Source organism: Kitasatospora sp. NPDC058170 (assembly GCF_042883905.1).
Taxonomy (GTDB): Bacteria; Actinomycetota; Actinomycetes; order Streptomycetales; family Streptomycetaceae; genus Kitasatospora.
Map to the genome: position 1 here is coordinate 57,672 of NZ_JBHVUV010000031.1, position 44,885 is coordinate 102,556.

Consider the following 44,885-nt stretch of genomic DNA (forward strand, 5'->3'; position numbering starts at 1 on the left):
TCAGCGCAGGTGGACGACCCGCCACAGGGCGAGCGCGCAGGCGACCAGCGCGATCAGCGTGTAGATCACGATCGCCTTCCACCCGGCCCGCTCGCCGGAGCCGCGGCGGGGCAGGCCCGGCCACTTGTACCCGGCGTGCCGGGCGGCCATCGCGCCCCAGCCGACCGAGGCGGCGGTGAGCAGCAGGCCGAGCATCCCGACCATCGCGGAGCCGGTCCCGCCCGAGCCGAAGGCCAGCGGGAACGCGAACATCAGCGAGCCGGCGGTGGCCAGCAGGGCGATCGGCAGCGTCTGCCACCAGCGCAGCCGGCGGCGCGGGCGGATCTCCCGCTCGTGCACCGCGCCGGCGGGGGCGCGGGTGTCGAGGGCGGGGAGGGCGATCGCGTAGGAGGTGGGCACGTCCAGGCCTGGCAGCACGGGCAGGTCCGGGAGGGTCGAGGCGTCCGGGCCGTCGGCCTCGGCGGTGGCACTCCTGCGCTGCCCGGTTTCGGGGCCGGTACCCGTCGACACGCGGCCTCCCCTGACAGTTCGACACGAGTGCGGACTCGCGGCCGGGCCTGGTCGGCCCGCACGGGCCGACCCTTATGGCATCGATGATGGCATGTCCAGGGAGGCGTTCCGGGCCTGACCGGGGTCGGCGGGTGATCCGTGGCCATCACGTGATCCGGCCGTAACCGCCGGTTCTTCCTGCACGCCCACCTGCGCGCGCAGGTGCACCGGCGGATTGGCCGGATACGTCCTACGACCGGGCCTGTTCCTGATGTTCGATCAGTTCGAGCGAGCGGGCCAGCAGCTCCGCCGGGTCGGCTCCGGCCGGCCGGGAGAGCCAGTGGATCCGGTCGTCGCGGCGGAACCAGGACTCCTGCCGGCGGGCGAAGCGCTTGGTCGCGCGGACGGTCTCGGCGCGGGCCTCGTCCTCGGTGCACTCCCCGGCGAAGTGGTCGAGCACCTGCTGGTAGCCGAGCGCCCGGGAGGCCGTCCGGCCCTCGCGCAGACCGATCTTCTCCAGCTCCCGGACCTCGGCCGGCAGCCCGGCCTCCCACATCCGGTCGACCCGCAGGGTGATCCGCTCGTCCAGCTCGGGGCGGGGCACCGCGACGCCGATCTGCACCGCGTCGTAGACGGCGGTGTTGCTCGGCAGGTTGGCGGTGAACGGCTGCCCGGTGATCTCGATGACCTCCAGCGCGCGGACGATCCGGCGTCCGTTGCTGGTCAGGATCGCCTCGGCGGCGGCCGGGTCCAGCTGGGCCAGCCGCCCGTGCAGCGCGTACGGGCCGGCCTGCGCCAGCTCCTCCTCCAGCCGGGCCCGGACGGCCGCGTCCGTCCCGGGGAAGTCCATCTCGTCGATCGCCGCCCGGACGTACAGCCCGGAGCCGCCGACCAGGACGGGGGCGCGGCCCGCCGCGAGCAGCCGGTCGATCTCGGCGCGGGCGAGCCGCTGGTACTCGGCGACGCTGGCGGCCTCGGTGACGTCCCAGACGTCCAGCAGGTGGTGCGGGATGCCGCCGCGCTCCTCCTGGGTGAGTTTGGCGGTGCCGATGTCCATGCCGCGGTAGAGCTGCATGGAGTCGGTGTTGATCACCTCGCCGCCGAGGCTGCGCGCGATGGCGACGGCCAGGTCGGACTTGCCGGCGGCGGTCGCGCCGACCACGCAGACCACGGGGGGCCGGGTGGCGCGGGGCTGGTCGTTCGTGGAGCTGCTCACCGCACCAGTCTCGCAAAACCGCCGCCGCGCCGGTGACCTCCCCACCCGGCCTGTCCTACTGGGCGACGATATGACCGATTCGAGCGATATCCACAGGTGCGAACTGTTCGGATGCGACGGACGTTGGGCAAGAGGACAGAGAGGAACGGTGAGAACACCATGGGTCTGATGGACAACCTCAAGGGCAAGGCCGAGGAGCTCAAGGGGAAGGCGAGCGAACTGGCCGGCAAGCACAGCGGCCAGATCGAGCACGCGGTGGACAAGGCCGGCGGCGCCATCGACAAGGCGACCAAGGGCAAGTACTCGGAGAAGATCGAGCACGGCGCCAGCAAGGCCAAGGGGGCGGTGGACGAGTTCGCCCACAAGCCCAAGGCCCCGGGCGAGGGCCCCGGCCCCGGCGCCCCGGGCACCCCCGGCAACGGTCAGGGACCGTCCGCCTGAGCCCTCGGGGCGGGCGGCCGGGATCCCGGATCCCTGATGCCTGATCCCTGATCCCTGATCCCTGATCCCGGCGGAGCCTCAGCTCCAGGACGCGACGAGGTACCCGACCCCGTACGGCGCCTCCCGGTAGCCCAGCCGCGCCGTGAGGCCGGCCCCCTCGGCGGCGCCTGCCAGCACCTGCCAGGGGGCCCGCCCCTCGGCCTTGAGCTCGGCGGCCAGCGCCACGTCCAGGGCGCCCAGCGCGGCCAGGTCCGCCGAGCCGAGCGCCGCGGCGAGCGCCGCGTCGAAGCCCTCGGCGCGCTCGTCCAGGTAGCCGGGCGCCTTCACCGAGCGGCAGGCGCTGCCGTCGCCCATGACCAGCAGCCCGACCCGGTCGGCCAGCCCGGCCAGCCCCTGCCCGAGCCCGAGCATCCGGTCGGCGGGCGCATCGGCGGGCACCGCGCAGGCGTGCGTCGGCACGGCGGCCCCGGCCCGCCCCAGCAGCCAGGCCCCGACCGTCAGCGCGGGCGGCAGCTCCGGCCCGTCGACCCCGCCGGACGGCAGCCGGGCCACCAGCGGCACCCCGTAGCGGTGGAAGGAGCCGGCCCCGCCCTCGGTCCACACCTCGGCCTCCGGGCCGGTGCCGACCACCACGACCAGCTCCGGTCCGGCGGCGAGCAGCGCGGCCAGCGCCTCGTCGCAGGCACGGCGCAGCGGCTCCAGTTCGGCGGCCGCACCGGCGGCGACCTCCGGGACGAGCAGCGGCGGACAGGGGCACACGGCGGCGGCTACCAGCATGTGGATCACTCTAACGAACGCGGCCCGGCGGGATCGGGGATCCCGCCGGGCCTCGGTGCGCGGAGGTCAGTCGCCGCAGCAGCCGCCGGCCGGGGCTGCCGCGAGCGGCGCCGGGGCGCCGATGGTCGGCAGACCGAGCAGCACGCCGGCCGGCTTGGCGGCCGGGGCGGCCTGGCGCTTCTCCCAGGCGTCGCCGGCCCGGGTGCGGCGCACCGCGAGGGCCGGGCCCTCGGCGAGCAGGTGGTGCGGGGCCGCGTAGGTGATCTCGACGGTCACCATGTCGCCCGGGCGCACCGGCTCGGCCGGCCGGGTGAAGTGGACCAGCCGGTTGTCGGGGGCGCGGCCGGAGAGCCGGTCGGTCTGGCCGTCCTTCTTCCCCTCGCCCTCGGCGACCAGGATCTCCAGGGTGCGGCCGACCTGCTTCTTGTTCTCCTCCCAGGAGATCTCCTCCTGGAGGGCGATCAGCCGGTCGTAGCGGGCCTGCACGACGGCCTTCGGCACCTGGTCCGCCATGTCGGCGGCCGGGGTGCCGGGGCGCTTGGAGTACTGGAAGGTGAAGGCGTTGGTGAAGCGGGCCTCGCGGACCGTGTGCATGGTCTGCTCGAAGTCCTCCTCGGTCTCGCCGGGGAAGCCCACGATGATGTCGGTGGAGATGGCGGCGTCCGGCATCGCCTCGCGCACCTTGCGGATGATGCCGAGGAAGCGCTCCTGCCGGTACGAGCGGCGCATCGCCTTGAGCACGGTGTCCGAGCCGGACTGCAGCGGCATGTGCAGCTGGTGCATCACGTTCGGGGTCTCTGCCATGGCGGCGATCACGTCGTCGGTGAAGTCGCGCGGGTGCGGCGAGGTGAAGCGGATCCGCTCCAGGCCCTCGATCAGGCCGGCGGCACGCAGCAGCTTGGAGAAGGCCTCGCGGTCGCCCAGGTCGGAGCCGTAGGCGTTGACGTTCTGGCCGAGCAGGGTCACCTCGATGACGCCCTCGTCGACCAGCGCCTCGATCTCGGCGAGGACGTCGCCGGGGCGGCGGTCCTCCTCCTTGCCGCGCAGCGCGGGGACGATGCAGAAGGTGCAGGTGTTGTTGCAGCCGACCGAGATGGCCACCCAGGCGGCGTACGCGGACTCGCGGCGGGTGGGCAGGGTCGAGGGGAAGGTCTCCAGCGACTCCAGGATCTCGACCTGGGCCTTGCGCTCGACCGCGGCCCGCTCCAGCAGCGCGGGCAGGTGGCCGATGTTGTGGGTGCCGAACACCACGTCGACCCAGGGGGCCTTCCTGACGATGGTGTCGCGGTCCTTCTGCGCCAGGCACCCGCCGACGGCGATCTGCATGCCCTGGTGGCGGCTCTTGGCCGGCGCCAGCTGGCCGAGGTTGCCGTACAGCTTGTTGTCGGCGTTCTCACGCACGGCACAGGTGTTGAACACGACCAGGTCGGGGTCGCCCTCCTGGCCGGCCTTCACGTACCCGGCGTCCTCCAGCAGCCCGGACAGCCGCTCGGAGTCGTGGACGTTCATCTGGCAGCCGTACGTGACGACCTTGTAGCTCTTCAATCCGCTCTCACCGCTCACCAGACCAGGGTACGGGCAGCCGCGAAACCCTTTTCCCCGCCCGCCTCCCCTCCCGTTCGACGCACGCGCCTGGCACTATCCCTGCATGGCCCCCACCTCCGCTCCCCGACTCGGCGCCGCCGTCCGCGCGGCCGCCCGCAGCCCGCTGTGGCGGACGGTGCTGGCCCTGGTCCTGGTGCTGGCCGGGCTGGGCGGCTGGTGGCTGTCGGCCGCCCGCTCGCCCGGCTATCCGCGCGGTTCGACGGGTTTCGTGACCGGTGTGCAGGGCGGGGTGTACGACAAGTACGGGCAGCTGCTGGAGGCCCACGTCGCCAAGGCGATGCCGGGGGTGCGGCTGCGGCTGGACAACTCGCAGGGCTCCATCGACAACCTGGCCAGGGTGACCAGCGGCCAGGACGACTTCGCGATCGCGACCGCCGATGCCGTCGCCCAGTACTCCGGTCCCGGCCGGGACCGGCTGCGGGCGATCGCCCGGCTGTACGACGACTACCTGCAGCTGGTGGTCCCCGCCGACTCCCCGGTGCACCGGACGGCCGATCTGAAGGGCCTGCGGGTCGGCGTCGGCCAGTCGCTGTCCGGGGTGAACCTGGTGACCAGGCGGCTGCTCGCGTCGGCCCGGCTCGACCCCGACCACGACATCCAGCCGGCGATGCTGGGGGTCGGCGACGCCACCGAGCAGCTGCGGGAGGGGCGGCTGGACGCCTTCTTCTGGTCGGGCGGGCTGCCGACCGGGGCGCTGACCAGCCTCTCCGAGCGCTTCAGGATCAGGATCGTGCCGCTCGGCGACCTCGCCGAGGCCGTCCACCAGGTCGAGGGCGGCGGCACCGACGCCTACCGGGCCGCCACCATGCCGAAGGGCACCTACCCCAACGCCGAGCCCAAGGACGCCGTCGCCACCGTCGCCGTGCCCAACCTGCTGATCACCCGGGACGACGTGGACACCGACCTGGTGCAGGGCATGACCAGGGCGGTGATAGACAGCCGCGACCAGATCGGCGCCAAGGTCCACGCCGCCCAGCTGGTCGACCTGCGCACCGCCGTCTACACCGACCCGCTCCCGCTGCACGAGGGCGCGATGCGCTACTACCGCTCGGTGAAGCCCTGAAGCCCTGAAGCCCTGAAGCCCCTCAGGCCGAGGCCCCCGGATCCGCCTGCCCCCCGGATCCGCTAGATCCGCCTGCCCTTGTCGGGCCGCGGCACCGCCAGGGTCACCGCGAGGCCGGTCGGCTTCACCGGGGCGAAGGCCAGCGAGCCGCCGCCGGCCAGCAGCAGGGTGCGGGCGATGGACAGGCCCAGGCCCGAGCCGTCCACGTTCTGGTGCCGCGGACTGCGCCAGAACCGGTCGCCGGCCCGGGCCAGCTCCTCCTCGGTCAGGCCGGGCCCGGCGTCCGAGACGGTCACCGCGACCTCCTTGCGCTGCACCGCGACCAGCAGCCGCACCCGGCTTCCGGCCGGGCCGAACTTGAGCGCGTTGTCGAGCACCGCGTCCAGCGCGCTGCCGAAGCCGATCGGGTCGGCCATCCCGAGCGCCAGCGCGGGCCCCTCCCAGCGCAGCTCGATGCCGCGCCGGTCGGCCACCGGCCGCCAGGCGTCCACCCGGGCCAGGGTCAGCGCGGCCAGGTCGGTGGGCTCCGGCTCGGGGCGGGCGTGCTCGGCGGTGGCCAGGCCGAGCAGGTCGTCCAGCACCCGGGCCAGCCGGACGCCCTCCTCACGGACCCCGCCGAGCTCCTCGTCGTGCCCCTCCGGGAGCTCCAGGCCCAGCAGCTCGACCCGCAGCATCAGCGCCGCCAGCGGGTTGCGCAGCTGGTGCGAGGCGTCCGCGACGAAGGCCTTCTGCTGGTCCAGGGCGAGCACCACGTGGTCGGCCATCTCGTTGAACGAGTGGGCCAGCCGCTGCAGCTCGGGCGGGCCGCCGCCGGGCGCGACCCGGGCGTTCATCCGGCCGGTGGCGATGTCGTGGGTGGCCCGGTCCAGGGTCCGGACCGGCCGCAGCACCCACTCGGTGAGCCGGACCGCGAGCAGCAGCGCGACGATCATCGCGGCGGCCTCCCCGGCCCCGATCACGAGCCAGCGGTGCAGCACCCGGGTGCGCATCGCGCCGGTCGGTGACTCGCTGAGCACCACCGCGACCACGTCCCCGTCGCGGACCACCGGCGTCGCGATGGTCAGCGCCCGGTCGGGGGTCCACGGCCAGACCTGCGGCGGGTTGTGGCTGCGCCGCCCGTCCAGCGCCTCCTGGAAGGCCGTCGCCCCCCAGCCCCCGACGGGGACCCGCCAGTCCGCCGGGGCGGTGGCGATCGGTACGCCGTCGCGCTGGAAGATGCCGATCCGCACGCCGTAGAGGTCGTGGTACCGGACCACCTCGGCGTCCAGCGCGTGCCGGCGGCTGACGTCGCCGGGCGCGGGCTCCAGGTCGCCCTTGAGGGCGGCGTCCAGGGCGGAGACGCCCGAGATGGGAAGGTCCTGGGCGAACCGGGCCGCGTCGTCGAGCCGGTCGACCACCACCCGGCTCTGGTCGGCGGCCGCGACGGCCGCCGCCAGCGGCAGGCCGAGCGCGGCCAGGACGCAGAGCATCAGCGCGAGCAGAATGCCCAGCAGGCGGTTGCGCACGTGCGGTCAGTGCTCCGCGCGGGCCGGGGGCGCGTCCGCGGCGGCGGCCGGGGACTCGGGGATCAGCCGGTAGCCCACGCCGCGAACGGCCTCGACCAGGCCGGGCAGGGCGAGCTTGGTGCGCAGCGAGCCGATGTGCACCTCCAGGGTGCGCCCGTTGCCCTCCCAGCCGCTGCGCCACACCTCGCTGAAGATCTGCTCGCGCCGGTAGACCACGCCGGGGCTCTGGGCGAGCAGCGCCAGCAGGTCGAACTCCTTGCGGGTGAGCGGCACGTCGCGGCCGTCCACGCTGACCCGGCGGCGCTCGCGGTCGATCCGGATGCCGCGGGACTCCAGCGGGCCGCGCTGCTGCGGTACCGCGTCGGGCGCGGGGGCCGCGACGGCGGCGGGCGCGGCGCCGCGCCGGGCCACCGCGTGGATGCGGGCGAGCAGCTCGCCCATGTCGTACGGCTTGGTGACGTAGTCGTCGGCACCGAGGTTCAGACCGTGGATCCGGGAGCGGATGTCGGCGCGCGCGGTCACCATGATCACGGGCACGCCGCTGCCGGCCCGGATCCGGCTGCACACCTCGAAGCCGTCCCGGTCGGGCAGCCCGAGGTCGAGCAGGACCACGCGGTACGGGTCGTTGCCGTCGGGCACCAGGGCGTCGAGCGCCTCGTGCCCGCTGCGGGCGTGGCGGACCTGGAAGCCGTGCCGGCCCAGGACCGCGACCAGCGCCGCGGCGACGCGTTCGTCGTCCTCGACGAGCAGCAGTCTCATCGTTCCTCCTCTCCCCGAAGTTCCCCGGGGTGTCGCTCGGTGTTCACGGGCCCCGCCGGGCAGGCCCGGTCCTGCGCAGTATGGGCCAGCGGGCCGCCCGGCGCCAGGCTCGGCCATCCCCCGGAACCGCCCGGGACGGCACGCGGCGGAGCGGCTGCCCGCTGTCACGGTGCCCCCGGTGGCGCGCGGTGAACAGTCCGTACCCGGCGTGTGGCCGGATCGTGATCCTCAAGTTCCGCTCAGATCGGCTGACGTGGCATCGTCACGGCTCCTATGGTCGCCGCACCGGGGGCTGCGGCTCCGCCGGCTGCGGCCCCCGGCTTTCGTACCACCACTGCCACCCAAGGGAGTTCACCCTCGGGCCGACACGAGGGAGCAGGCGCGATGACCGCGAGCCGCAGCAAGGACTCGAGCGCCACGTCGACCCCGCTGGTGGTGCTGAACGGGGTGAACAAGCACTTCGGAGCGCTGCACGTGCTCCAGGACATCGACCTGGAGATCACCGAGGGCGAGGTGGTGGTCCTGATCGGCCCGTCCGGGTCGGGCAAGTCCACGCTGTGCCGGACGATCAACCGGCTGGAGACCATCGACTCCGGGACGATCACCATCGACGGCCGCCCGCTGCCCGCCGAGGGCCGGGAACTGGCCAGGCTCCGGGCCGAGGTCGGCATGGTGTTCCAGAGCTTCAACCTGTTCGCCCACAAGACCGTGCTGGAGAACGTGGTCCTCGGCCAGGTCAAGGTCCGCAGGATCGCCCGCGAGCAGGCGGTGAAGACCGCCAGGGAGCTCCTGGAGCGGGTCGGCGTCGCCGCGCAGGCGGACAAGTACCCGGCACAGCTGTCCGGCGGCCAGCAGCAGCGCGTCGCGATCGCCCGGGCGCTGGCGATGAACCCCAAGGTCATGCTCTTCGACGAGCCCACCTCGGCGCTCGACCCGGAGATGATCAACGAGGTGCTGGAGGTCATGCGCCGCCTAGCCGCCGACGGCATGACGATGGTCGTCGTCACCCACGAGATGGGCTTCGCCCGCTCCGCCGCCAACCGCGTGCTCTTCATGGCGGACGGCCGGATCGTCGAGCAGAACACCCCCGAGGCCTTCTTCACCGCCCCGCGCAGCGACCGCGCCAAGGACTTCCTCTCGAAGATCCTGCACCACTGACCTTCGAGTTGACGCATCATCAGATCACGGACGGCCCCACCCGCCCGGATCCGTGCCCGCAACGCCAAGACGCCAGAGCCCGGTTGACCCGTGGCCCAGCCCCAGGAGAGCTACCCTCATGAGGACTCGTCGCACCTTCGCCGTCGCGCTCTGTGCCATCGCGCTCACCGCGACCGCCGCCTGCGGTAAGGACGGCACGCCCGGCGACTCCGCCGCGAGCGCCGGCAACGCCCCCAAGCTGCCGACCTACACGGTCAAGACCGACGTCAAGCTGGACTCGCCGACCTTCACCGAGGCCAAGAAGCGCGGCCAGCTGATCATCGGCGCCAAGTCCGACCAGCCGTTCCTCGGCTTCGAGGACCTCGCCAGCGGCGACCGCAGCGGTTTCGACATCGAGATCGCCAAGATGGTCGCGGCCGACCTCGGCTTCACCCCGCAGCAGATCAAGTGGCAGACCCTGGTCTCCTCGCAGCGCGAACCGGCCATCTCCAACGGCCAGATCGACTACTACGTCGGCACCTACAGCATCAACGACGAGCGCAAGAAGACGGTCTCCTTCGCCGGCCCGTACTTCATCGCCGGCCAGGACTTCCTGGTGAAGTCGGACAACACCTCGATCACCGGCCCGGAGTCGGTCAACGGCAAGAACGTCTGCACCGCGACCGGCTCGACGTCGATCAAGAACATCCAGCAGTACTCGCCGAAGATCACCCAGTTCGACACCTACTCGGCCTGCGTCGAGAAGCTGCTCTCCGGCGAGGTCGACGCGGTCACCACCGACGACGCCATCCTCAAGGGCTACGCCTCCAAGTTCGCCCCCAAGCTCAAGGTGGTCGGCAAGCCGTTCACCAAGGAGAACTACGGCGTCGGCCTGAACAAGGACGACAAGGTGCTGCGGGACGCCATCAGCAACGCCATCAAGGCGCACCAGGACAACGGCGACTGGAAGAAGGCGTACGACGCCACCCTCGGCCTGTCCGGTTCGACGGCCCCCGAGCCGCCGGCCCTCGACCGCTACTGATCACTCGCCTGACCGATTCTGACCACTTCTGAGAGGAGGGCCGCCGGATGGGCATACTGTTCGAGGACGGCAACTTCGCGCTGTTCCGCGACGGTTTCCTGCAGACGATCGAGCTGAGTGCGCTCAGCGCTTTGCTCGCCCTGCTGCTGGGCACCCTGCTGGCGGCCTTCCGGGTCTCCCCCATCCCGGCGCTGCGCGGCTTCGGCACCGCCTGGGTGACGCTCTTCCGCAACACCCCGCTGACCGTCCTGTTCTTCGCCGTCGCCTTCGGGCTGCCGGCGCTGGGCGTGCACTTCAGCCACCTCGCCTTCGCGGTGCTGGCGCTCGGCAGCTACACCGCCGCCTTCGTCTGCGAGGTGCTGCGCTCCGGCATCAACACCGTGCCGCTCGGCCAGGCGGAGGCCGCCCGCAGCCTCGGCATGACCTTCGGCCAGACCCTCGGCCAGGTGGTCCTGCCGCAGGCGGCCCGCACCGTGCTGGCACCGATGAGCAGCGTCTTCATCGCGCTGCCGAGGAACTCGGCGATCGCCGGCGCGTTCAGCGTCCCCGAGCTGTACAGCGTGCAGCAGACCCTCTCCGAGCGCGGCTACTCGATCTTCGCGATCTTCTTCTGGGTGGCCTGCGCCTATCTGGTGATCAGCGCCACCGTCGCCCTGCTGTTCCGCTTCCTGGAAGACCGGCTGGCGGTGGCCCGATGAGAGAGCGGAGCGAACGAACCATGGAAAGGCGCGCGTTGGCGAAGGCCTCCGCCGAGCGAAGCGAGGCGGGCGCATGAGCTCCCTGTTCACCCGTACCGCCACGGCCAGCGTCCTGTACGACGCCCCCGGCCCGCGCGCCCGGGCCCGCTACCGGCTGTTCGGCGTGCTCTCGCTGGTCGGCATCGCCGGACTGCTCTGGTACGCCGTCGCGGCCCTCGCCGACAACGGGCAGTTCGACTCCCAGCTCTGGGAGGTCTTCCAGTACAACACCGTCCAGCAGCAGATCGTCGACGGCCTGCTGGCCACCCTGGAGGCCTTCGGGCTGGCCGCGGTGCTCTCGCTCACGCTCGGCGCACTCCTCGCGGCCGGGCAGCTCTCCGACCACAAGCCGGTGCGCTGGGCGAGCGTCTCCTTCGTCCAGTTCTTCCGGGCGATGCCGCTGCTGATCCTGATCGTCGCGCTCTACTACTCGCTCTTCGCCAAGGAGCCGATGTGGGCCCTGGTGCTCGGGCTCACCCTGTACAACGGCTCGGTCCAGGCCGAGATCATCCGCAGCGGGGTCAACGCCGTCCCGCGCGGCCAGGGCGAGGCCGCCTACGCGATCGGCCTGCGCAAGACCCAGGTGATGACCACCATCCTGGTACCCCAGGCGGTTCGCTCGATGCTGCCCGCGATGATCGGCCAGCTGGTCGTCACCCTGAAGGACACCTCGCTCGGCTTCGTCATCACCTACTCCGAGCTGCTGTACATCGGCAAGAAGATCGCCAGCCAGCCGATCAACGCCGCGGGCTTCCCCTACATCCCCGCCGTCCTGGTGATCGGGCCGATCTACATCGCGATGTGCCTCCTGCTCACCGCGCTCGCCCAGTGGATCGAGGCACGCGGCCGCCGCGGCGCGAACCGGCGCACATCGGCTGCTGCTTGACGCACACGCAGGTGAACTGTTGCATTGCTCTTCGTGACACCACCCGGGACCATCCTCGCGGCATATGACGCCCCCTCGTCGGCCCGGCCATGCCCGGAGGTCCCGGCATGGACCCGGTGATCGTGGTCGGGGCCGGACCGGTCGGTCTGGCCCTGGCCCTCGCGCTCGCCCGGCACGAGGTGCCGACCATCGTCCTGGACGAGGGCTCCGGGCTCTGCCCCGAGGGCCCTCGCAGCGTCGTCCTCGGCTCCGACACCGCCGCCTTCCTGACCCGGATCGGCTACCCCCGGGCCGCCTCGGACTCCGCCCGCTGGGACGCCTTCACCATCTGGCGCCGCCGCCAGGAGGTCCTGCGGATCGACCTCGCCGACGCCCCGGCCCTCCACCTGCCCCAGCACCGCCTCCAGCGCGGCCTGCGCGACGCCCTGACCGGCACCCCGCTGGTCAGGCTCGTCCCGCTGAACCGGGTCACCGAACTCGAACAGGACCGCGGCGGCGTCAGCGTCCGCACCCGCAACCCGCAGGACGGCACCGAGACCTGGTGGCGCGGCAGCCACCTGGTCGGCTGCGACGGCGCCCGCTCCGCCGTCCGCAAGCTGCTGAAGATCCGCTTCCCCGGCCGCCCCGCCGTGGACCGCAACGCCATCGCCACCGTCCGCGTCGACCTGCCCTTCACCGAGGCCCGGCTGCACCGCGAGCCCCCGTGGCGCGGCGACCGCGAGGCCTCCGCCCGCCCGCTGCCGGACGGCGTCTGGCGCCTCGACTGGCGGCTGCCCCCCGGCCGGCCGGCCCCCACCGAAGCGGTCGACCCGCACGCCACCTGGCCCGGCATCGTCACCGGCGACACCCTGCTCACCCGGGTCACCGCCACCCTCACCGGCTGGTGCGGCGAACTCCCCCGCCACGAGCTGCTCGCCGCCGCCGACCACACCGCCCAGCAGCGCCTCGCCGCCCGCTTCCGCAGCGGCCGCTGCTTCCTCGCCGGCGACGCCGCGCACCTGCACGGCGCCCTGGGCATGCAGAACCTCGCCGACGGGCTGCGCGACGCCGACAACCTCGCCTGGCGCCTCGCCCTCGCCTGGCACCTCCACTCCGGCGGCCCCCAGCCCGGCGGCTCCCTGCTCGACGGCTACGAGGCCGAGCGGCGCGGCGCGGTCGGCGCCCGGCTGCGCGCCGTCGACCAGGCCATGCCGCTGCTGCGCCCGCTGCGCGGCTGGCAGGCCACCCGCCGCTCGCTGCTCACCGGCTCGTTCCGCAAGCACGCCCCGATGCTCGCCGACGGCCAGCTGGGCACCGGCCGCTTCGGCGGCGCCCCCGCCTACCCGGCGGCGCCCTCCGGCGTCCCCGGCCGGGTGCCGGTGCAGCGCAGCGGCCGCACCACCACCTCGCTCAGCGAGCTGCTGCCCGCCACCGCCCCCGGGGTGCTCGTCCCGGACGTCCCGGTGCTCTCCACCGACGGCACCCCCGACCAGCTGCACGCCCGGCTCGGCGCCACCTTCCTGCTGCTGCTGGTCGCCCCCGGCACCGCCGTCTGGTCGGCCGAGCACTGGCTGGGCGCCGGGCTGATGCCCAGGCTCGCCGAGGTCGCCGCCGCGCTGCCGGTACCCGCCGAGGTGCTGGTCACCGAGGAGTACCCGGGCGCCGGACCGCACACCGTGCTGCTGATCCGCCCGGACGGCCACCTGGTCGGCATCACCCAGGGCGCGGCCGCCGAGGACCTCCAGGAGCTCGCCGACCGGGCCCGCGGCGGACCGGTGCCGCTCTCCGGCCCGGCGGAGGCCGTCGCCGATCCCGAGCCGGAGCCGCAGCCCGAGCCGGCCGCCGAACCTAGCGGGCCACCTCGGTGACCCGGCTCTCCCGCACCACCGTCACCCGGATCTGGCCGGGATAGGTCAGCTCCTGCGCCACCTGCTTGGCGACCTCGCGGGCGATCACCTGTGCCCCGAGGTCGTCCACCACCTCCGGCCGGACCATCACCCGCACCTCGCGGCCGGCCTGCATCGCGTAGACCGCGGCCACCCCGTCGTGCGCCCGGGCGATCTCCTCCAGCCGCTCCAAGCGGCGGACGTAGACCTCCAGCGACTCCTTGCGCGCCCCCGGCCGCCCGCCCGAACAGGCATCGGCGGCCTGGGTCAGCACCGCCTCGACCGTCCTCGGCTCGACCTCGCCGTGGTGCGCCGCGATCGCGTGCACCACGTCCGCCGGCTCCCCGTGCCGCCGGGCGAACTCCGCCCCGATCGCGGCGTGGCTGCCCTCGACCTCGTGCGTCATCGCCTTGCCGATGTCGTGCAGCAGCGCCGCTCGCCGCACCGGCTCCGGGTCCACCCCCAGCTCGGCCGCCATCATCCCGGCCAGGTGCGCGGACTCCACCAGGTGGCCGAGCACGTTCTGCCCGTACGAGGCCCGGTAGCGCAGCGTGCCGAGGGTGCGGACCAGCTCCGGGTGCATCCCGCCGAGCCGCGCGGCCAGCAGCGCGTCCTCACCGGCCCGGACGCAGCGCCGCTCGACCTCCTCGCGGCTGCGCTCGTGGACGTGCTCGATCCGCACCGGGTGGATCCGGCCGTCCTCGACCAGCTGTTCCAGGGTGAGCCGGGCGGTCTCCCGCCGGACGGGGTCGAAGCAGGACAGCTGCACCGAGGCCGGGGTGTCGTCGATGATCAGATTGACGCCGGTGACGGCCTCGAAGGTCCGGATGTTGCGGCCCTCACGGCCGATGATCCGGCCCTTCATCTCCTCGTTGGGCAGCCGGAACACCGACACCGCCGTCTCGGCGGTCTGCTCGGCGGCCAACCGCTGGATCGCCCCCGCGACGATCCCCCGGGCACGCTGCTCGCCCTCCTCCTTGGCCGCGCGCTCGATCTCCCGGACGGTGACGGCGGCCTCCCGGCGGGCTTCCGACTCTGCCGCCCGGACGAGTTCGGCCCGCGCCTGACCGGAGGTCAGACCGGCCGCCCGCTCCAGGGCTCCGGCCCGGCGGTCGACCAGTTCGGCGGCCTCCCGGCGGGCCCGCTCCACCTCCGCGGACCGCTCGGCGAGCTCCTCCTCCTGGGCGCGCAGCCGGCGCAGCTCCTCGGACAGCCGCTCCTCGCGCCGGTCGAGCTCGGCGCGCAGCTGCGCGGCCTGCTCCTCGGCCCAGGTCCGGGCCCGCTCGGTCTCGGCGGCGGAGCGCCGCTGGGCGGCCTGCAGGCGTCTGACCATCAGCCAGGTCACGGCCAGGACGGCGATCAGCACGCCCACGGCCAGCAGGGAGGCAACCGATCCGGCGCTCAGCGCGATCCTCATCCTGCCCACTCCCCGTCCCTGCGCGGCACGCCCGCCGGGACCGACCGCGACCGGGCCCGCACATGCCTGCCCGAGGCCTGGTGACACGTGAGCGACGTGCTCCCGCACTGAGTGCGAGGCTAAGCGCAGGTTACGAAACGGTCAAGACTGGGCCGGGGGTTGGCGAACTCCCGCACCGGACCTCCGTCACTCCCACCCGTCGACGGATGGTCCGTCCACGTCCTCTCCGCTCCCGTCCGGTCCGTTCCGGCCGTCTCCGCCCCCGTGGAAGTCCGCGTGGAAGTCCGCGTGGAGGTCCGCGTACGGGCCGAATCCGGCGGCCTCCTCGTCCAGGGCCTCGCGGACGACGCGGAAGGCCAGGCCCTCGGAGTAGCCGCGCCGGGCCAGCACGCCGACCAGCCGGCGCATCCGCGCCTGGCGCTCCAACCCCCTGGTCACCCGCAGCTTGCGTTCGACCAGGGCCCGGGCCGCCTCGGTCTCGTCGTCCTGGTCGAGCTGCGCGACGGCCTGCTCGACCAGCTCGGCGGCCACCCCCTTGGTCCGCAGCTCCTGGGCCAGGGCGCGCCGGGACAGGCCCCGGACGGCGTGCCGGGATTCGACCCAGGCCCGGGCGAAGGCCGCGTCGTCGATCAGCCCGACCTCCTCCAGCCGGTCGAGGACCGCCTCGGCGGCCTCGTGCGGGATCTCCCGCTTGCGCAGGGCGTCGGCCAGCTGTTTACGGCTCTTGGCCGCACCGGTGAGCAGCCGCAGGCAGATGTCCCGGGCCTGCGCCTCGGGATCGGCGGACACCTGCGCGCCGGCCGGACCGGATCCCCGGGCCGCCTTCGCCGTACCGGTCCCGTCGGTCCCGTCGGTCCCGCCGCGCCCACCGGCCCGCCGGGTCCTGCCCGTCGACCGGCCGGCCGGGCCGTCGGCCGCGAGGCCGTCCGACTCCTCGCGCCCCGCCCGGGCCCGGGCCCGCCGCGCGGACGCCCTGGCAGGGGAGGCGGAGGCGGCCGCACCCCCGTGACCGGCCGCCTCGCCACCGTCTCCGGGGGCTGCCTCCTCGATCAGCGCCGAACGCCGCCGGCGCCGACCCGTGGGCAGCTCGGACGCGGACACCAGCCCGAGCCCGTCGCCCACCGTCTCCACCCCGCGCGCCGCCCCGTGCGCGGGCTCCGGCTCGGCCACGGCCGCGAACCAGTCCGGCGGCCCGAAGTCGTCGCCGTCGTCCGGATCCGCCGGGCCGGTGCCCGGTCCCCTGTCGTGCTGCATCAACGGCTCAGGCCTTGGCGGCCGCCGCCGTCTTCTTCGCCGCGGCCGTCTTGGCCGCGGTCGCGGTGATCGGCTTGGCGCCGCCCTCGACGGCCGGCGCCGACGTCGACGCCTCACCCTCGGCCGGCTCCTCCAGCTTCGGCCCGATGCCGAGCTTGCCCTTGATCTTCCGCTCGATCTCGTCGGCGAGCTGCGGGTTGTCGCGCAGGAAGTTGCGGGCGTTCTCCTTGCCCTGGCCCAGCTGGTCGCCCTCGTAGGTGTACCAGGCACCCGACTTGCGGATGAAGCCGTGCTCGACGCCCATGTCGATCAGGCCGCCCTCGCGGCTGATGCCGACGCCGTAGAGGATGTCGAACTCGGCCTGCTTGAACGGCGCGGCGACCTTGTTCTTGACGACCTTGACGCGGGTGCGGTTGCCGACCGCCTCGGTGCCGTCCTTCAGGGTCTCGATCCGGCGGATGTCCAGTCGGACCGAGGCGTAGAACTTCAGCGCGCGGCCACCGGTCGTGGTCTCCGGCGAGCCGAACATCACGCCGATCTTCTCGCGCAGCTGGTTGATGAACACCGCGGTGGTGTTCGACTGGTTCAGCGCACCGGCGATCTTGCGCAGCGCCTGGCTCATCAGGCGGGCCTGCAGACCGACGTGCGAGTCGCCCATCTCGCCCTCGATCTCCGCGCGCGGGACGAGCGCCGCGACGGAGTCGATGATGATCAGGTCGACCGCGCCGGAGCGGATCAGCATGTCGGTGATCTCCAGCGCCTGCTCACCGGTGTCGGGCTGGCTGACCAGCAGGGCATCGGTGTCCACGCCGAGCTTCTTGGCGTACTCGGGGTCGAGCGCGTGCTCCGCGTCGACGAACGCGACCGTGCCGCCGGCCCGCTGGGCGTTGGCCGCCAGGTGCAGGGTCAGCGTGGTCTTGCCCGAGGACTCCGGGCCGTAGATCTCGACCACCCGGCCGCGCGGGATGCCGCCGACACCGAGGGCGACGTCCAGGGCGGTGGATCCGGTGGGGATCACCTCGATCGGCTCGTTGGCCTTCTCGCCCAGGCGCATCACCGAGCCCTTGCCGAACTGCCGCTCGATCTGGGCGAGTGCGTTCTCAAGGGCCTTCTCGCGGTCCGTACCTGCCATGGCTTCCACCCTCGGGTTCTGTGCTGTGCGCTTCATCGTCCTCGACGCTAGCGCGTCCCACCGACAATCGGCCCCGACCGGGCTCGGCCTGTGGAGAACTCTTGGCCGGAGAGTACAAAGAACACTTGTTCGATTCAAGCCCGACCCGTTCGAGCTACTTCTTCCCGTCCTCGTCATCCGGCCCCCGGCCTGCACCGGAACGCGGTTCCGAACCCGCGCCGACCATCCGCCGCAGTCGGCGCGCCGCCTCCCGGCGCAGCTCGCGGCGGGCCCGCCGCTGCGCGCCCCGGTCGATCCGCGGGTCGGTGGCCACCTCGTAGCGGCGCACGTAGGTCCCGACGAACCCCTGCAGGGTGGCCGCGGCCGGGATGGCGATCAGCGCGCCGACCGCGCCGAGCAGCGCGGCGCCCGCGATCACCGAGCCGAACGCCACCGCCGGGTGCACGTCCACCGTCCTCGCGGTGATCCTCGGGTGCAGCAGGTAGTTCTCGATCTGCTGGTAGACCACCACGAACACCAGCACCCAGAGCGCGTCCATCGGCTCCACGGTCAGCGCGACCAGCACCGGCAGCGCGCCCGCGATGTAGGTGCCGATGGTCGGCACGAACTGCGACATGACGCCCACCCAGACCGCCAGCGCGGCCGCGTACGGCAGGTCCAGCACCGCGAACATCACCCAGTGCGCCAGCGCCGAGACCACCGCGAGCAGCGCCCGCGAGTAGAGGTAGCCACCGGTCTTGGCGAGCGCGATCTCCCAGGCCCGCAGCACCTCGGCCTGCTTGGCGGGCGGCAGCAGCGAGCAGACCGTCCGGCGCACCCGGGGCCCGTCGGCGGTGAAGTAGAAGGTGAACAGGCCGACCGTGAAGGCCTGGAAGAGCCCGCCGATCAGGGTGGAGGAGACCCCCCAGATGTTGTCGGCGGCCTGCTGGGCGTAGGTCTCGATGGCGCCCGAGTCCTTGAGCAGCTTCTTCTGCAGCTCGTCGAGCGAGAGGTCCTGGTGGAAGGTCCGGTTGATCCAGTGGATCAGGTTGTCGAGCAGGTGCGGCAGGTCCCCCGCGATCTTGGCGACCTGGTCGACCAGCAGGGTGCCGAGCGCGGCGAGGAAGCCGGCCACCGCGACCACCACCGCGACGAAGACCAGGAAGGTGCCGACGCCCCGGCGCACGCCCCGGGCCGCCATCCGGTCGACCGCCGGCTCCAGCGCCAGCGAGAGGAAGAAGGCCACCAGCAGCATCACGAAGAGGTCGATCAGCTGGTGGAAGGCCCAGTCGGCGAGCTGGAAGAGCCCGACCATGACCAGTGCCAGCACCATCGCGCGGGGCAGCCAGCGCGGCATCCCGGTGCCCCACAGTCCGCCGGGCGCGGAGGGGCCCTCGGGTGCGGCGGGGCCGCCGGGCGCGGCCGGCTCCGGTGCGGGCGGCGGGCTCGCGGCCCCCTCGGCGACCTTCGGCGACCTGTCCGGATTCTGGGGTTCTGCACTGCTTTCCACCCGCACAGTCTCACCCATGCGCTCCGGCGGCCGGACACCCGCCCGGGCCCCGGGTGCGTCGGCCGGGCCCGGCCCGCGGGCCCGTCCCGCACGGGCGGCGGCTCAGCGCAGCAGCGCCGAAACGCCCTGGGTGTCGCAGACCACGCGCCAGACGTCCTTGGCCTCCCAGCCCGCCTCCAGGGCCTGGCGCACCGTCCGCCCGCCCAGCTCGCTCATCACGTGATCGGAGGCGAAGGACTCCGCGTACGCCTCGCCGAACTGCGCGTACATCCGTCGCCAGAACTCCGTCAGCCTCATGCCCACCAGTATCCCGGACCGGGCCCGGGACGCCCTACGACTCCTCCCCCGGCCGCCGGTCCGGAGCCTCCAGCGCGTACTCGACCTCGCCCAGCTCGGTGCCGGGGACCGGCTCGGGGTACTCCTCGTGGAAGGTCCGGACGTAGCTGAGCCCGGCCTTCTCCATCACCCGCCGGGAGCCGTCGTTGACCGCCATCGTGTAAGCCACCACCCGCCGCACCCCCAGCTCGGTGAAGCCCCGGTGGATCAGCGCCCGCGCGCCCTCCGTGGCGTAGCCCTTCCCCCAGGCCGGGCGCCGCAGCCGGTAGCCGAGCTCGACCTCGCCCCGGTCCTGCGGATCGGTCGGCCGGAACTCGAACCAGCCGAGGAAGGCCCCGCCCGCCCGCTCCTCGGCGGCCCACCAGCCGAGGTCGCCGTACCGCCGGTAGTGCGCGAAGTAGAGCGGCAGCAGCTCCCGCTCCACCACCTCGCGCGGGGTGGGCCGGCCGCCGGTGAGGTAGCGCATCACCTCGGGGTCGCCGTCCAGCTCCACCAGGTGGTCGACATCGGCCCCGGTGAAGCGGCGCAGCACCAGCCGCTCGGTGGTCAGGAAGACGGTCATCCTCCGATCGTCGCCCACCCCGGACCGTCCGTCACCGGGTTTTCCGTCACCGGGTCTTCCGCGCCCGGGCCACGCCGGCCGGGTCGGCGCGCAGAGCCGGCGCCGCAGGGTCAGCGCGGGAGGGCGAGCGTCCCGGCCCCGTAGTACTGGCGGTCCCCGCAGGCGTACGGACCGGGCGGGCAGGCCGCCGACGCGGTGGTGGCCAGCAGCGCCGCGAGCCGGTCCGAGCCCCAGTCCGGGTGGAGCGCCGCCGCCACCGCGACCGCGCCGGTGACGTGGGCGGCGGCCATCGAGGTGCCGGCCAGCGCCGCGTACTGGCCGCCGGGCCAGTCGGAGACGACCGCCCCCTCGGCGCCGCCGTCCGGGTCCCCGCCGGGAGCGGCCAGCGAGACCCTGCCCCGCCCGTAGTTGGAGTAGCCGGACGGCCGGCCGTCCCGGTTGACGGCGGTCACCGTGACCACCCCGGGGAGCTCGCCGGGCAGCCGGACGCACTCGGTCCCGACGTACCGGGACTGCGCCGGGCCGGAGACCCGGTCGTTGGGGCTGCGCTCGTCGGTGCGGGCGGCGCCGAGGTCCTGGGAGTCGTTGCCGGCCGAGGCGACCACCACGGCGCCCCGGCGCCGGGCGTAGTCGGCGGCCCGGGCCACCGCCGCGGTCAGCGCGGCCTGGTCGCGGTCCTCGGGGCAGTTGTACTTCCACGGGTCGGCGAAGTAGCTGTTGTTGATCGCCTTGGCCCCGTGGTCGGTGGCCCAGAGCATGCCGCAGACGATGTTCTCGGCGTAGTACTGGCCGAGCGGACCGAGCAGCCGGACGGCGGCGATCCGCACGCCGGGGGCGACCCCGCTGACGCCGTGCCCGTCCCGGGCGGCCCCGACGATCCCGGCCACGTGGGTGCCGTGGCCGCTCTCGCTGACGCCGAGGTCGGGCCGCCACGCTCCGGTCCGGGCGTCCGGGCGGCCGTCGGCGCAGGAGGCCGAGCTCTTCGGGTCGACGGCGGCGCGCAGGTCGGGGTGGGTGTCGTCGACGCCGGAGTCCAGCACCGCGACCAGCACCTTGCGCAGCGCCTCGGTGGAGGAGCCGCCCGGGTCGGCGGCGGGGCTGGTCAGCAGGGTGGCGGTGGGGGCGGCTCCCGGCCCGGCGGGCGCGTCGCCCGCGGGTCGGCCGGCCGTCCCGAGCATGGCGAGGTTCCAGGCGTCGGACTCGCCCGGGTCCGGCACGGTGGCGGTCGCGTCGTCGCTGCCGTCCGCCCGGTCGGCGCCGGCCCGGCCGTCCGCGCTGCCGCCCCCGCGGGCCAGGTCGGCGCCCGCACCGAAGTCCCCGGCGCCGTCCAGCGGGCGCGGCGGGCTGGGCACCGGGGCGGTCCGGGTGGCGCCGACCGCGGCCACCCCCGGCCGGTCGCGGACCTTGTCGGCGAAGCCGCCGGTGGCGTACACGAGCACCGCCCCGATCTGCGGGTACTCCTGGACGACCTGCCCGCCGGCCTCCCGGGTCCGCTCCCCGGCCAGGGCCGCGCCGGCCGCGTCCTCCCGGTCCGCCAGCACCAGGTAGCTGAGGTAGGCCCGGCCCGGTCCGGACACGTACGGGACGGCGCCGCCGACCACCAGCGCGGTGAGCAGCATCGCGAGCAGCGCCCGGACCGGTCCTCGGGCACCGTGCCGACCGGCGTGCCCGGGACCGCTGCCGTACGGGTGCACCTGCGCCATCGCACGGTCTCCGCTCGTCGGTCCCGATGTCCACGGGAGGGGCCCCGGGGGTCACGGGGGAATCACGGGTCTGAAATCACCATAGGAGCGAATTGTCTGCTTTGCCTTTTTTAATGACGCCAGATGTTTCAGGGCCCCGGCCCGCCCCCGCCCGCCCACGGTTGTCAGTGCCACCCGGCACCATGGGGGCATGGCGCCCCGCACCCCAGACCAGCAGCCGGCCGACCGGCCGCCCGACCCGCTCGCCGGCTTCGCCCCGGCCACCCGGGCCTGGTTCAGCGGCGCCTTCAGCGCGCCCACCACCGCCCAGGCCGAGGCCTGGCGCGCCATCCAGCGGCAGACCGACGTCCTGGTCGTCGCCCCCACCGGCTCCGGCAAGACGCTCGCCGCGTTCCTCTCCGCCCTGGACCGGCTCAGCAGCACCCCTCCCCCGGCCGATCCCAAACGGCGCTGCCGGGTCCTCTACATCTCGCCGCTCAAGGCCCTCGCGGTCGACGTCGAGCGCAACCTCCGCGCCCCGCTGGCCGGGCTGCGCCAGGCCGCCGTCCGGCTCGGCCTGCCCGAGCCCGAGGTCGAGGTCGGCATCCGCTCCGGCGACACCCCCGCCGCCGACCGCCGCCGCTTCGCCGGCCACCCCCCGGACATCCTGATCACCACCCCCGAGTCACTCTTCCTGCTGCTCACCTCCGCCTCCCGCGAGGCCCTGCGCGGCATCGACACGGTGATCCTGGACGAGGTGCACGCCGTCGCCGGCACCAAGCGCGGCGCCCACCTCGCCCTCAGCCTGGAGCGGTTGGACGAGCTGCTCGACGCGCCCGCCCGCCGGATCGGCCTGTCCGCCACCGTCCGCCCGGTCGAGGAGGTGGCCCGCTTCCTCAGCCCGCAGCGCGGCGCCGCCATCGTCCAGCCCCCCTCCGCCAAGGAGTTCGACCTCTCGGTGGTCGTCCCCGTCCCCGACCTGGACGACCTGCCCGCCGCCCCGGCCGGCCCCGGCGAGGCCGCCGACCCGGCCCGGCAGAGCTCCATCTGGCCGCACGTCGAGGAGCGGATCGTCGACCTCGTCCAGGCCCACCGCTCGACCATCGTCTTCGCCAACTCCCGCCGCCTCGCCGAGCGCCTCTGCAACCGGCTCAACGAGATCGCCCACGAGCGGGCCGCCGGCGAGCCGCTGCCCGAGGCGCACTCCCCCGCCCAGCTGATGGCCGAGTCCGGCGTCGCCAAGGGCGCCCCGCCGGTCATCGCCCGCGCCCACCACGGCTCGGTCTCCAAGGAGCAGCGCGCCCTGGTCGAGGAGGAGCTGAAGGCCGGCCGGCTGCCCGCCGTGGTCGCCACCTCCAGCCTGGAGCTCGGCATCGACATGGGCGCCGTCGAGCTGGTCGTCCAGGTCGAGTCCCCGCCCTCGGTCGCCTCCGGCCTGCAGCGGGTCGGCCGGGCCGGCCACCAGGTCGGCGCCGTCTCCACCGGCGTCGTCTTCCCCAAGTACCGCGGGGACCTCGTCCAGTCCGCCGTGGTCACCGAGCGGATGCGGTCCGGGCGGATCGAGGCGCTGCGCATCCCGCGCAACCCGTTGGACGTACTCGCCCAGCAGCTCGTCGCCATGACGGCCCTGGACGCCTGGCCGGTGGACGACCTGCTCGCCCTGGTCCGCCGGGCGGCGCCGTTCGCCACCCTCCCGCAGTCCGCCTTCGACGCCGTGCTCGACATGCTGGCCGGCCGCTACCCCTCGGACGCCTTCGCCGAGCTGCGCCCCCGGCTGGTCTGGGACCGCGTGGCCGGCACCGTCACCGGCCGCCCCGGGGCCCAGCGGCTGGCCGTCACCTCCGGCGGCACCATCCCCGACCGCGGCCTGTTCGGCGTCTTCATCGCCGGCGCGGACCCGAAGAAGGGCGGCGGCCGGGTCGGGGAGCTCGACGAGGAGATGGTCTACGAGTCCCGCGTCGGCGATGTCTTCACCCTCGGCACCACCTCCTGGCGGATCCAGGAGATCACCCACGACAAGGTGCTGGTCACCCCCGCCCCGGGCGTCCCCGGCCGGCTCCCGTTCTGGAAGGGCGACACCCTCGGCCGACCGCTGGAGCTCGGCCGCGCGCTCGGCGCGTTCACCCGCGAGCTCGGCGCACTGCAGCCCGAGGCCGCCACCGCCCGGCTCAGGGCGGCCGGCCTGGACGACTGGGCCGCCGGCAACCTGCTCGACTACCTCGCCCGGCAGCGGACGGCCTGCGGCCACCTCCCGGACGACCGCACCATCGTGGTCGAGCGCTTCCGCGACGAGCTGGGCGACTGGCGGATCGTCATCCACTCCCCCTTCGGCGCCCAGGTGCACGCCCCCTGGGCGCTCGCCCTCGCCGCCCGTCTGCGCGAGAAGCACGGCCTGGACCCGCAGGTCATGCACGCCGACGACGGCATCGTGCTGCGGCTGCCCGACGCCGACCTGCTCGACTTCCCACCGGAACGACCGGAGCAGCCGGAACATCCGGAGCAGAGCGGCCAGGCGGCCTCGGACGACGCACCGGTCGGCGCCGACGCCGCCCTGTTCGACCCCGCCGAGATCGAACAGCTGGTCACCGACCAGGTCGGCGGCTCCGCCCTGTTCGCCTCCCGCTTCCGCGAGTGCGCCGGCCGCGCCCTGCTGCTGCCGCGCCGCAGCCCCGGCCGGCGCACCCCGCTCTGGCAGCAGCGACAGCGCGCCGCCCAGCTCCTCGAGGTCGCCTCCGAGTACGGCTCCTTCCCGATCGTGCTGGAGGCGGTCCGGGAGTGCCTCCAGGACGTCTTCGACGTCCCCGGCCTGGTCGAGCTGATGGGGGATCTGGAGTCCCGCGCCGTCCGCCTGGTCGAGGTCACCACCTCCGAGCCCTCCCCGTTCGCCCGTTCCCTGCTCTTCGGCTACGTCGCCCAGTTCCTCTACGAGGGCGACTCCCCGCTCGCCGAGCGCCGCGCGGCCGCCCTCTCGCTCGACTCCCGGCTGCTCTCCGAACTCCTCGGCCAGGCCGAGCTGCGGGAGCTGCTCGACCCCGGGGTGCTCGCCGAGCTGGAGGCCGAACTCCAGCGCCTCACGCCCGAGCGCCGGATCAGGGACGCCGAGGGCGTCGCCGACGCGCTGCGCCTGCTCGGCCCGCTCGCCGAGGCCGAACTCACCGCCCGCGGCGCCGAACCGCTCTGGGCCCTGGAGCTGGAGGCCGCCCGCCGGGTCATCCAGGTCCGGATCTCCGGCGAACAGCGCTGGGCCGCCGTCGAGGACGCCGGACGCCTGCGCGACGCCCTCGGCACCCCCCTGCCGGTCGGCGTCCCCGAGGCCTTCACCGAACCGGTCAAGGACCCGCTGGGCGACCTGCTCGCCCGGCACGCCCGCACCCACGGCCCGTTCACCGCCGCCGAGGCCGCCGGGCGCTTCGGCCTCGGCACCGCCGTGGTCACCGGCACCCTGCACCGGCTCACCGCCGCCGGCCGCCTCGTCCAGGGCGAGTTCCGGCCGGTCGAGGGCCACACCGCCACCGTCGAGTGGTGCGACGCCGAGGTGCTGCGCCGACTGCGACGCCGCTCACTGGCCGCCCTGCGCCAGGAGGTCGAGGCCGTCCCGCCGCGCGCCCTGGCCGCCTTCCTCCCGCAGTGGCAGCACCTGGCCGGCCACCGGCTGCGCGGCCCCGACGGCCTGCTCCGGGTGGTCGAGCAGCTCCAGGGCACCGCCCTGCCCGCCTCGGCCCTGGAGAAGCTGGTCCTGCCCGCCCGCCTCGCCGACTACACGCCCGGCCTGCTGGACGAGCTGATGGCCGCCGGCGAGCTCGGCTGGTCCGGCGCCGGGGCCCTGCCCGGCAAGGACGGCTGGATCGGCCTGCACCTCGCCGAGAACGCCCACCTGCTGCGCCCCGAGCCCGTCCCGCCCGCCGTCACCCCCGTGCACACCGCCCTGATGGCGGCTCTGGAGGGCGGCTACGGCCTGTTCTTCCGCCAGCTGGTCGACCGGCTGCACGCCGAGGGGCTCACCGAGGCCACCGAACCGGAGATCGTCGACGCCCTGTGGGACCTGGTCTGGGCCGGGTACGTCAGCAACGACACCCTCGCGCCGCTGCGCGCCCTGCTCGGCTCCGGCCGGACGGCGGGCGCCACCGCCCACCGCGCACCCCGGGCCACCCCGCGCGGCCGCTACGGCGGCGCCGGCCGCCCCTTCGGCCGAACGGGCGCCGCCGGCCTGCGCAGCGGCCCGCCGACGGCGGCCGGCCGCTGGTCGCTGCTGCCCGCCCTCACCGCCGAGCCGACCGCACGGGCCACCGCCCAGGCCCAGAGCCTGCTGGACCGGCACGGCCTGCTGACCCGGGGCGCGGTGGCCGCCGAGCGGGTGCCCGGCGGCTTCGCCGGCGTCTACCGGGTGCTGGCCGCCATGGAGGAGCGCGGCCGGACCCGCCGGGGCTACTTCGTGGAGGGCCTCGGCGGCGCCCAGTTCGCCATGGAGGGCGCCGCGGACCGGCTGCGCTCGGTCAGCGGGCGGCTGGAGCGGACCAGGCCCACCGAGTGGCCGGCCGGCCCGACGGCCGAGCCGCCCCAGCTGCTGGTGCTGGCCGCCGCCGACCCGGCGAACGCCTACGGCGCCGCGCTGCCCTGGCCCGATCCGCCCACCTCCCCGGGTGCCAAGGAGGCCCGGGCCCACCGGCCGGGGCGCAAGGCCGGCGCCCTGGTGGTCCTGGTCGACGGCGAGCTGGCCCTCTACGTGGAGCGCGGCGGCAAGTCCCTGCTGGCCTGGCCGCAGGCGGACGGCGCCCGCGCACTGGCCGCCTCGGCGCTCGCCTCGGCGGTCCGCCAGGGTGCGCTCGGCAGCGTCACCATCGAGCGGGCCAACGGCGAGCCCGCCCTCGGCTCGGACCTCGGCGCCGCCCTGGAGGAGGCCGGGTTCCACGCCACCCCGCGCGGGCTGCGGCTGCGGCCCTGAGACACGGCGAAGGCCGCCGGGCCGGTCCCACCGGCCCCGCGGCCTTCGTCCTTCGTTCGTGTCCCGTCGCGTCCTCGGTCCTGTCACCCGGGTGCTGCCACGGTGCTGCCACCGGAGGTCCGACGGCTCCGTCACCCGATCGGAGGCTCCGCCTCCACCCGGACCATGCCCTCACCCGTTCGGCTCCGCGGTCCGGTCGCTCTCCAGTCGGCGTGGACCGGGATCAGACCGAGCCCCCAGCCGCCGGCCGCGAGCAGACCCAGCGCGGCACCGTCCGGCAGCGGCCCCCGGGCGACCAGCAGCCACCAGCCGAGCGCACCCGCCGGCACCAGGAGGACCGATCGGACCCACCGGGGAGGCAACCGCCGTCGGGACACCAGGCGTCCCAGGCGTATTCGGGCCTCGGTGTACACCACCGCAGCTCTTCGCACGACCGCCTCCTTCGCTCGCCCCGGGCACCAGGCGCCCGGGAGTCGAGGCCGGAGTCAGGCGGCGACCACGTCCATCGCGGCGGCCTTGGGCGAGAGGTTCGCCCGGTCGGTGCCGGGGGCGGGCAGCGGTACCGGTTCGAGTACCGGCCTCAGCAGTTCACCTTCGGAGAGGGTGGCCATCGCCGCAAGTTCGGCGAGCGACAGTTCGTCGCTGACCTCGCGCATGACCTCGGACATCCGCACGTCGAGTGCGTCGCAGATGGCGGAGAGCAGCTCCGAGGAGGCCTCCTTCTGCCCCCGCTCGACCTCGGAGAGGTAACCGAGCGAAACCCTGGCGGCTGCCGACACCTCGCGGAGTGTGCGGCCCTGGCGCTGGCGCTGCCGACGCAGTACATCGCCCAGTAGGCGACGAAGCAGGATCATCGGTGCCTCCCTCCTCGGACTGCGGATCGAGATGTCACGCCCCCACCGTACCGCCTTGCCCGCTTCGCGTGCGGGGACCATGGTCGTGTTCACTCTGGGCTGCAAGGCTGTCCCCTCCCCATTTTCGGTGCCGCACCCGGGCCGTCGAGCCCCTCGTCGTGCCCTCCGCGCGGCACCCGGCCACCGCTGCGCCATTCCTTCGCCACCTGGTTTCTGCCCAACCAGGCCCTCCGATGTAACACGATCCTCCAGCTGTGCCATACCCGTACGCCAGCTCGGCAGATCTCGGTTCGGTGGAGATCTTGGGTAGGCGGTCTCTCCTGGCGTCCTGCCGCGGCGGTGACGTGCTGGACCGGCCGCAGGTGGACGACGGGGTCAGTGCGTGTCCGCACCGGACGGAAGCCGCCCGACGAGCAGCTCCAGAGCGGCGGTCACCGCTCCGTGACGGATTGTGGCACGCTCCCCCGACAGCCGTGGCGAACTGACCAGACTTCCCCCCGGACCGGCGACGGCGAGGTGTACCGTGCCCACCGGCTGCCCGTCCTGCGGCTCCGGCCCGGCCACCCCGGTCGTCGCGAGCCCGTACGTGGCGCCCAGCAGCCGCCGCACCCCCTCGGCCATCTGCCGCGCCACCACCGGGTGGACCGGCCCGTGGACGGCCAGCAGTCCCTCGTCGACGCCGAGCACCGAGGCCTTCAGCTCGGTCGCGTACGCGGTGACCGACCCCCGGAAGGTCCGGGACGCCCCGGGGACGTCCACCAGCACGGCGGCCAGCAGGCCGCCGGTGAGCGACTCGGCGACCGCCAGGGTGCTGCCCTCCCCGCGCAGCACGGCGTGCGCCCGCGCGGCCAGCTCGTAGTCGGCCCCCTCCGGCACGCCCCCCGTGCCGGTCACCGCCCCCGCGCCTGCCGTGTCCACCCCGTCCACCCCTGGATCCCCCTTCACCGGCCGGCGCGCGCCGCGGCCAGCCCCTCGCGGCGCAGTCGCAGCGCCTGTCCGACGTAGTCCAGCGCGGTGCCCACGGTCAGCAGCACCGCCAGCGCCATCAGCACGGCCCGCGCGGTGGCCAGCCAGCCGGTCAGCTCCAGCACGTACATGCCCACCGCGATGCCCTGGGTGAGCGTCTTCAGCTTGCCGCCCCGGCTGGCCGGGATCACCCCGTACCGGATCACCCAGAACCGCATCAGCGTGATGCCGAGCTCGCGCGCCAGGATCACCACCGTGACCCACCACGGCAGGTCGCCCAGGATCGACAGGCCGATCAGCGCCGAGCCCATGATCGCCTTGTCGGCGATCGGGTCGGCGATCTTGCCGAAGTCCGTGACCAGACCCTTGCGGCGGGCCAGCTCGCCGTCGAAGAGGTCGGTGATCATCGCGACGGCGAAGGAGGCCCAGGCGACCGCGCGCCACTTCGGGTCGTGGCCGCCGTCGGCGAAGAGCAGCGCGACGAAGACCGGCACCAGCAGCAGCCGGAGCATCGTGAGCATGTTCGCGATGTTCCAGATGCCCGGCGCCGCGGGCACCTCGGCCTCCGGTCTGCCCGGGTGGGCCGCGGTCGGGGCGCCGGGCCCTTTGGTCATTCCCCGGCTCCCGCGGCCTGGGCCCCCGCGAGCCTGGGCACCCGGACCTGCTCCAGCGCCTCGGCGACCAGGTCGACGCCCTCGCTGGCGACCACCCGGGCCCGGTAGAACTGGCCGATCTCGGGGTTCTCGACGCCGGTGAGCGCGGTGAGGCCGTCCGTCTCGGGGGCCTGGTGGGCGGCGCGGCCCTCGACCAGGTCGCCCTCCACGGACTCGATCAGCACCTCGACCTCGGTGCCGATCCGCTGCTCGGCCCGCTGGGCGGTCATCTCCTCGGCGAGCCGGGTCAGCCGGTCGAGCCGGTCCGCCACCACGTCCTCGGGCAGCTTGCCGTCGAAGGTCGCGGCCTCGGTGCCGTCCTCGTCGGAGTAGCCGAAGACGCCGATCGCGTCCAGGCCGGCGTTGGTGACGAAGCGCTCCAGCTCGGCGAAGTCCTCCTCGGTCTCACCGGGGAAGCCGACGATGAAGTTGGACCGCGCGCCGGCCTGCGGGGCCTTGCCGCGGATCGTCCCGAGCAGCTCCAGGAACTGGTCGGTGGAGCCGAAGCGGCGCATCCGGCGCAGCACGGCGGGCGCGGAGTGCTGGAAGGACAGGTCGAAGTACGGCACCACGTCGGCGGTGCCGGTCATCGCGTCGATCAGGCCGGGGCGCATCTCGGCGGGCTGCAGGTAGGAGACCCGGACCCGCTCGACGCCCTCGATCTCGGAGATCCCGCCGAGCAGCGTCTCCAGCAGCCGGATGTCGCCGAGGTCCTTGCCGTACGAGGTGTTGTTCTCGCTGACCAGGACGACCTCGCGGACGCCCTCGCCGGCCAGCCACTGGGCCTCGTGCAGGACGTCGGAGGGGCGGCGGGAGATGAACGAGCCGCGGAAGGCCGGGATGGCGCAGAAGGAGCAGCGCCGGTCGCAGCCGGAGGCGAGCTTCACGGAGGCGACCGGGCTGTCGTCCAGCCGCTTGCGCAGGGTGCGCGGGCCGGAGGCGGGCGCGAGGCCCGCCGGGAGGTCCTCGGGGGCGCCGTGGCCGGGCAGCGCGACCTCGGCGGCCGCGGCCTGGCGCTCGACCGGGCTCAGCGGCAGCAGCTTGCGGCGGTCGCGCGGGATGTGCGAGGCGTGGTGGCCGCCGGAGAGGATGGTCTGCAGGCGGTCGGAGATGTCGGCGTAGTCGTCGAAGCCGAGCACCCCGTCCGCTTCGGGCAGGGCCTCGGCCAGCTCCTTGCCGTACCGCTCGGCCATACAGCCGACCGCGACGACGGCCTGGGTGCGGCCGTGCCCCTTGAGGTCGTTGGCCTCCAGCAGGGCGTCGACGGAGTCCTTCTTGGCGGCCTCGACAAAGCCGCAGGTGTTCACGACGGCGACATCGGCTTCGGCGGCATCGTCGACCAGGGACCAGCCGTCGGCCTCCAGTCGCCCGGCGAGTTCCTCGGAGTCCACCTCGTTGCGGGCGCATCCGAGCGTGACAAGGGCGACAGTACGGCGTTCAGGCATAGGGCCAAGATTAACGCGCGGCCCCCGGTGCCGTTCGCCCCGGAGGCCGCGCGCCTCGCTTTGCCGGCCTTCCGCCGGGCCCCGACCCCGTCGTGGTCAGCCAGCCTGCGGGTCGCCGGGGGTGTACGTGACGTGCACCACCTGGCCGTTCTTGCCCGCCGGACCGAGGTCCTTGCCGTTGACGTACACGTGCACGGCCCCGGCGTTGCCGATCACCAGCTTGATCTGCTTGGGGTCGGTGAAGGTCTGGTCCTGACCCTCCGCGATGTTGTTCTGGAACAGCGACTTTCCGGTGCCGTCCAGTGCGGACACCCAGCTGGTGTCCTTCTCGGCGACCAGCTTCACGGTGACCTTGTCGGCCGGGGCGGCGGCGATCGCCGCGACGCTGGGCGCCGGGGCGGGCGGCTGCACGCTGGGCGAGGGCGCCGGGGCCACCGAGCCGGTGCCGGAGCCGCTGGGCAGCGGCGCACTGGCGGAGCCGGTGGTCGAGCCGCCCGTCTTGCCGCTGACCAGGTTGAAGCCGATCAGGGCGACCACGGCGACGATCGCGGCGACCATGGCGGCCGTCCAGTTCGGCCGGCGGCGGTCGGTGACCTTGATCGGCCCGGTGTCCAGCAGCTGGGCCGGACGCCGCTGGGCCGGGGCGCCGCCGTGCGCGGCGTCGTAGCGGGCGACGAGCTCCTCGCCGTCCACGCCGACCGCGCGGGCGATCGCGCGGATATGGCCACGGGCGTAGAAATCGCCGCCGCAGCGGCCGAAGTCGTCCTCCTCGATGGAATGCACGATGGGCACCCGGACCCGGGTGCTGGTACTCACCTGATCCACCGTGAGTCCGGCGTCGATCCGGGCGACGGACAGCACCCGGCCGATGCTCGGGGCATCGGCCGCGTGCTCCGCGTCACCGGCCGGGTGGGCGGACGACGGGGCGTTCTCGCGGTCGGGGGACTTGCCGATGGTCACGGGGCACGCCTTTCGAGCGGATGGCCACCTGCTGGAGAACAGTCTAGGGGCGCGGGCGGATCGTTTCTCAAGCGGAATAGGACCGAATGCGCGGACCGGTCCGGGCCGGGGCCCGCTCCCGCGCTGACCTGGCATCAGCGCGGGCGGGGGCCGTGCACACAGGCCGCTTTGCGGCGTGTGACGCGGTGCACGCCCGTTCGGTTCCGTACACCGCGCCTACCCTCCACCGAACGAGTGAACCGGATCGGGGACCACCTTCCGTGCGCACCCGGATCAGCCCCGGATTCCCACGATGATGCCGTCCAGCTCGTCCGGTGTGACGAGCACGTCGCGGGCCTTGGAGCCCTCGCTGGGACCGACGATCCCGCGCGACTCCATCAGGTCCATCAGCCGGCCGGCCTTGGCGAAGCCGACCCGCAGCTTGCGCTGGAGCATCGAGGTGGAGCCGAACTGGGTGGAGACGACGAGCTCGGCCGCCTGGATCAACAGGTCGAGGTCGTCGCCGATCTCCTCGTCGATCTCCTTCTTCGGCCCGCCGCCAACGGTCACGTCGTCCCGGTAGGCGGCCGCCAGCTGGTCCTTGCAGTGCTGGACCACGGCGGCGATCTCCGCCTCGGTGACGAACCCGCCCTGCATCCGGATCGGCTTGCTGGCGCCCATCGGGAGGAAGAGCGCGTCGCCCTTGCCGATCAGCTTCTCCGCGCCGGGCTGGTCCAGGATGACCCGGGAGTCGGCCATCGCCGAGGTGGCGAACGCCAGCCGGGACGGCACGTTGGCCTTGATCAGACCGGTGACCACGTCCACCGAGGGCCGCTGGGTCGCCAGCACCAGGTGGATGCCGGCCGCGCGGGCGAGCTGGGTGATCCGGACCACCGAGTCCTCGACGTCGCGCGGGGCGACCATCATCAGGTCGGCCAGCTCGTCGACGATCACCAGCAGGTACGGGTACGGCGTCAGCTCGCGCTCGCTGCCGAGCGGCGGGGTGACCTTGCCGGCCTTCACCGCCGCGTTGAAGTCGTCCACGTGCCGGAAGCCGAACGCGGCGAGGTCGTCGTAGCGCAGGTCCATCTCGCGCACCACCCACTGGAGGGCCTCGGCGGCCTTCTTCGGGTTGGTGATGATCGGCGTGATCAGGTGCGGGATGCCCTCGTAGGCCGTCAGCTCGACCCGCTTGGGGTCGACCAGCACCATCCGGACCTCGTCCGGGGTGGCCCGGACCAGCACCGAGGTGATCAGGCAGTTGATGCAGGAGGACTTGCCCGCGCCGGTCGCGCCCGCCACCAGGATGTGCGGCATCTTGGCGAGGTTGGCCATCACGGTGTGGCCCTCGACGTCCTTGCCCATGCCGACCAGCATCGGGTGCGGGTCGTCGGCGGCCGCGCGCGAGCGCAGCAGGTCGCCGAGGTTGACCATCTCCCGGTCGAGGTTGGGGATCTCGATGCCGACCGCCGACTTGCCGGGGATCGGGCTGATGATCCGCACGTCCGCGCTGGCCACCGCGTAGGCGATGTTCTTGGCGAGCGCGGTGATCCGCTCGACCTTGACGGCGGGGCCGAGCTCGACCTCGTAGCGGGTGACCGTCGGGCCCCGGGTGAAGCCGGTGACCCGGGCGTCCACCTTGAACTCGGCGAAGACGCCGGTGAGCTGGGCGACCACGTCGTCGTTGAGCTTGCTGCGGGTCTTGCCGGGGCCCCCGCGCTCCAGCAGGTCGAGGGAGGGCAGCGCGTAGGTGATGTCTCCGGAGAGCTGGAGCTGCTCCATCCGCACCGGCGCCGGGCCGTGCTCCTCGGGCGCCCCCTGGCCGCCGGCGCGGGCGGCCGGGACGGCCGGCTCCTCCGGCGGGGCTGTGCGGTCCTGCACCTGGTGCATCATGTCCGCCACCGCCGAGGAGGCGGGCACGCCGTAGACCAGCGCGCCGTCCAGGTCGGCGGCGGCCCCGGCGGCGAGGTTGCGGGTGGCGTACGGGTCCTCGGGGTCCTTCACGAACATGTCGGGGACGGCGGGGGCGGGCTCCGGCTCGTCCGACTGCTTGCGCCGGCGGCGCCGCCGGCGGGCGGCGATCTCGTCCGGCGGGCCGTCGCCGTCGGTGTCCACCGTGAAGGGCAGCGCCGAGGGGTCGGCGTCCTCCGGCGGCTCGGTGGACAGCTCCCACTCCGGCGCGCGCCCGTCGGCCGGCCCGTCCTGCGGGCGGGGCTCGACCACGCCGAGCCGGACCCCGACCGACCGCAGCCGCTCGGGGATCCGGTTGAGCGGGGTGGCGGTGACCACCAGCAGGCCGAAGAGCGCCAGCAGCAGGAGCAGCGGCACCGCGAGCGCGGGCCCGGCGGCGGCCATCATCGGGGTGGAGGCGGCCCAGCCGATGATGCCGCCGGCCGCCCTTATCCGGGTGGCGCCGCTGCCCATCATGGGAGCGCCGCAGCCGATGTGGACCAGGCCGAGGACGCCGACCAGCAGCGCGCTCAGGCCGATCATGATCCGCCCGTTGGCCTCCGGCAGCTCCGGGTGGCGGATCAGCCGGATCGCGACCGCCGCGAGCAGGAAGGGCACCAGCACGTCCAGCCGGCCGAACAGCCCGGACACCACGTTGGTGGCCGCCTGGCCCAGCCAGCCCTGCGGGCTGAACCAGGTACCGGCCGCGGTGACCAGCGCGAGCGCGAACAGCAGCAGGCCGACGCCGTCCTTGCGGTGGGCCGGGTCCAGGTTCTTGGCGCCGTCGCCGAACCCCCGGAACACGGCGCCGACGCCGTGCGCCAGACCGAGCCAGACGGCGCGCACGGCGCGGAAGAGTATCGGCTTCGGCGGGGGCGGCGCGGCCGGAGCCGGGGCCGGCTTGGCCGGAGCCTTCTTCGCCGGGGCGGCCTTCTTGGCGGCCGCCTTCTTCGCGGGCGGCTTGGCCGGAGCCTTCGCCGCGGCCTTCTTGGACGGTCCCGGACTCGAGTTGCGTGCCGCGCTTCCGGGCGTACGTGTGGCCATGGCTCAGCAGCCTACCGGCGCCGACCACCCGTGCACATGCGGCCGAGCCGGGGGGCCCGGCCGTGTCGCAGACACACCGTCACGCTGATCCGCTTTCACCCGGACGGCGGAAGCGGACCGTCTCAGTCCGTCCCCGGGCGGAGCGCCTCCAGGGCGCGCCGCAGCTCCGCGAGCTTGCGCTCCAGGTGCGCCGCGGTCGCGGCCGCCCCGCTGTGCTCGGCACCGTCCAGCTGCTTGCCGAGCGCCTCGGCCTGCTCCTCCACGGACGCCAGCCGCGCCGACAGCTCGCCGAGCAGCGCGCCGCCGATGGCCGGCCGGCTCTCGCCCGCCTCCAGCTGCAGGCGCAGCAGTGCGGCCTGCTCCCTCAGCTGGCAGTTCTTCACGTAGAGGTCGACGAAGACCGAGACCTTGGCGCGCAGCACCCAGGGATCGAACGGTTTGGAGATGTAGTCGACGGCACCGGCCGCGTAGCCCCGGAACGTGTGGTGCGGTCCGTGGTTGATCGCGGTCAGGAAGATGATCGGGATGTCCCGGGTGCGCTCGCGCCGCTTGATGTGCGCGGCGGTCTCGAAACCGTCCATCCCGGGCATCTGGACGTCCAGCAGGATCACCGCGAAGTCGTCGGTGAGCAGCGCCTTGAGCGCCTCCTCGCCGGACGCGGCGCGGACCAGCGTCTGGTCCAGCGCGGAGAGGATCGCCTCCAGCGCCAGCAGGTTCTCCGGCCGGTCGTCGACCAGGAGGATCTTCGCTTTCTGCATTACGACCCGCCCTCCTGACGTCTGACTGCCTGGGGAAGGCACCCGCGTACTGCCCACCACTACCCCGGTCATGCTAGCCGCACCCCCTCGCCCGGCACATCGCTCCGTCGCGAGATGATCCGGAGCGGCGCGCATCCAGTGCACCGGCGCACGCTCAGCAGCGTGTTGCCATTCGGTCACTGTTCGCAACGATCGGTGACCCTACCCGGTTCCCGCCCCTCCCCGCCAGCAAACCGGCCCCCCGGCTGGCGCGAAGCCCGGAGCGGACCCCGTGCTTCACGCCCCCGGTGGGCCGGCCCTGCCGTCAGTCGCGGTGCAGGCGCTGCCGCATCACCGCGAGCAGGTGGTCGGTCTCGACCGGCTTGGTGATGTGGTCGGTGGCGCCGGCCTCCAGGGACTTCTCGCGGTCGCCCTTCATCGCCTTGGCGGTCAGCGCGATGATCGGCAGCCCGGCGAACTGCGGCATCCGCCGGATCGCCTCGGTGGTCGCGTAGCCGTCCATCTCCGGCATCATGATGTCCATCAGGACCAGCGCGACGTTCTCGTGCTGCTCGAGCATCTCGATGCCCTCCCGGCCGTTCTCGGCGTACAGCACGGTCAGGCCGTGCTGCTCCAGCACGCTGGTGAGGGCGAAGACGTTGCGGACGTCGTCGTCCACGATCAGCACCTGCTCGCCGTCGAAGCGGGCGGCCACCCGCCCGGCCGAGCGGACCGCCGCGGCGGGCACGGACGTGAGGCCCGGCCCCTCCAGGGCGGCCGCGCGGCGGCGCTCGACGGCGCCCCGGCGGCGCTCCTCGGCGAGTTCGCGGACCTCCTGGGCCCAGTGGTCGGCCGGGTTCTCGCCGACCGGGACGGGCGTGCCGGCCGGGGTGACCCCGACCGCGGCGCGCACCGCCGGGGCGGCCTGCAGAGGCTGCCCGGCGCCGGGGAGGTCCGCGGCCTCGGTGCGCAGCGGCAGGTACAGGGTGAAGGTCGAGCCCTTGCCGAGCTCGCTCTCGGCGTGGATCTCACCGCCCAGCAGCCGGGCGATCTCCCGGCTGATCGACAGACCGAGGCCGGTGCCGCCGTACTTGCGGCTGGTGGTGCCGTCGGCCTGCTTGAACGCCTCGAAGATCTCCCGCAGCTTGTTGCCGGGGATGCCGATGCCGGTGTCGGAGACCGCGAAGGCGATCAGCGCGTCGTCCGGGTCCCTGATCGCCCCGGACTCCAGCAGCCGCTCGCGGACGTGCTGCGGGACGTCCGGGCCGGCCGGGCTGATCGAGAAGTCGACGGCCCCGGCGTCGGTGAACTTGACCGCGTTGGAGATCAGGTTGCGCAGCACCTGCTGGAGCCGCTGCTCGTCGGTGTGCAGGGTGACCGGCAGGGCGGGCGAGACCCGGACGGCGAAGTCCAGGTTCTTGTCCACCGCGACGGGCTGGAAGGTGGCCTCGACGTAGTCGACCAGCTGGACCAGGGCGATCCTGGCCGGGCGGACGTCCATCTTGCCGGCCTCGACCTTGGACAGGTCGAGGATGTCGTTGATCAGCTGGAGCAGGTCGGAGCCGGCGCCGTGGATGGTGTCGGCGAACTCGACCTGCTTGGGCGAGAGGTTGCCCTCGTTGTTGTCGGAGAGCAGCTTGGCCAGGATCAGCAGCGAGTTGAGCGGGGTGCGCAGCTCGTGCGACATGTTGGCGAGGAACTCGCTCTTGTAGCGGGAGGCGAGGGCGAGCTGTTCGGCGCGCTCCTCCAGGACCTGCCGGGCCTCCTCGATCTCGCTGTTCTTGATCTCGATGTCGCGGTTCTGCTGGGCGAGTTGCTCGGCCTTCTCCTGCAACTCCTCGTTGGTGCGCTCCAGCTCCTCCTGGCGGGCCTCCAACTCGGCGGACCGCATGGAGAGTTCCGCGGTGAGCCGCTGGGACTCCAGCAGCAGGCCCTCGGTCTTGGTGTTGACGCTGATGGTGTTGACGGTGACGCCGATCAGGTCGGCGATCTGGTTGAGGAAGTCCAGCGCGACGGTGGTGAAGGAGCTGAAGGTGGCCAGCTCGATCACGCCCAGCAGCCGGCCCTCGAACAGCACCGGCAGGACGACGATGTGGGCCGGTGAGGCCTCGCCCAGCCCCGAGGCGATCTTCAGGTACCCGGGCGGGGCCTCCTTGAGGATGATCGAGCGCTTCTCCACCGCGGCCTGACCGATCAGCGACTCGCCGGGCCGGAAGGTCGTCGGCATCGCCCGGCGCTGGTAGCCGTAGCTGCCGATCAGCCGCAGCACGGTGTCGTTCTCGTCGTCGTCCTCGGTGATCAGCTCGGCGGTGCGGCCGGCCGGCTGGGCCAGGAAGAAGGCGCCGTGCTGGGCGGAGACCACCGGGGTCAGCTCGGTCATGATCAGTGAGGCGACCGCCTCCAGGTCCCGGCGGCCCTGCAGCAGGCCGGAGATCCGGGCCAGGTTGGTCTTCAGCCAGTCCTGCTCCTGGTTGGTGCGGGTGGTCTCGCGCAGGTTGGCGATCATCTGGTTGATGTTGTCCTTGAGCTCGTCGAGCTCACCGGAGGCGTCCACGTCGATCCGCAGCGAGAGGTCGCCCCTGGTGACCGCGGTGGCGACCTGTGCGATCGCGCGCACCTGCCGGGTCAGGTTGTTGGCCAGCTCGTTCACCGACTCGGTGAGGTCCTGCCAGGTGCCGTCCACACCGGGGACGCGGGCCTGGCCGCCGAGCCGTCCGTCGGTGCCCACCTCGCGGGCCACCCGGGTCACCTCGTCGGCGAACGAGCCCAGCTGGTCGACCATGGTGTTGATGCTGGTCTTGAGCTCGAGGATCTCGCCGCGCGCGTCCACGTCGATCTTCTGCGACAGGTCGCCCCGGGCCACCGCCGTGATCACCAGGGCGATGTTGCGGACCTGGCCCGTCAGGTTGTTGGCCATCAGGTTGACGTTGTCGGTCAGGTCCTTCCAGATACCGGCCACGCCCGGCACCCCGGCCTGGCCGCCCAGGATGCCGTCGGTTCCCACCTCGCGGGCCACCCGGGTCACCTCCACCGCGAAGGCGGAGAGCTGGTCGACCATGGTGTTCAGGGTGCCGGCGAGCGCCGCGACCTCGCCCTGCGCCTCGATGGTGATCTTCTTGGAGAGGTCACCGCGGGCCACCGCGGTGGCGACCTCGGCGATGTTCCGCACCTGGCTCGTCAGGTTGGAGGCCATGAAGTTGACGTTGTCGGTCAGGTCCTTCCAGATGCCCGACACCCCGCGCACCCGGGCCTGGCCGCCCAGGATCCCCTCGGTACCCACCTCGCGCGCCACCCGGGTCACCTCGTCGGCGAACGCCGACAGCTGGTCGACCATGGTGTTGACGGTGGTGACCAGTTCCAGGATCTCGCCGCGGGCGTCGACGGTGATCTTCTTCGAGACGTCGCCGCGGGCCACCGCGGTGGTCACCTCGGCGATGTTGCGGACCTGGCTGGTCAGGTTGTTGGCCATCAGGTTGACGCTGTTGGTCAGGTCCTTCCAGGTGCCGGACACCCCCGGCACGCTGGCCTGCCCGCCGAGGATGCCCTCGGTGCCGACGTCCCGGGCGACCCGGGTCACCTCGTCCGCGAAGGCCCCCAGCTGGTCCACCATCGTGTTGATGGTGTTCTTCAGCTCCAGGATCTCGCCCCGCGCGTCCACCTGGATCTTCTGCGACAGGTCGCCCTTGGCGACCGCCGTGGTCACCTGGGCGATGTTGCGCACCTGGTCGGTCAGGTTGTTCGCCATGAAGTTGACGTTGTCGGTCAGGTCCCGCCAGACCCCGGCCGCGCCCGGCACCTGCGCCTGGCCGCCGAGGCGCCCCTCGGTGCCCACCTGGCGGGCCACCCGGGTCACCTGTTCCGCGAAGCCGGAGAGCTGGTCCACCATCGTGTTGATGGTGTTCTTCAACTCCAGGATCTCGCCCCGCGCGTCCACCTCGATCTTCTGCGAGAGGTCCCCGCGCGCCACCGCGGTGGTCACCTGGGCGATGTTGCGCACCTGGCCGGTCAGGTTGTCGGCCATGAAGTTCACCGAGTCGGTCAGGTCCCGCCAGACCCCGGCGACGCCCGGCACCTGCGCCTGACCGCCGAGCCGGCCCTCCGTCCCGACGTCCCGGGCGACCCGGGTGACCTGCGCGGCAAAGCCGTTGAGCTGGTCCACCATCGTGTTGACGGTGTTCTTCAGCTCCAGCATCTCGCCGGCCACCTCGACCGTGACCTTGCGCGACAGGTCGCCCTTGGCCACCGCGGTGGTCACCTGGGCGATGTTGCGCACCTGCGCGGTCAGCCGGCCCGCCATGGTGTTGACCGAGTCCGCCAGGTCCTTCCAGCTGCCCGAGACGCTGCGCACCTTGGCCTGGCCGCCGAGCTTGCCCTCGGTGCCGACCTCGATCGCCACCCGGGTCACCTCGTCGGTGAACTCCGACAGCTGGTCCACCAGCCCGTTGACGGTCCGCCCGATCTTCAGGTACTCACCGCGCAGCGGGTGGCTCACCCCGTTGCTGTGCAGCGAGCGGAGCTCCATCTTCTGGTCCAGGTCGCCCTCGGCGATCGAGGCCAGCACCCGGCCCACCTCGGCCATCGGCCGGGCCAGGTCGTCGATCAGGGCGTTGCAGTTGTCGACCGCGGCCATCCAGGCGCCCTCGCCCGCGCCGGTCTCCAGCCGCTCGTTCAGCCGGCCCTCGCGGCCCACCGCCCGGCGGACCCGGGCCAGTTCGCCCGTCAGGTGCTGGTTCCGCTCGGCGACCTCGTTGAACACCGCCGCGATCTCCGCGAGCGGCCCGTCCCCCGGCACCGTCAGCCGGCGCCGGAAGTTGCCGTCCCGCATCGCGGTCAGCGCGGCCAGCAACTTGCGCAGCTCGGCCGGCTCGGCGCCCCGGTTGTGGTTCACTCGCCGACCGGCCGCGCTCCGCGGCGCGGCCCCGGGCCGCCCGCCGCGCGGAGCCGGCGGCGTCGTACCGGTTGCGTCCTTGGTGGCCGAACTCAACGGGACCCTCCCACATCGTGAACTGTCCGGTGACCGCCCCGCGCCCCATCGGGCCCCGGCCCGGCCACCGGCCCGGCGCAACTGCGCACCGGCGGCCCTCTCGGCGCACCGGCACCCGCAACGACCGTACTGCCCGACCGGCCCTCGTGGACCCCCCAGTCTGGCAGCACCGGCGCCGGGTATACGGCCGGTTGCGCTCGGTTGGTACCGCCCCGGCCGAAACAGGTGGGGAGAATCACCCTCAGGTGCCTGTTTCACCGCCCCGCCCCCACGGGGAACCAACCGGAAAGTAGGGTGGAGCGCTGCACCGGGCCACGACCCGCCCCAGCGCCGCCGCCCGCCCGGCCGGCGCGCCGGGAGTCGGCGCCGCACCGGGACAGCCAGGGCCAGAGCAGAGGAGAAGTGGCAACGTGGTCACCGCGCGCGCAGCCGCCACCTTCGAACCCGTCGGCCGCTCGGCCGGCGCCGCCCGCGGCTTCGTCCGGGACGCCCTGCTGGGCTGGGGCCTGCCCGAGGTCGTCGACGACGCCGTCGTCCTGGTCAGCGAACTCGTCACCAACGCCGTCGTGCACGCCGGCACCGCCGCCGAGGTCTGCTGTCTGCGGGAGGAGGAGACCGTCCGGATCGAGGTCACCGACCACCATCCCGAGCGCGGCCTCCCCTCCTTCGCCGACGTCCCCGTCACCGCCTCCGACCGCTACGCCGACCCCGACGGCGAGGGCGGCCGCGGCCTGCTGATGTGCTCCGCCCTCGCCGAACGCTGGGGCGTCGAGTACTCCGCCGGCCGCAAGACCGTCTGGTTCCGCCTCGCCCTGCCCGCCCACGTGATCGGCACCCGGTACGCGGTCCCCGCCACCCCGGGCAGCGAACTGCCCAGCACCGCGGGACCGGTGCACGTCGCGGTGGTCCAACTCGACGACGACGGCCGGGTCCTCGCCTGGAACCCGGACGCCGAGGCGCTCTTCCAGCACCCCGCCGACACCGTCCTCGGCCTGCCCTGGGCCGACCTCGCCGCCTGGCCGCAGTCCCCCGGCATCGGCCTCGGTCTCGCCGAGACCCTCCGACTGGCCCGCTGGGAGGGCAGCTTCGGCCTGCGCCGCGCCGACGGCCAGACCGTCGACGTGTACGGCGTCCAGGTCCGCATCCGCGACACCCAGGGCGTCCCGTCCACGCTCTGCCTGCTGGTGAGCGAACCCGACCGCGCCGTCCTGCGCTCCCCCGCCCGCGGCCTGCCCGCCGACGCCCCCGACCCGGCCGGCACCCGGCTCGACCTGCTCTCCGGGCCCTCGCTCACCGACGACCTCGACTCCCTGCTCCAGCGCACCGTCGAACGCGCCCGCGACCTGCTCGACGCCGACGCCGCCTACGTGCTGCTCACCACCGACGACGAGGCCGAGTTCGAGGTGCGGGCCGCGACCGGGCTCACCTCCGGCCACCGCCGGCACACCCGCTTCCCGGTCGAGAGCGGCAACCGCTACGACTCCGCCCGGCTGCCCTCCGTCCACGAGGACCTCGCCACCCGCCCCACCGGCCTCCCGGTCCTCACCGGCAGCGGCATGCGCTCGCTGCTCACCGTCCCGCTCAAGGTCGAGGGCCGTCTGATCGGCTCGCTCGGCATCGCGGCCGCCGCACCCGGCCGCTACGACAACGAGGACGCGCTGCGCGTCCAGTTCGCCGCCGACCGGGTCGCCCTCGCCGTCGAGAGCGCCCGGCTGACCGAGCTCGAACGGCTGCGCCGCGGTTCGCTCTCCTTCCTCGTGGAGGCCTCCGACCTGCTGGCCGGCACCCTCGAACACGAGCAGACCCTCGCCCTGATGGCCCAGATGGCCGTCCCCACCCTGGCCTCCTGGTGCGCCGTCTACACCAACGGCGACCACGGCGCGGCCGCCTCGCCGGCCTTCGTCCTGCACGAGGACGAGGACCGCATCGACCCGCTGCGCGCCCTGCTCGACAAGACCGCCGCCCCGGACTCCGGCCCCAACCACGGCGCCCGGTTCTGGACCGCACCCGTCGACACCGCCCGCGCCGCCGGACTGACCGAGAGCCCCGAACTCGCCGGCCTGCTCGGCGAGACGGTGGTCCTGCCGCTCGTCGCCCGCAACCGGGTCATCGGCCTGCTCGCACTCGGCACCTCGGCTGGCGTCAGATTCCGTCAGGAGATCCTGGAGCTCGCCGAGGACCTCTCCCGCCGGGCGGCCCTGGCACTCGACAACTCGCGTCTCTACTCGGAGCGCACCGCCACCAGCCAGGCCCTGCAACGCAGCCTGCTGCCGCCGGAGTTGCCCGAGATCCCGGGCGTCGAGGTGGACGTCTACTACCAGGCCGCCGGCGAGGGCAACGAGGTCGGCGGGGACTTCTACGACCTGTTCACCATCCGCGAGGGCACCTACGGCTTCGCCATCGGCGACGTCTGCGGCACGGGCCCCGAGGCCGCCTCGGTCACCGGCCTCGCCCGGCACTCGCTGCGGCTGCTCGCCCGCGAGGGCCTGGACGCCCCGCAGGTCCTCAGCCGGCTCAACGCGGCGATTCTGGACGAGGGTTCACGCAGCCGCTTCCTGACCCTGCTGTACGGCGAGCTGACCCCCCGACCGGACGGCAGCACCGAGCTCTCACTGGTCTGCGCCGGCCACCCGCTGCCGCTGCGGCTGCGCACCGACGGCCAGGTCGACCGGGCCGCCACGCCGCAACCGCTGCTCGGGGTGATGGACGAACTCGACCTGGTCGCCGAGCACTTGGTGCTCTCACCCGGCGAGGTCCTGCTGTGCGTCACCGACGGCGTCACCGAACGCCGGGAGGGCCTGCGGATGCTGGGCGACGACGGCCTGGCCGAGGTGCTCACCGGCTGCACCGGCCTGACCGCGGGAGCGGTGGCGCTGCGGGTCCAGCGGGCCGTCGAGCGCTTCGCCCCGGAGCCGCCGTCCGACGACATGGCGATCCTCACCCTGCGGGTGCCCACCCAGCGCGCGGGCTGACCGCGCCTGTCCGCCGACCGGCCGACCGTGAGCGTTCGACAGCTGACGGCGCCGCAAATTGTGCGATTCACAAGGGTACAAGCCAGTCCGGCCGGGTACACCGATCTCACCGGGGAATCCCCCGGAGGGGACACGACCAGCGGCTTTCGCGCTGGCCCATCATTCTGACCGCAGCCGTCGCACGCTCCAGCCGTGCGCCCTCGGCGCGGTCGCGCGCATCCACCTCATCGAACACCCACTTGCGTTGACAGCGCCCTGCGCGCGCCCAGAGTGAAAGGAGCCTCCGGTGAGCAACGAAGCTACCGGGGCACAGAACGCCCGTTCCGGAGCCGACGCGGGTAACCTCGGCTACCTCGCCCTCGGCCTGACTCTCCTCGCCTACGGCCTGCTCTCCACTGGCATCTTCAGTGGCGCCAAGGCCGGCGACGCAGCCTCTCTCACCCACCTTCTCGGCGGCCTCACCCTCTTCATCGCCGGTCTCTGGCAGCTCCGCGCCGGCGAGGGCTTCACCGGGACGGCCTTCACCAGCCTCGGCGCCTTCTGGGCCACCTGGTCCGTGGCCGGCGGGGCCGGGAAGAACGCGGCAGGGCTGTTCCTGCTGCTGTGGGCGCTCCTCGCCCTCAGCCTCACCGCGGCCGCCTGGCAGTCCGGCCTGTTCAGCCGCCTCGTCTACGGGCTGCTGACGGTCTCCCTGGCGCTCTCCGCGATCGCGACCTTCACCACCACCGGTGGCCTGGCCAAGTTCGCCGGCTGGGTCGCGGCCGCCTCCGGGCTCGTCGCCTGGTACTGGGCCACCGCCGCGCTGACCAACAGCGGGTGGGGCCGGGCCGCACTGCCGGTCAAGTGATCCGGTAGGCACCGCCCCTCCGGAGGCGGCCGCCGCTGGACACCACTGAACGCCGGTGAACGCCGGTGGGCCGGACCCTCTCGTACGGGTCCGGCCCACCGGCGTCCTGTCGTTTCCGCTGCCCCGCCCCGGCTCCTCAGGGGTGTACCGCGGTCCTCTCCTCGGCCGGCCTGCCCTCGGGCGAGGCTTCCGGGCGCCGGGCCCGCCACCGCCCCGCAGCCGCCTGGGCCGCGTACGCGAACAGCAGGATCACCACCGCCACCAGGCCGTCGGCCCAGAAGTGGTTCGCCGTGACCACGACCACCGCCACGGTCAGCACCGGGTGGACCACCATCACCCACCGCAGCGGGCTCGGCGACACCTTGATCACCGCAACCGCCGCCAGCACGCACCAGGCCACGTGCACCGAGGGCATCGCCGAGAGCTGGTCGGCCACCACCATCCCGCCGACCGCGCCCCCGTACACCGACTGCCCGTACTCCTTCGCCACGTCCACGAAGCCGTTCCCGGGCAGCATCCGGGGCGGCGCCACCGGGATGAACTGGACCAGCAGACAGACCGCCGTCGTGATCACCACGGTGTTGCGCACCCACGCGTACCGCGCGCGGTGCCGGACGAACACCCAGACCAGCACCCCGATCATCACCGCGAAGTGCATGGAGGCGTAGTAGTAGTTCGCGAGCTTCACCAGGGCCGGGCAGGGCGTGACGGCGGCCTGCCAGGACGCCTCGTCCGGCAGCCCCAGGGAGAGTTCCGTCCGGTGGATCCAGCTCGCCCGGTCCAGGGCGTGATCGGTGCTCATCACGGAGAGGTGCCCGACCAGCTGCCAGAGCGCGAACAGCGCCAGCAGCGTGCCGGCCTCCCGCAGCATCGCCGACAACGGCGTCCGTCTGGCCCGCGCGGCCGCGTACGAGCCGCCGTAGAGAGCGACCGCGGCGCCCCCGGCGGAGTGCCAGGTCAGGGTCAGGTTCTGCAACGGGATCGCGCCTCTCCACCGAGCTCAGATGTGCTGGCAGAGACGTTAACGCAAAAAGACCCCCATCCGAATGGATGGGGGTCTTTTTGGAATGATTGTTCGGCGGCGTCCTACTCTCCCACAGGGTCCCCCCTGCAGTACCATCGGCGCTGTGAGGCTTAGCTTCCGGGTTCGGAATGTAA

Annotated in this window: 33 protein-coding genes and 1 rRNA gene; 10 read left to right on the plus strand and 24 right to left on the minus strand. The window is 73.6% G+C overall.

Annotation, left to right across the window (positions count from 1 at the left end; genetic code table 11):
• Positions 1-510 (minus strand): hypothetical protein, encoded by a 510-nt coding sequence (locus tag ACFVVX_RS30040; RefSeq protein WP_387950146.1) that lies wholly within the window; start codon positions 508-510, stop codon positions 1-3.
• Between the two features lie 229 nt (positions 511-739).
• Positions 740-1,705 (minus strand): tRNA (adenosine(37)-N6)-dimethylallyltransferase MiaA, encoded by a 966-nt coding sequence (gene miaA, locus ACFVVX_RS30045; RefSeq protein ID WP_387950147.1) that lies wholly within the window; start codon positions 1,703-1,705, stop codon positions 740-742.
• A gap of 168 nt (positions 1,706-1,873) precedes the next feature.
• Here miaA and ACFVVX_RS30050 point away from each other — a divergent pair, with 168 nt between their 5' ends.
• Positions 1,874-2,146, plus strand: a complete 273-nt coding sequence (locus ACFVVX_RS30050; RefSeq protein ID WP_387950149.1) for an antitoxin — start codon at positions 1,874-1,876, stop codon at positions 2,144-2,146.
• 78 nt (positions 2,147-2,224) lie between these two features.
• Here ACFVVX_RS30050 and ACFVVX_RS30055 read toward each other — a convergent pair whose 3' ends face one another.
• Both ACFVVX_RS30055 and miaB read right to left on the minus strand, forming a co-directional pair.
• On the minus strand, positions 2,225-2,923 hold the full coding sequence (locus tag ACFVVX_RS30055) for a class III extradiol dioxygenase subunit B-like domain-containing protein (RefSeq protein ID WP_387950151.1): 699 nt from the start codon (positions 2,921-2,923) through the stop codon (positions 2,225-2,227).
• Positions 2,924-2,989: 66 nt separating this feature from the next.
• A complete protein-coding gene (gene miaB, locus ACFVVX_RS30060) occupies positions 2,990-4,486 on the minus strand; it encodes a tRNA (N6-isopentenyl adenosine(37)-C2)-methylthiotransferase MiaB (RefSeq protein WP_387950152.1) in 1,497 nt (498 codons plus the stop codon).
• An 85-nt stretch (positions 4,487-4,571) separates the two neighbouring features.
• On the opposite strand from miaB, the gene ACFVVX_RS30065 reads away from it, so the two are divergent.
• Complete coding sequence (locus ACFVVX_RS30065) at positions 4,572-5,591, plus strand: TAXI family TRAP transporter solute-binding subunit (protein ID WP_387950154.1); 1,020 nt, start codon at positions 4,572-4,574, stop codon at positions 5,589-5,591.
• A 62-nt stretch (positions 5,592-5,653) separates the two neighbouring features.
• Here ACFVVX_RS30065 and ACFVVX_RS30070 read toward each other — a convergent pair whose 3' ends face one another.
• Entirely contained in the window at positions 5,654-7,096 is a 1,443-nt protein-coding gene (locus ACFVVX_RS30070) for a sensor histidine kinase (protein WP_387950156.1), read from the minus strand.
• Positions 7,097-7,102: 6 nt separating this feature from the next.
• Positions 7,103-7,855, minus strand: a complete 753-nt coding sequence (locus ACFVVX_RS30075; protein WP_387950158.1) for a response regulator transcription factor — start codon at positions 7,853-7,855, stop codon at positions 7,103-7,105.
• A 384-nt stretch (positions 7,856-8,239) separates the two neighbouring features.
• On the opposite strand from ACFVVX_RS30075, the gene ACFVVX_RS30080 reads away from it, so the two are divergent.
• The 5 genes from ACFVVX_RS30080 (at position 8,240) to ACFVVX_RS30100 (ending at position 13,504) form a co-directional block, all read left to right on the plus strand.
• Positions 8,240-9,013: an amino acid ABC transporter ATP-binding protein gene (locus ACFVVX_RS30080; RefSeq protein ID WP_387950160.1), complete on the plus strand. Its 774-nt coding sequence runs from the start codon at positions 8,240-8,242 to the stop codon at positions 9,011-9,013.
• Between the two features lie 118 nt (positions 9,014-9,131).
• Positions 9,132-10,034, plus strand: coding sequence for a glutamate ABC transporter substrate-binding protein (locus ACFVVX_RS30085; RefSeq protein ID WP_387950161.1), 903 nt, complete (start codon positions 9,132-9,134; stop codon positions 10,032-10,034).
• A 47-nt stretch (positions 10,035-10,081) separates the two neighbouring features.
• The gene (locus tag ACFVVX_RS30090) at positions 10,082-10,732 is read left to right on the plus strand and encodes an amino acid ABC transporter permease (protein ID WP_387950163.1); all 651 of its coding nucleotides are present in this window, start codon (positions 10,082-10,084) and stop codon (positions 10,730-10,732) included.
• A 73-nt stretch (positions 10,733-10,805) separates the two neighbouring features.
• Complete coding sequence (locus ACFVVX_RS30095) at positions 10,806-11,657, plus strand: amino acid ABC transporter permease (protein ID WP_387950164.1); 852 nt, start codon at positions 10,806-10,808, stop codon at positions 11,655-11,657.
• A gap of 107 nt (positions 11,658-11,764) precedes the next feature.
• Entirely contained in the window at positions 11,765-13,504 is a 1,740-nt protein-coding gene (locus ACFVVX_RS30100) for an FAD-dependent monooxygenase (RefSeq protein WP_387950165.1), read from the plus strand.
• Here the strand turns inward: ACFVVX_RS30100 and rny are convergent.
• The 7 genes from rny to ACFVVX_RS30135 all read right to left on the minus strand — a co-directional run bounded on the left by rny (position 13,485) and on the right by ACFVVX_RS30135 (position 21,415).
• The gene (gene rny, locus ACFVVX_RS30105) at positions 13,485-14,939 is read right to left on the minus strand and encodes a ribonuclease Y (protein WP_387950167.1); all 1,455 of its coding nucleotides are present in this window, start codon (positions 14,937-14,939) and stop codon (positions 13,485-13,487) included. The genes ACFVVX_RS30100 and rny overlap by 20 nt on opposite strands.
• Before the next feature lie 186 nt (positions 14,940-15,125).
• A complete protein-coding gene (locus ACFVVX_RS30110; RefSeq protein ID WP_387950169.1) occupies positions 15,126-16,193 on the minus strand; it encodes a regulatory protein RecX in 1,068 nt (355 codons plus the stop codon).
• 7 nt (positions 16,194-16,200) lie between these two features.
• Positions 16,201-17,325 (minus strand): recombinase RecA, encoded by a 1,125-nt coding sequence (recA, locus tag ACFVVX_RS30115; RefSeq protein WP_387950171.1) that lies wholly within the window; start codon positions 17,323-17,325, stop codon positions 16,201-16,203.
• A 154-nt stretch (positions 17,326-17,479) separates the two neighbouring features.
• Positions 17,480-18,814 carry an AI-2E family transporter gene (locus ACFVVX_RS30120; RefSeq protein ID WP_387950173.1) on the minus strand — a complete coding sequence of 445 codons (1,335 nt, stop codon included), beginning with the start codon at positions 18,812-18,814 and terminating at the stop codon, positions 17,480-17,482.
• Positions 18,815-18,916: 102 nt separating this feature from the next.
• The gene (locus ACFVVX_RS30125) at positions 18,917-19,111 is read right to left on the minus strand and encodes a DUF3046 domain-containing protein (RefSeq protein WP_387950175.1); all 195 of its coding nucleotides are present in this window, start codon (positions 19,109-19,111) and stop codon (positions 18,917-18,919) included.
• A gap of 34 nt (positions 19,112-19,145) precedes the next feature.
• Positions 19,146-19,712: a GNAT family N-acetyltransferase gene (locus ACFVVX_RS30130; protein ID WP_387950176.1), complete on the minus strand. Its 567-nt coding sequence runs from the start codon at positions 19,710-19,712 to the stop codon at positions 19,146-19,148.
• A 110-nt stretch (positions 19,713-19,822) separates the two neighbouring features.
• The gene (locus tag ACFVVX_RS30135; RefSeq protein ID WP_387950178.1) at positions 19,823-21,415 is read right to left on the minus strand and encodes a S8 family serine peptidase; all 1,593 of its coding nucleotides are present in this window, start codon (positions 21,413-21,415) and stop codon (positions 19,823-19,825) included.
• 190 nt (positions 21,416-21,605) lie between these two features.
• Between ACFVVX_RS30135 and ACFVVX_RS30140 the strand changes: the two genes are divergently transcribed.
• Positions 21,606-26,336 (plus strand): ATP-dependent helicase, encoded by a 4,731-nt coding sequence (locus tag ACFVVX_RS30140; protein WP_387950180.1) that lies wholly within the window; start codon positions 21,606-21,608, stop codon positions 26,334-26,336.
• Positions 26,337-26,467: 131 nt separating this feature from the next.
• Here the strand turns inward: ACFVVX_RS30140 and ACFVVX_RS30145 are convergent, their stop codons facing one another.
• The 9 genes from ACFVVX_RS30145 to ACFVVX_RS30185 form a co-directional block, all read right to left on the minus strand.
• Positions 26,468-26,767 (minus strand): hypothetical protein, encoded by a 300-nt coding sequence (locus ACFVVX_RS30145; protein WP_387950182.1) that lies wholly within the window; start codon positions 26,765-26,767, stop codon positions 26,468-26,470.
• A 54-nt stretch (positions 26,768-26,821) separates the two neighbouring features.
• The gene (locus ACFVVX_RS30150) at positions 26,822-27,190 is read right to left on the minus strand and encodes a helix-turn-helix domain-containing protein (protein WP_148642736.1); all 369 of its coding nucleotides are present in this window, start codon (positions 27,188-27,190) and stop codon (positions 26,822-26,824) included.
• 375 nt (positions 27,191-27,565) lie between these two features.
• Positions 27,566-28,084: a CinA family protein gene (locus ACFVVX_RS30155; RefSeq protein WP_387950183.1), complete on the minus strand. Its 519-nt coding sequence runs from the start codon at positions 28,082-28,084 to the stop codon at positions 27,566-27,568.
• Between the two features lie 47 nt (positions 28,085-28,131).
• A complete protein-coding gene (pgsA, locus tag ACFVVX_RS30160) occupies positions 28,132-28,770 on the minus strand; it encodes a CDP-diacylglycerol--glycerol-3-phosphate 3-phosphatidyltransferase (protein WP_387950185.1) in 639 nt (212 codons plus the stop codon).
• Entirely contained in the window at positions 28,767-30,254 is a 1,488-nt protein-coding gene (gene rimO / locus ACFVVX_RS30165) for a 30S ribosomal protein S12 methylthiotransferase RimO (protein ID WP_387950187.1), read from the minus strand. Before rimO ends, pgsA begins: the two co-directional genes overlap by 4 nt.
• 96 nt (positions 30,255-30,350) lie before the next feature.
• Positions 30,351-31,214 (minus strand): helix-turn-helix domain-containing protein, encoded by an 864-nt coding sequence (locus ACFVVX_RS30170; protein WP_387950189.1) that lies wholly within the window; start codon positions 31,212-31,214, stop codon positions 30,351-30,353.
• 273 nt (positions 31,215-31,487) lie between these two features.
• Entirely contained in the window at positions 31,488-34,187 is a 2,700-nt protein-coding gene (locus ACFVVX_RS30175) for a DNA translocase FtsK (protein WP_387950191.1), read from the minus strand.
• A gap of 122 nt (positions 34,188-34,309) precedes the next feature.
• Complete coding sequence (locus ACFVVX_RS30180; protein WP_387950193.1) at positions 34,310-34,945, minus strand: response regulator; 636 nt, start codon at positions 34,943-34,945, stop codon at positions 34,310-34,312.
• Positions 34,946-35,249: 304 nt separating this feature from the next.
• Positions 35,250-39,812, minus strand: coding sequence for a HAMP domain-containing protein (locus ACFVVX_RS30185; RefSeq protein WP_387950195.1), 4,563 nt, complete (start codon positions 39,810-39,812; stop codon positions 35,250-35,252).
• Between the two features lie 506 nt (positions 39,813-40,318).
• Between ACFVVX_RS30185 and ACFVVX_RS30190 the strand changes: the two genes are divergently transcribed.
• Positions 40,319-42,880 carry a SpoIIE family protein phosphatase gene (locus ACFVVX_RS30190; protein WP_387950197.1) on the plus strand — a complete coding sequence of 854 codons (2,562 nt, stop codon included), beginning with the start codon at positions 40,319-40,321 and terminating at the stop codon, positions 42,878-42,880.
• A gap of 286 nt (positions 42,881-43,166) precedes the next feature.
• Complete coding sequence (locus tag ACFVVX_RS30195) at positions 43,167-43,727, plus strand: acetate uptake transporter (protein ID WP_387950199.1); 561 nt, start codon at positions 43,167-43,169, stop codon at positions 43,725-43,727.
• A gap of 136 nt (positions 43,728-43,863) precedes the next feature.
• Here ACFVVX_RS30195 and ACFVVX_RS30200 read toward each other — a convergent pair whose 3' ends face one another.
• On the minus strand, positions 43,864-44,703 hold the full coding sequence (locus tag ACFVVX_RS30200; protein WP_387950200.1) for a phosphatase PAP2 family protein: 840 nt from the start codon (positions 44,701-44,703) through the stop codon (positions 43,864-43,866).
• 97 nt (positions 44,704-44,800) lie between these two features.
• Positions 44,801-44,885: ribosomal RNA gene (gene rrf, locus ACFVVX_RS30205) — 5S ribosomal RNA — on the minus strand; the annotation flags it as partial.

Excerpts from the sequence above, each read along its gene's own strand:
- ACFVVX_RS30050 (WP_387950149.1), top strand. The coding sequence starts at position 1,874 with ATGGACAACCTCAAGGGCAAGGCCGAGGAGCTCAAGGGGAAGGCGAGC.
- ACFVVX_RS30055 (WP_387950151.1), bottom strand. The coding sequence starts at position 2,923 with ATGCTGGTAGCCGCCGCCGTGTGCCCCTGTCCGCCGCTGCTCGTCCCG.
- ACFVVX_RS30065 (WP_387950154.1), top strand. The coding sequence starts at position 4,572 with ATGGCCCCCACCTCCGCTCCCCGACTCGGCGCCGCCGTCCGCGCGGCC.
- ACFVVX_RS30075 (WP_387950158.1), bottom strand. The coding sequence starts at position 7,855 with ATGAGACTGCTGCTCGTCGAGGACGACGAACGCGTCGCCGCGGCGCTG.
- ACFVVX_RS30080 (WP_387950160.1), top strand. The coding sequence starts at position 8,240 with ATGACCGCGAGCCGCAGCAAGGACTCGAGCGCCACGTCGACCCCGCTG.
- ACFVVX_RS30085 (WP_387950161.1), top strand. The coding sequence starts at position 9,132 with ATGAGGACTCGTCGCACCTTCGCCGTCGCGCTCTGTGCCATCGCGCTC.
- ACFVVX_RS30090 (WP_387950163.1), top strand. The coding sequence starts at position 10,082 with ATGGGCATACTGTTCGAGGACGGCAACTTCGCGCTGTTCCGCGACGGT.
- ACFVVX_RS30095 (WP_387950164.1), top strand. The coding sequence starts at position 10,806 with ATGAGCTCCCTGTTCACCCGTACCGCCACGGCCAGCGTCCTGTACGAC.
- ACFVVX_RS30100 (WP_387950165.1), top strand. The coding sequence starts at position 11,765 with ATGGACCCGGTGATCGTGGTCGGGGCCGGACCGGTCGGTCTGGCCCTG.
- rny (WP_387950167.1), bottom strand. The coding sequence starts at position 14,939 with ATGAGGATCGCGCTGAGCGCCGGATCGGTTGCCTCCCTGCTGGCCGTG.
- ACFVVX_RS30110 (WP_387950169.1), bottom strand. The coding sequence starts at position 16,193 with ATGCAGCACGACAGGGGACCGGGCACCGGCCCGGCGGATCCGGACGAC.
- recA (WP_387950171.1), bottom strand. The coding sequence starts at position 17,325 with ATGGCAGGTACGGACCGCGAGAAGGCCCTTGAGAACGCACTCGCCCAG.
- ACFVVX_RS30125 (WP_387950175.1), bottom strand. The coding sequence starts at position 19,111 with ATGAGGCTGACGGAGTTCTGGCGACGGATGTACGCGCAGTTCGGCGAG.
- ACFVVX_RS30130 (WP_387950176.1), bottom strand. The coding sequence starts at position 19,712 with ATGACCGTCTTCCTGACCACCGAGCGGCTGGTGCTGCGCCGCTTCACC.
- ACFVVX_RS30135 (WP_387950178.1), bottom strand. The coding sequence starts at position 21,415 with ATGGCGCAGGTGCACCCGTACGGCAGCGGTCCCGGGCACGCCGGTCGG.
- ACFVVX_RS30140 (WP_387950180.1), top strand. The coding sequence starts at position 21,606 with ATGGCGCCCCGCACCCCAGACCAGCAGCCGGCCGACCGGCCGCCCGAC.
- ACFVVX_RS30150 (WP_148642736.1), bottom strand. The coding sequence starts at position 27,190 with ATGATCCTGCTTCGTCGCCTACTGGGCGATGTACTGCGTCGGCAGCGC.
- pgsA (WP_387950185.1), bottom strand. The coding sequence starts at position 28,770 with ATGACCAAAGGGCCCGGCGCCCCGACCGCGGCCCACCCGGGCAGACCG.
- rimO (WP_387950187.1), bottom strand. The coding sequence starts at position 30,254 with ATGCCTGAACGCCGTACTGTCGCCCTTGTCACGCTCGGATGCGCCCGC.
- ACFVVX_RS30175 (WP_387950191.1), bottom strand. The coding sequence starts at position 34,187 with ATGGCCACACGTACGCCCGGAAGCGCGGCACGCAACTCGAGTCCGGGA.
- ACFVVX_RS30180 (WP_387950193.1), bottom strand. The coding sequence starts at position 34,945 with ATGCAGAAAGCGAAGATCCTCCTGGTCGACGACCGGCCGGAGAACCTG.